The following is a 57,671-nucleotide window of genomic DNA, read 5'->3' as shown; positions in this document are numbered from 1 at the left end:
TTTTTATTGAAGTTCGACTTTGATTTACCAAAATTGGTAAAATATAAAAAATATGGTATACTACTAAAAGTGAATGTTATATGGGAGGCTTTTTGATGCATGTATATCTAGGTATTGATGTGGGTTCAGTAAGTACTAACATTGCTGTCCTTGACGAATTTGGTAAGGTAATTGATTCGTTATATATACGTACGCAAGGGAGACCGATTGAAGCAGTACAAAATGGTTTACGTCAAATTAAAGAGCGTAACCCTGAAATAAAGGTTCAAGGTGTCGGCACTACTGGTAGTGGTCGCCACCTCACGGGAGTAATAGTAGGAGCGGATAGCATAAAGAATGAAATCACCGCCCATGCAGTAGCGGCGATGCATATCATGCCGGATGTGAAAACTGTACTAGAAATTGGTGGACAAGACTCTAAAATGATTATTATTCGTAACGGAGTAGTTACTGATTTCGCTATGAACACCGTATGCGCAGCCGGTACGGGATCTTTTTTGGACCAGCAGGCTGCTCGTCTTAATATAGGAATCGAGGATTTTGGCGACAAGGCTTTAGAGTCAACAACACCAGTCCGGATTGCGGGACGCTGTGCAGTTTTTGCCGAATCTGACATGATTCATAAACAGCAGACTGGTCATGTAACTTCAGATATTATTAACGGATTATGTCAGGCTTTAGTAAGAAACTATCTCAATAATATAGGTAAAGGAAAGCAAATCCAAAGTCCTATTCTCTTCCAAGGCGGGGTAGCGGCAAACAAGGGAATCAAAAGAGCTTTTGAAGAAGCGTTAGGCTGTCCTGTAGTGGTTTCACCCTACCATAATGTTATGGGAGCCATTGGTTCCGCTTTATTAGCCAAGGAAGAAGTTACTCAGACGAAGCCAACTGTCTTCCGAGGTTTTGATGTAATTGATTTTGTCTACACACCACGAAGCTTTGAGTGCAGTGGCTGCGCTAATATGTGTGAAGTCGTTGAAATTAAAATGAACGGTAATGTAGCAGCGCGTTGGGGGGACCAATGTGGTAAATGGAGTAATAGTGTAACAGTTGCTTGAAAAAAGGCTAAAAAAGGATGATGATGTTTCTTGGCGATAAGAATTGGGTTACCACGGGGGCTACTATATTACCAATATGGATCAATTTGGGAAAGATTTTTGCAAGAACTGGGGGCCGAGGTAGTTATTACTGGCGATACGTCTAAAGCGACGCTGAATTGCGGAAGTGGATTGGACGAGGTATGCCTGCCTGCTAAAGTATACTTTGGACATATTTATGAGTTATACAAGCAAGTGGATTACCTATTTACACCACGAATAATCAGCGTTGCGGCCGGACAATATACGTGTCCCAAAATTATTGGTATGCCGGATATGCTGCGCAGTAATATTGACAACTTACCGCCACTCATTGATGTCAATTTGAATCTTCGCCAAAATAGTCGCAGTTTGTATCAGGCGATTATAACTGTAGGACAGATGCTGGGAAGGAATGCGATTAGCAGTCTTTATGCATGGTATCATGCTTGGCAGTATCGGCGTCTACAACAAGCAGTCCACTTTAGTAAACCTAACGGGCAGCGTATTGGCTTAATTGGTCACCCCTACATTATTTATGACCAACAAATTAGCATGAATATTATTGATAAATTGAATAACTTTGGTATTCATGTTATAACCCCTGAGATGGTTAGTAATCGCCAAGCCGCTATTGCCGCTAAGACTCTTGGCAAAAAAATATTTTGGTCTAATGGGGATCATATGGCAGGTGCGGCATTAGCCTTAATACAATCAGGGCAACCAGTTGATGGGCTGATTTTTATAACTTCTTTTAGCTGTGGACCTGACGCCTTAATAGGTGAATTGATCAATCAGCGTGCCCAAGCGCTTAACATCCCCTGCATGCTCTTAACAGTAGACGAACATACGGCTGAGGCGGGCTTTGTGACAAGGCTGGAGGCGTTTACGGATATGCTGATTCGGAGGAGACAGTCATGATCATTACTTTTCCTCATATGGGAGATATGAGTATAGCCCTTAAGGCGCTTTTCACCGGCCTCGGACGACAGGTGCTGCTTGCCCCACCCATTTCTAAAAGGACGTTGGAATTGGGTATGAAATATTCTCCAGAGACTGCTTGTTTACCCTTTAAAGTCAATTTAGGAAATTTTATTGAAGCCCTTGAACAAGGTGCGAATACAATTGTAACTTGCGGAGGGGTAGGTCCCTGCCGCTTAGGTTATTATGCTGAAATTCAGAAGGGTATCCTTCTGAATTTAGGTTTTAATTTTGATATGATTGTTGTTGAACCTGATATTATTGATATTGTAAAGCAATTACATCGGGTTGCTTTTAAACGTAATTTTTGGGAGGTTTATTTAGCATTTCGCTTGGCATTAGCCAAAATACACGCGATGGATAGTATTCAGCGAAAAGCGAATATCATACGACCACGGGAAATATCCGCAGGTGAATCAGATTTAATCTGGCGTAAAGCTGTTGATGTGATTGATGCCGCAGAAAATCTATCTATTTTAAGAACGGCTTGGCAAAAGGCGGAAAGTGAGCTAGGTAGGGTTAAACTAAAGTCTGGAGTTCGACCACTGCGTATTGGTGTAGTTGGTGAAATTTATGTTATGCTTGAGCCGTCTATTAACCAAAACTTAGATTGGCGTTTAGGAAATATGGGAGTAGAAGTGTATAAAACCATGTATTTGAGTGACTATATAAACGGGCATTTGTTTAGAAAGCGAGAATATCTTGAGAAATTTAAATATTTAGCCGACTTGGCTCACCCCTATCTTGGTCATTATGTAGGTGGCCACGGCATAAAAAGTATCGCCCATACGATCGACATGGGACAAGAAAACTATGACGGCATTATTCATATGTTCCCATTTACCTGTATGCCTGAAATTGTTGCCAAAAATATTCTACCTAAGGTTAGCAATGATGTGGACATACCGGTGTTATCTTTATCTTTTGATGAACAATCTGGTGAAGCTGGAATAGTGACTCGATTGGAAGCTTTCGTTGACTTGTTAAAGTACCGCCGTTTAAAACATCACTTGGCTTAAAAAAATGGTGAAATTCTAATAACCACGTACATTTGAAGCTTCGCAAATCACGCGAAGCTTTTTTGCTGTTCTAGAATGTATGAGCCACAAAAGTACAATGTCGCTGATAAAAGTATATTCAGCGTTTTTCTTACCGTTTATTAAAAGGTCATGAAAATTTAACCTTTCTTGAAAAATAATAGGATATATAATCTCATAAAAAGCGTATAATAAATTCTGTGACCTGCATCTAGTATTCAGCTTAGGCAGTACTTGATGCAAGTGGAGTTTGAAAAGAAGGGACGGACTTATTACTATATTTAGTGGCGTATAAAGAAAAAGGATCTTAAGGAGGTCTAGATTAAAGTTGATCAACATTGCTCGCCGCCTTCTCATTGGCAAGCCCCTTCATAATAAGGAAATGATGCATGAGCGGTTACCAAAGTGGAAAGCTCTGTCCATATTTTCCTCAGATGCCCTATCATCGGTGGCTTATGGACCAGAACAAGCCTTACTCGTATTAGTGGCCGCTCAAGGGATTATCGCTTATGGATATTTATCCCCCATCATTATTGCAGTATCGATTCTATTAATTATTGTGGCGTTATCCTATGTGCAAGTTTCCCGAGCAAATCCTGGGGGCGGAGGTGCCTATGCCGTTGCCAAAAAGAACATTGGCGAGTTTCCCGCTCTAGTAGCTGCGGGTGCGGTTTTTGCTGACTATGTTCTAACGGCGGCTGTAAGTGTAGCCGCAGGAACAGCAGCCATTGTATCGGCTTTTCCCAGCTTAGTGGGTAAAGAAGTGGGAATTGATTTAGGTATTTTATTTTTCATATTGATGCTGGTGAACCTGCGTGGTATGCGAGAATCCTCCAACATGTTTGTATATCCGACCTATGCCTTTTTATTAGGGATGGTCGCGCTCATTCTAACAGGAATGTATCAAGCTGTTACCCAGGATGGAGCCTTACTGCCTGCTGCTTCCTTAGAAAGACAGCCCCTCAACATGGCAATGCTGTACATAGTACTAAGAGCCTTTGCCAATGGCTGCAGTTCCATGACGGGTGTGGAGGCAATTGCAGATAGTGTACCCTTATTTAAAAAACCCGAAGCGAAAAATGCAATCATTACAACCTATTGGATGGCAGGCATCTTGGTAGTTATGCTAAGTGGAGTTACTTTTATGATGATGCATTTTCATGTCATCCCCATACTGGAAGTGACAGCTTTATCCCAGCTTGCAGAACATGTCTTCGGCAGATCCTTTGTCTATTATTACATTCAGGTTACGACGATGATCGTGTTATACTTGGCGGCCAATACAGCCTATAATGGTTTACCTGTATTATTGTCAATTGTAGCCAGAGATGGATATCTTCCAAGGTATCTTAGCTCTCGTGGCGAGCGTCTGACCTTTTCCAATGGCATTATCGTGATCACTGTTTCCGCTGCGGTATTAATCGTGATCTTCGGAGGACATCTAGACCACTTAATCGCCTTATATGCAATTGGTGTATTTATCTCGTTTACCATTGCGCAATGCAGTATGGTTGTTCACTGGAAGAGAGAAAAGGGAAGCGGCTGGCTGATTCGGGCAGCTGTAAATGGGATAGGAGCCGTTGCTACCGGATTGGTTGTTATCATCATTACCCTCACGAAGTTTTCCCATGGTGCTTGGGCAGTATTAGTGTTCATTCCGGTGATGGTGTTCGTATTTAAGAAGATCCGCTCCCATTATGATGATATGGCAGAGCAGCTGCATCTTCCCTTAGAAGAAAACGTACAATATGATGATACCCTGGTGGTGCGCAATTATGTAATCGTACCCATCTCATCCCCGACACGGGTGGTATATGAATCCTTAAAATTTGCGAAAACCTTGAGTAAAGACATTATTGTATTACATATTGCCAAAGACGAGGAGAGCGCTGCCAAAGTACAAATGAAGTGGGAGCAATGGAACCCGGGGATGGATCTAGAGATCATTCAATCCCCGTATCGCCTGACCATTCAGCCTTTGCTGGATTATGTAGAAGCATTAAAAAAGAGAAAAAACCCGCAGGACTATATTACAGTTGTCATCCCTGAATTTGAGACAAGGAAATGGTGGCACAGGCTGCTGCATAATCAAACAGGCTGGCTATTACACGCCATGCTGGTCATAAAAGAAAATGTAAGTGTGACAACCATTCCTTATCACTTAAATAAATAAGAAAGAAAAATGTTTTTTGTCATTGCGAACAGAGTGAAGCAATCTCTAATAGGGGATTGCTTCACTCTGACAGAACGTAAAACATATAAAACGAATCGAACCACAAAGACGCAAAGGACACAAAGGGTTTATTATAACTTATTTTTTGTGTTCTCCTTTGTGTGCCGCGTCAGCGGCATTGTGCCTTTGTGGTTCGTAAATCCTATGTTTACTACTTAAGAAAACATAAATCTTTCAGTAAAATAGAAAACCTCGCAATTTTGCGAGGTTTTTGCTTGTATTATTTTAGGTATTTTCGCTGCGGCAAAAGTCGATAGCTCGGGTCAGGTCTGGGGGAAGAGGAGCTTGTACTATAATTTCATGCTGATCTTTTATATGATTAAAGCTTACAGAAGATGCGTGCAAGGCTTGTCTGGTTAACCAAGAAGTGCGTATGCCATACATACCGTCTCCTAGAAGGGGGTAGCCGATATGAGCAAGATGTACTCGAATCTGATGGGTTCTTCCTGTATCCAACCGTAGCTCTACTAATGATGTCTCTGAAAAGTTATGGAGAGTATGATAATGGGTAATAGCCGGATCTCCTTTTTCCCTTACTGCACGGCGATTTGCCATAGTAGGATGAAAACCAATGGGAAAATCAATGGTAGCGGCAGGGGGATGAACAATTCCCTTTACCAAAGCCCAGTAAACACGCTTTAACGTTCTGTCTTTTAACTGTTGTTCTAAGATGAACTGGCTGCGATCATCTTTAGCAAAAATTACGCATCCAGAAGTTTCCCGATCTAATCTGTGTACAGGGCGGATGGTAGTGATTACGCCTTGCTGTTGTAGGTGGTAAGCCAGATAATTTGCTAATGTGCCCTTAGTAGTTTGCCCAGTGGGGTGGACAAGCTGGTAGGCGGGCTTATTAACGACTAGCATATAATCATCTTCATATAGAATCTCAATGCTTCCTTCCTCTGGCTCAACTCCGTAAGTCATATCCTGAGCCATAAGGACGCGTAAAACATCTTGGGATTTTACCTTTCTTTGGAGAAAAACTTTCTTTCCGTTTAAAAAAATCCCCTTTTGTCTTGTTAGTTTTTGAATTTTTCTTCCAGAATACTGCAAAATAGTTTTCAAATATTCTTCAAGGGTCAGACCCTCATGTTCCTTAATAACTTTATAGGTTGCAAATGATTTCATATAGTAAGCCTTCTTTCTCTTGTAAGCAATTTGCTGGGAAGTTTAGTCATACTTATGTGCAATGATACAATATTTATTATCAAAATACAATCATGAAGGAAAATATGAAGATCGTAAGCTACGCAAACTCCAGAAGAAGGAAGATGCATATCAGGGTAGAATGAATAAGGTACAGGGATCGTCGGAATATAGTTACGCTCATCCTTTGCCTGTTTACGGCTATATAGGATTGTTTTCCAAGAGTACACTATAATATCCAGGAGGATGAACATATGGATTTTGATGCTCTTTCTTATCCTTTTCCTTCAAAGCGTACCGTGGTTTTTGCGAAAAATGGAATGGTTGCTGCTTCCCAGCATTTGGCTGCGCAATCTGGACTGGATATTCTCAAAGTAGGCGGAAATGCCATTGATGCGGCAATCGCAGCTGCTGCCTGCCTAACAGTAGTGGAACCTACCTCTAATGGAATTGGTGGTGATGCTTTTGCCCTGGTTTGGATAAAAGGCAAATTATATGGACTAAATTCCAGCGGACCTTCGCCCCAAAGCATCTCTCTTGAGGCAGTGCGAAGACAAGGTTTTAAAGAGATGCCCCGATATGGTTTTACCCCAGTGACGGTTCCCCGTGTGCCAGCTGCATGGGCAGAGCTGTCAGCGCGTTTTGGCAGACTTCCTCTAAGTGAGGTGCTAAAGCCTGCAATTTCTTATGCTCAAGCAGGATATCCTGTCTCTCCTATTGTGAGTAAATATTGGGCAATTGCATTTAAGAATTTTTCGGAATTTCTAAAGGGAAAAGAGTTTGCATCCTGGTTTACTACCTTTGCTCCCTTGGGCAGAGCTCCTTATGCTGGCGAGATTGTCCAATTATTAGATCATGCTGCTACCTTACAGGAAATTGGTGATACAAAGGGAGAGTCCTTTTATCGGGGTTCTTTAGCAGAAAAAATAGGTGAGTTCTCTCGAAGTTTTGGCGGATATTTACAAGCTGATGATTTGGCTGCGTATAAAGCAGAGTGGGTTCAGCCAATTAAAGTTGCCTATCGAGGTTATGAGGTATGGGAAATACCGCCTAATGGTCATGGATTGGTTGCCCTTATGGCATTAAATATATTAAATGGTTTACAGCTTAAAGGGCAAAATCCTATAGATGCTTATCATAAACAAATCGAAGCCATAAAAATTGCATTTGCTGATGGACAAAAATATATTGCCGATCCTAAGAATATGACCGTAAAGGTTTCTGATTTACTTTCAGAGGGCTACGGCCTGGAACGAAGAAAGTTGATTGGAGATGCTGCCATACTGCCAGAAGCAGGCAGACCTGATTCTGGAGGAACGGTATATTTAGCGACAGCTGATAAGGAAGGCAATATGGTATCGTATATCCAAAGTAACTATATGGGCTTTGGCTCCGGTCTTGTTGTGCCAGGAACCGGGATTAGTCTGCATAATCGTGGCAAACAATTTTCCTTAGATCCCTTTCATGTCAATCGTCTAGAAGCTGGAAAAAAACCGTATCACACCATTATTCCAGGTTTTCTTACGAAAGATAACAAAGCTCTAGGTCCTTTTGGTGTTATGGGAGCCTTTATGCAGCCCCAGGGACATGTTCAGCTGCTGGTAAATATGATCGACTATAAATTAAATCCGCAAGCTGCTTTAGATGCACCTCGCTGGCAGTGGAAGGAAGGCAAAAGCATTGATTTAGAGCCGGGTTTCCCAATGTATATGGCAGAAGCATTACTGCAAAAAGGTCATATTGTTAATCTGTCTCTTGAAACTGGCAGCTTTGGACGGGGACAAGTCATCATAAGACAAGAAAAGGGCACGTTTGCTGGAGGTACGGAAGGTCGTGCCGACAGTGCAATAGCTGCGTGGTGAATGAGCTATTGGGGAATGTATGATGGATGTTATTAGAGATCATCTGGCAAAAATCGGTATCGTGTAAATCCTGATTAATTTATGGTTGAGAGGAGAGACAGCCTGTGGAAATGATGATTTAAAGTCATTTTCACAGACTGCTTTGCTTCAATAGGATGCTTCACCTGTATTTGACATGGAGCCACTGTTGCTTATATAATCATTATGTAGAATAGTAGTATTGAAAACTAGTAGGATGATGTTGTAGGATGGCAAAATGGTGAATGAAACGATGTGCACTCCTAGTTGGGGTGTTTTTTTGTTTTTTGCCGAATTTTGTACATTAGTAGTAGGAAGGTAGGATGGAAAAGATGAATATTCAATTGGTTATTATTATTAGTTACATTTTTGTTTTGTTCGGAATTAGTTTTTATGTAAAGCGAAGGACCGAAAGTAGTACAGGTTTTCTATTTGCAGGGCGAAAGCTCACTACTTTGCTGGTTGCGACAAATATTGCGGGTACAGCGATTGGCGCTGCTTCGACAATTGGCGTTGCAGAAAATGCGTATCAGTTTGGTATTGCTGCTGGATGGTATAATGTCGCTTGGGCTGCAGGAGCCGTATTGATGGCAATGGTAGCAGCTGAAAAATACAGAGAAATGGATTGTACTACGATTCCGGAATTATTTGAACGATATTATGATAAAAAAGGGCGAGCTATTAGTGTATTAGGGATGATTACCATTCAATTAGTTATTACATCTCTGCAATACATTGCTGGCGGAGCGATTTTGTCTTCTCTTCTGCCTGGTATATTTTCTTTTCAAGGTGGCATGATAACCAGTGCCATAGTTTTTATTGGAACGACTCTAATCGGTGGATTATGGTCGTCTGGCTTGTCGAATATTTTAAGTGTAACTCTGATTTATATTGGTGTGTTGATCAGTACGGTGACGACTGTTTCCAATCAAGGAGGTTTGGGCAGTATGGCTGCTGCTTTGCCTTCTAATATTGACTGGTTTAGTCCTCTTGGCGGCTTGGGGCTGGCTACTATTATTGGCTGGTTTGCCGTCATGATGACGCAGACGATTACTGCTCAGGGACCAGTACAGGTTGCTTGTTCAGCCGTTGATGGTAAGGCTGCGAAGAGAGGATTCTTGTGGGGAGCTCTTTTGATGTTCCCTGTTGGCTTCTCCTGCGCTATTATGGGAATGGCTGCTAGAGTTGCCCATCCAGGTATGAACGCTACATTGGCTCTTCCCCAGATGATTATGGGGCTGGATCCTATCGTGTCTGGTTTGACACTGGCGGCACTTTGGGCAGCAGATGTTGCTACTGCTTGTCATATTTTGCTTGCAGCAGGAACATTATTTTCTCAGGATATTTACAAACGTTTTATCAATCCTAGTGTGAGTGATAAGAAATATACGATTGTGAATCGCTACTCCATTCTAGGATTGGGGATTCTTACCTTATGGTTTGCATTTAATGCTGTAGGCATTGTTAAGACGATGCTGATTGGTCTAAGTCTGACTACCGCTTTTACATTGGTGTTTTTGTTTACCATGTTTGCACCGAGTCTTTGCCGTCGTAATTCAGCATTTTATACTACGCTGGCAGGTATGATCGCATTGTTCGCTTGGCAAATGTTCCCGGCAGTTCAGATTTTTGCACATCCCATTTATATGGAATGGCTGGTTTGTCTAATTACGTTCTTTATCGTAGCTGCAGTTGATAAGGAAAAAATTAAAGTTGTTGAAAAGAAGGCGGTTGCATAAAGTGGAAATTACGAGTATTGATGTAGGGAGAGCGGCGATGGCTATGGCAATTAGTGAAGATCGACAAGATGAACAAGAAATTCGTCAGCGCCTAAGTGCTCGTGGTATCTCTTCTGTAGCTGTTGATTTTGGCGGCGAATATTTACTATCTGTCAAGAAAATTATTGAACGTGCAGTGGTAGCAGCCCAGCGTCAGAGGCTGGTGAGTGCCAATCACATAGGAGAAGGTGCGGTGGCTGGTGCGACTCATGCGGCTCTAGAACAAATTACGTCGAAAGCCGCTGGACTAAATGTGGGCGGAAAAATCGGAATTGCCCGTTATGGAGAACATATTTGCGTAGCAATTTACTTTGGTGTGGGTGTATTGAATCTTAATGAAGTAGTGGTAGGATTGGCCCATCGTTCTTTGCCATTAGGAGAAGCATAAGAAAAATATATTGTGTTTCTACAAAATTTACGAAATGTTTACAAGACAGTGCTGAGAATACGTGGTACTATGATAGTGGACAATCTATTATCAGGTTTGTTAAAAAAGTGAACTTTACTTAAGTCCTAAAAGATGGATAGAAAAAAGGAGTGTGTATTATGTGTGGTTGTGAAGAAAAAGATCCTGAATTGACGGATGAGATTCCAGTGTTGTTTACGGACGACATCGAAATTCTTGAAGATCGTATAGCGGATGTTATTATTGCTATGGGGCTGCCCGAAGAGCAGACTGGGGCAGTGCTAAGACTAATTAGTGACGCGTTAGAAGAACATCATTCCAATATTCTTGACACCTTTGAATACATTATAGCAGACGAAGATGATGAGGAAGAAATCAGCGAATAATCTCGTTGGTTAACTGCATCGTTACGAAGACCCTCTATAACCACAATGTGGTTATAGAGGGGCTTTTTTTTGCAGTATCAGATAGTTTTAAAAAGAACATTAAACACAGAAATGTTTTTGTTCCACTTGGTGGAATAAAAACATTATTTATGAGAAAAAAGAAGGAATTAGAATCGGATGCACGAATATAATCTGTGTAAAAACGAAAAATAAGTCCATATAGTGAGAAAAAAGGAGGGTTTTTTATGGATGTCAGACATAACGTTCATCCAGAAGATGCAAAACATTATACGACGGAGGAGCTGCGAAACCGTTTCTTAATTCAAGGGTTATTTGTGAAAAATGAAGTAAAGATGGTTTACAGTCATATTGATCGGATGATAACTGGTGGTGTATATCCAGTCGAGCCTGTAGTACTTCAAGCAGGAGCCGGTATGGGGGTTGATTATTTCCTTGAACGACGAGAAATCGGAATCATCAACGTTGGCAATGCTGGTTCTGTCGTGGTTGATGGTGTGAAATATGACCTTAATACTACTGATGGTTTATACATTGGTATGGGTTCAAAAGAAGTTAGCTTCTCTAGTGCAGATGCCAAGCAGCCAGCTAAGTTTTATTTTAATAGTGCGCCGGCTCATAAGACCTATCCAACTGTAAAAATTGAAAAAAGCAAAATTACTCCGAATCATCTAGGTTCCATAAACCAGTCAAATGAACGCAACATATATAAATATATTCATCCAGAAGGGGTTAAAAGCTGCCAGGTGGTAATGGGAATGACTGTTCTTGAACCCGGCAACATGTGGAATTCCATGCCTTGTCATACACACGATCGTCGTATGGAAGTATATTTTTATTTTAATCTTCCAGAAGATGCTATTGTATTTCATTATATGGGTGAGCCAACAGAGACTAGACATGTAGTGATAAAAAATGAAGAGGCGATTCTTTCTCCAAGCTGGTCGATTCATTCTGGCGTAGGTACACACTGTTATACATTCATTTGGGGTATGGCAGGAGAAAATCAAACCTTCGATGATATGGATCATGTTGATATAAAAACATTGAAATGATGCTAGTACATTGTGTCATTTAAAGCATTGAAAAAGACTGCAAAAAAACAACAAATGGGGGTTTACACATGAGCACGATGTTTGATTTAACGGGAAAAGTGGCGATTGTTACTGGTGCAGCCATGGGGCTTGGTCAAGGAATGGCTCTTGCTTTAGCGAATGCAGGAGCAGATATTGTAAGCGTAGGTTTAGGTGATAATACCCAGACCCAGGCATTAATCGAAGGTGCTGGCAGAAAGTTCTTAGCAGTGGATGCAAACTTAATGAGCATTGAAGTCATTGCACCTGTAATTGAAAAAGTGGTTGCAGCTTTTGGAAAGATTGATATCTTGGTTAATTGTGCAGGTACTATTCGACGTGCGGATGCCATTGACTTTACAGAAAAAGATTGGGATGATGTTATGGATCTTAATCTTAAAACCGTATTTTTCTTCAGCCAAGCGGCAGCAAAACAATTTATTAAACAAGGACATGGCGGTAAAATTATTAATATCGCTTCCATGTTGTCTTTTCAAGGTGGTATCCGAGTGCCTTCTTATACTGGCAGTAAAAGTGGCGTAATGGGTGTTACTCGTCTGATGGCTAATGAATGGGCTAAGTACAACATTAATGCCAATGCAATCGCACCTGGTTATATGGCAACTGCCAACACTGCTCCGATTCGTGCTGATGAAAAACGTAATGCTGAAATCGTGAGCCGTATTCCGGCTGGACGCTGGGGATTGCCAGAAGATTTGGCTGGTCCGGTAGTATTCTTGGCGGCGCCTGCTTCTGATTACGTGAATGGCTATACAGTGGCTGTTGACGGTGGATGGTTAGCTCGTTAATTACAAAAAAGGATTTGATTAGGTAGCCATTAGTTAGTACCTCATATGCGTTAAAAGCTCTGCTACTTTAAATTATCTATAGTTTTAACGCAGATAAGGTACTAGGCTGACTGATCCTGATTGCTGTTGAATTCTGAATCTTCTCAGATAATTAAATATTTCATGTAGGTACGCAATTATAAATATTATGAAAAAGGAAGGTATATTATGAAAATCAAACAATCCATTGATAAAATTCCTGGTGGACTGATGTTGGTTCCCTTATTTATAGGAGCTATTTGTCACACCTTTTTCCCTGGATCGGGTAAATATTTTGGCTCCTTTACCAATGGTTTAATCACGGGTACGGTACCCATTCTCGCCGTATGGTTTTTCTGTATGGGTGCTGGTATCGATATTAGAGCAACAGGCACAGTACTGCGAAAATCCGGTACCTTAGTATTAACTAAAATTGCCGTTGCCTGGGTTGTTGCCGTTATAGCCGCTAGAATATTGCCAGGGGATGGGATACAAACAGGTTTTTTTGCAGGGTTATCTACCCTTGCTTTAATTGCTGCAATGGATATGACTAATGGCGGTTTGTATGCCTCTATTATGCAGCAATATGGCAGCAAAGAAGAAGCCGGGGCCTTTGTATTAATGTCAATTGAATCAGGTCCTTTGGTGACGATGCTCATTATGGGGACTTCTGGTTTAGCAACATTTGAGCCTCGTTTGTTCGTTGGGGCTGTTCTTCCTTTCATAATTGGTTTTGCCTTAGGAAATTTGGATAGTGAACTGCGAGAATATTTCGGTAAAGCATCCAATGTTATGATTCCATTTTTTGCTTTTGCATTAGGTAACACCATTGATCTGAATGTAATTGGAAAGACTGGCTTTTTAGGGATTATGCTGGGGATTTCTGTGATTATAGTTACAGGTATTCCATTAATACTGGCGGATAAATTTATTGGCGGCGGAAATGGCACTGCAGGACTGGCAGCATCGAGTACGGCAGGTGCAGCCGTTACCAATCCTCTCATAATCGGTGAGATGCTTCCAGAGTTTAAAGCTGTTGCACAAGCTGCTACGGCGTTAGTTGCTACATCTGTAATTGTGACCTCCATACTGGTACCTGTATTGACTGCTTGGTGGAGTAACTATATGAAGGGTAAAGAACAATCTGTAAAAGTATAAATTGTGACGGTGAGAAGAGGCATGCTTTGTACGCCTCTTCTCATTAGATATTGTTGAAAGAGGGGAAGTTTCACATGTCGAAAGAGATTGTAATTAGGCATTGAATTTCCTTGTGGACAGCAGCCACAGGAATTATTAGCAAAAACAATTAAACAAATACAACAGGCTAATCAATTATGAGGATTTAGTCTGAAAGCAGGAGGTAGAACATGAGCAAGATTCTTACAATTGGCGAGCCGATGGCACTTTTTGTAGCAGACCAGGAAGGTGATTTAAAAGATGTAGAGCATTTTTCCCGTTTTGTTGCAGGGGCAGAAGTCAATTTTTCAATTGGTATGGTACGTCTGAAGCATGCAGTCACTTATATTAGCAAACTAGGTGATGATCCTTTTGGTAAAATGATAGAAGAATTCTTACAGAAAAATGGAATTGATACTTCTTATATAACCTATGATGCCCAATATTTTACCGGTATGCAGTGGAAGCAAAAGGTTACCAGCGGTGACTCTCACGTTTTTTCTCTGCGTAGAAATTCAGCGGCCTCACATATGGATGTAAGTACCATTGCAAAATTCAATTGGGATGGATTTGATCATATTCATTTAACGGGTATTCCGCCAGCCTTATCCGCGGGATGTCGACAACTGGTGTATGAACTAATTAAACAAGCCAGGGGAAAAGGCATATCCATATCCTACGATCCAAACCTACGCCCTGGTCTTTGGGCAGATAAAAAAGAAATGGTCCAGATAGTTAACGATTTGGCATGCCTAGCAGATATTGTGATTCCAGGCATTTCAGAAGGCAAATTGCTTACTGGAAAAGAAGGCGTACAGGAAATTGCGAATGCCTATCATGCTGCTGGTGTGAAGACTGTTGTGATTAAACTAGGTGCAGAAGGTGCTTATACCAGTTCGGAGGGGCAGCAATTTTATACACCTGGCTTCCCCGTAACAAAAGTGGTAGACACGGTGGGGGCAGGGGACGGCTTTGCTGTTGGTTTAGTAAGCGGGATTTTAGAAGGTTTGTCCTTGCAAGAGGCTGTAAGACGTGGTGCTGCAATTGGAGCTTTGGCAGTGATGTCTCCCGGCGATAATGATGGACTGCCAGACAGAGAAAGTCTGGCCGCTTTCATCCGATAAGTAAAATCGCCTAAAATTATTTTGGTTGCGCAGTATTTCTTATTGTATAGACGTTATAAGCTTAGGGGAACGTTGAACACAGAGGACACAGAGTAGGCGGAGAGCACAGAGGGTTTTAGCCCTATCTATCTTTTTTTAGTGTTCTCTGCGCCTCTGTGGTTCGGTTCAACTTATCTATTTTAAAGAACACGCCAATGTTTTCCCGGGAGAGATGCTGGGACCTAAGTTCGTGAAAGCCTTAAGAGGACCATTACCCCAAGCACGCCTAATGCCAACAGGTGGTGTCGATATCGATAATATCGGGGAGTGGATTAAAGCTGGTTGTGTGGCTGTTGGTGTTGGCAGTAACTTGACACGAGGCGCTGCAACAGGTGATTTTTCTTTAGTGACTCAAACGTCCCGCCGCTTTGTGGCAGCTATCCGAAAAGCCAAAGAAGAAGTAGGCTAGTGGTTTCTTTACTGCGTTAGATACATTCATGTCATTCCATCCTTTTTTAATCGTGGTCAGTAGCAAAAAAGACAAGAGTACTCATCAATAAGCTGTGTTTGTTATGGTTCAATTCTTTATTATATTAGCTATATTCTATGAAAAAGTGATATAATAATACAATCATTATTGCTGTTGCATGATAAGGAAGGGGTATTGACATGGCTGGCAAGATAGAAGTTCAATCACTGCATAGGGCATTTGACATATTAGAAACGATTGGAAATAGTCAAATACCCATGAGTATTAAGAAAATTACAGAAGAAACGGGACTGCCTAAATCCACAGTATACCGTTTGTTAAATAACCTGGAAAATAGAAATTATGCTTTTTGTGATACTAATGGAAATTACCGGCTTGGATATCAACTTCTGATGATGAGCCAATGGGCAGAAAAGGATTTTGAAATTAAAAATTTAGCTAAGGCTTCCTTAGAATCTTTGAATGCATTCACAAAAGAAACAGTGCATTTAGCCATTTTGCAGGGAAAACGAGTTTTATATGTGGATACGGTGGAAAGTCCTTATTCCTCTCGTTTAGTGATCAAGATGGGAATGACCAATTCCGTGCATTGCACAGCTCTTGGCAAAGCGCTGTTAATTAATCATAAAGATGCTGAGATATTAGATATTCTAGAGGCGGAAGGCATGGAAAAAAGAACAGAACATACAGTAACAAAACCTCTTGATTATCTCAAGGAGATGGAAGTGGTTCGTAAGTTAGGTTATGCCTTGGATCAGCAGGAATGCGAAATGGAAGGACGATGTATTGGAGCCCCCATCTACGATAAGTCAGGGAAAGTGGTTGCAGCGATTAGTGTCTCAGGAATAGCTACTCGATTCTCCTTGGATTTCATTGTAAAAGAAGTAGTCAGTAAACTATTAGATAGCACATTGCGAATTTCTCGTATTTTAGGTTATGTGGGCTAACGATAAAATGAGAAAAAATCACTCCTTACTTTGTACAGTAAGAAGTGATTTTTTTTTGAAAGAGTATCTGCTATGATTGCAGGTTTCAGTAAAGTAATGGCGAAATTCATCACTATAATATTGATGAGGGTGGTTGCCATGAATATTAATAATAGTTATCATAATAATAGTTATCATGATGATACTCTTCCTAGCTGGGAAAGATTTATTAATGGAGATAAGAGACAATATTCTACGCGTCCCCAAATTATTGCATCATGGGTTCGATGCTATCAAGCCAGTATAAACCCCTATGATTATAATACTCATAGCAAATTAGATGATGCTTCAATGGCGACCATGTTATTAGAGAAGCAAGAATTTATAAAGATTGCCAAGCCTTTTATGATGAATCTTTATAAATTTGTTGAGGGTTCGGGTTTTGTGGTTGTTTTAACCGATGACCGCGGCTATATTGTAGAAATGTTTGGAGATGAGGATACTCTAAATAATGCGATGACCAGCAATTTCTTTCAGGGTGCTTTATGGAGCGAGCAAGCAGGTACAAATGCCATTGGAACTTCATTGGTGATGAAGGAACCCATCCAAGTCTCAGGTGCTGAACATTATTGCCAGAGACTTCATTGTTTGACTTGTTCAGCAGCTCCGATTTTTGATTATCAGGGGAAAATTATCGGCATATTGAATATGTCAGGTGCATCGTATCGATCTCATTTACATACTTTGGGAATGGTGGTAGCAGCTGCTGAGGCCATCATGGCACAGCTTAACATTCAGCGTAAAAATAAAGAGTTATCATATGCCAACAGCTGGTTAACCAATATATTTAATACAATGTCAGATGGAGTATTGATGGTGGATGACAGTGGTATTGTCAGCCAATTAAATCCAGCAGCCCAGGAAATTCTAAATACAACAGAGCAGGAAGTATTAGGAATGTCTATTGACCGGATATTTGGAAGTAAAACAGTTGTTACACAGCGTATGTTAAAAAATAAAGAACCCTATGAAGATATGGAATTTATGGTAAATACTAAAAAAAATAGGTTTCATTGTTTAGCCTCTGGTGAACCTTTGACAAATGAGCAAGGAAAAGTGATTGGCGGCGTTATTATTCTACGTCCCATCAAACAAATACAAAAGTTAGTCAATCGTTATAGTGGTTATTGTGCAACCTTGCAATTTAGTGACATTGTAGGAGACAGTTTAGAGATACTAGAGGTTATAAGGGTGTCTTCTCTTGCCGCGGTAACATCATCTAGCATTTTACTGCAAGGTGAAAGCGGTACTGGTAAGGAAATCGTTGCTCAAGCTATTCATAATCGAAGCGAACAGCGCAATGGACCTTTTGTAGCTGTGAATTGTGGTGTAATCCCACGGGAGCTAATCGGCAGCGAGCTATTCGGCTATGTTGAAGGTGCCTTTACGGGAGCAATACGGGGAGGAAAACCAGGAAAATTTGAATTGGCTTCAGGAGGTACGCTATTCCTTGACGAGATTGGTGATATGCCTTTGGAACAGCAAATCGCTCTCCTTAGAGTGTTACAGGAAAAAAAAGTAATGCGTATTGGCAGTGATAAAGTAATTCCTGTCAGTGTACGAGTAATTTGTGCAACTAATAAAAATTTATCACAAGCAGTAGAAAAAGGAGACTTTCGTCAAGACTTGTATTATCGTTTAAATGTGATCTCAATTACGATTCCGCCTTTGCGTAATCGCGTGAAGGACATTCCTTTATTGTTTAAATATTTTTTAGATAAAATAGCAAAAGATCGGGGCATTACATATTATGTTGATCCAGCCGTCATAACCTGTTTAGAGAAATTTGATTGGCCTGGAAATGTGCGAGAGCTTCAAAATGTTGTCGAACGAGCAGTGAGCTTAGCTGAGTCAGAACTCATAACGATAGCGCATCTTCCCATAGAAGTGTATGCTCCTCAAAGAGTAGTTCGGAGTCAGTCACAATTATCACTGCTTCCATCATTGAATGAACATTTTGGACGTGAACAGCGACGGCAATTATTAGCTGAAGCGGAGCGTCAGGAAATTTTAGCGCTATTATCCAAGTGCGGTGGTAATGTAAGTGTAGTAGCACGGCAATTAAGGATTTCACGTAACACTCTCTATCGTAAAATGCACCTATATGCGATACAGAACTAAAAGAATGTATTTATGTCACATTTGATTAACACAAATAGGACATAAATAGGACACAAATAAGAATACCATCTCTTAATTATCTTAGAGGTGGTATTTTTCTATTGCTCAAGAAAAAAATAGTTTAGCATTCCAGATACGTATATTCAATGTTCTTACGGAATCATAAGACTTAGTTTATTAATAGCTATTGATAAAACAATAATTGGCACAATATTTGCAGTTATTTATAAAAATAACACTAAAGCTGAGATCTTGGAATAGGTAAAGTCTCAGTTGTTCATGACCTTATTCAATGGGTCAGGTGAAAAAAGGAATACAGTGCTGCCAGAGGGGTGAAAAATGCAAAGCGCTGTCTTTCTTTTTACGCTTTGCTTTGCTGCGTGCGCAAAGATATTGTGGGTTGAGTCTACTTATAGTATGAGGATGTGAGAAGATGAGAGTCATACCAGTATGGGAGGCGGAAGGTACAGTATTGTGTCATGACATTACAGAAATTATTCCAGGTAAAGTAGCTGGGCGAGCGTTTAAGAAAGGTCATGTTGTAAAAAAAGAAGATATATCCAAACTATTAAAATTGGGAAAAGAGCATCTTTATGTTTGGGAAGTAAATCAGAATGTTATACATGAAAATGATGCGGCTATGAGAATTGCTAAAGCCGTGGCAGGTCCAGGAATTATTTTAACAGCACCAATAGAAGGCAAGGTGGAACTAAAAGCGCAAATTCCTGGGATGTTAAAGATTAATATCGATGCCTTGGAAGAATTGAATGATATTAATGAAGTTATTGTTGCTTCCATCCATTCCCATCAAATAGTCTCTGTCGGAGAAATAGTTGCAGGCTGTCGCGTGGTGCCGCTGGTTATCGAAGCTAACAAAATAAACAATGTGGAAAATATCGGTAGATTATCCTTTCCAGTCATGGAAATCAAACCTCTTAAACCTCTTAAAGTAGGAATTGTTACAACAGGCAGTGAGGTCTATCATGGTCGTATTCAAGATCAATTTGGTCCCGTTTTAGATAAAAAAATAACCGCATTGGGCAGCCGAGTATTAAGGCAGATCATTGTGGACGATGCTATAGACATGATTGATAATGCCATCAAAACATTAATACAAGATGGTGCTGAGATGATCGTAACGACTGGGGGGATGTCAGTAGACCCTGACGATGTAACCCCAGCAGGAATTCGCTCAGCTGGGGGGCGAGTTGTTGCTTATGGAGCGCCAGTACTTCCAGGCTCTATGTTTATGCTGGCCTACATTGGCAGTATTCCAGTATTAGGCTTACCAGGTTGTGTAATGTATCGCAAAACTACCATTTTTGATTTGATCCTTCCTCGCATTCTAGCAGGAGATGAGCTTAACCGCAAAGACATTGTACGTTTAGCTCATGGTGGTTTGTGCACAAATTGTGATCCCTGTCAATATCCTCACTGTGCTTTTGGTAAAGGTAACTAAGGTTAGGAAATTTTAGGGGTATATTTCCTCTGAAATAATATGAAATCATAAAGGAGAGTAGGAAATGCAAAAGAAGGTATTGCATGTTAATGGACTACCGCGAGTTTTAATCGTAGATCCAGAAACCAGTCTGGCAAGTGTACTTCGAGAGCAGCTCTTATTAACGGGCTGCAAAGTAGGCTGTAATCAGGGGCAATGTGGCACTTGTTCGATTATCATGGATGGAAAAGTAGTTCGCTCCTGCATTGTCAAGATGAAGAGAGTACCGGATGAAGCGAACATTACTACCATTGAAGGTTTGGCCAAACCAGAGAATCTCCATCCCTTGCAGGTAGCTTGGATGGCATACGGCTGTGCCCAATGTGGTTTCTGCAGCCCCGGGTTCATTCTATCGGCTAAAGTATTGCTGGATACTAACTCGGCTCCGACGAGAGAAGATGTCCGTGAGTGGTTTCAAAAGAACCGTAATGCATGTCGATGTACAGGCTACAAGCCATTGGTTGATGCTGTTATGGCAGCAGCTAAGGTAATGCGGGGCGAAATGCTCAAAGAAGATTTACTATATAAACCTGTTGGCAATAAAATTTATGGAACGACATATCATCGTCCTTCTGCTTTGCGTAAAGTTACTGGTACTTGGGATTATGGTGCTGATGTTGCGCTGCAAATGCCCCCAGGTACATTGCGAATGGCTTTGGTGCAAGCGGAAGTATCCCATGCCAATATTATGGGTATTGATACTGCAGAAGCTGAAAATATGCCCGGAGTATATAAGGTAATTACTCATAAAGATGTTAAAGGTAAAAATCGCATTACCGGTCTGATTACGTTTCCAACCAATAAAGGGGATGGCTGGGATCGGCCCATTCTTTGCGATGAAAAAGTATTCCAGTTTGGCGATGCTATCGCAATTATTTGCGCTGATACGGAAGAACATGCTAAAGCTGCAGCCAAGAAAGTTAAAGTTGATTTAGAAATTCTGCCCTCTTACATGAGTGCACCTGCGGCAATGGCTGCGGATGCGATTGAAATACATCCCGGCGTACCTAATATTTATTTTGAACAGGGTATTATAAAAGGCGAAGATACAGAGCCCATTATGAAACAATCAGATGTTGTAACTGTAGAAGTGGATACCTATTGTAGTCGTCAGCCCCATCTGCCTCTTGAACCTGATTGTGGATGTGCTTATTTTGATGAAGAAGGTCGTTTGACCATTCATTCTAAGAGTATCGGGCTTCATTTACATCATGCCATGATTGTTGCTGGGATTGGCATTGAACCTGAAAAATGCCGCATTGTTCAAAACCCTGCCGGCGGGACCTTTGGCTACAAATTCAGCCCGACCATTGAAGCATTGCTTGGTGTTGCCTGCATGGCAACAGGCAAACCTGTTTCCCTTAATTTCACCATGTATCAGAATATTACGTATACGGGTAAGCGTTCTCCTGGCTTTGTTAAATGTAAGCTTGCTGCTGATAAAACAGGGAAACTTCTTGCTATGGAAACGGACTGGTTTATTGATCACGGTCCTTATTCTGAGTTTGGTGATTTGCTGACTCTGCGTCAAGCTCAATTTACTGGTGCTGGCTATGATATACCCCGGATACGGGGCAAAGGTCGTACCGTCTGCACCAATCATGCCTGGGGATCAGCATTTCGTGGATATGGTTCGCCTCAAGCCTTTTTAGCCTCTGAAATAGCTATGGATGAATTGGCAGAAAAACTTGGCTTAGATCCATTAGAACTGCGCTTTAAGAATATTTACCGTCCAGGAGCTACTACACCTACGGGGCAAGTGCCTGAAGTATTTTGCTTTGAAGATATGATTAATACTCTCCGTCCCTTATGGGAAGAAGCTAAAAAGCGGTGTAAAGAGCTCTCAACGTCTGAGAAAAAACGTGGCGTGGGTTTATCTCTTGGTATTTACGGCTGTGGTCTTGATGGTCCAGATAGTTCAGAAGCTTGGGTCGAATTGACAAAGAACGGCATAACCGTCGGAGATTCTTGGCAAGATCATGGGCAAGGTGCGGATATCGGAACCTTAAGCCATGCTCATGAAACTCTGCGTCCCCTTGGTATTAAAGCAGAGCAAATCAAGCTTGTGATGAACGACACTGCCTTTACCCCTAACAGTGGACCGTCTGGTGGCAGCCGATCCAACGTCATGACTGGTAACGCGATAAAAGTTGCTTGTGAAATGCTATTAAATAGTATGCGTAAGCCAGACGGCACTTACCGCTCCTATGATGAAATGGTAGCCGAAAATCTTCCTCTACACTACGATGGTAAATGGACAGCATCTATGTGTACTGACTGTGACCCAATTACGGGTCAAGGAAAACCTTTCCCCATCTACATGTATGAACTATTTATGCCTGAAGTGGAAGTTGATATGAAGACCGGGAAGGCTAAAGTCGTTAAGTTTACCACTGTTGCTGATATGGGAACGATTACGAATAAAACAGCTTGCGATGGCCAGATATATGGTGGTTTAGCGCAAGGTATTGGTCTTGCTCTTACAGAAGACTTCGAAGATATTAAGAAACACACAAACTTGGTTAATTGTGGGCTGCCCTTCATTTATGATGTACCAGATGATATTCAAATTATTTATAATATTACTCCTCGTGAGCATGGACCTCACGGTGCAGCAGGTGCAGGCGAAGGTCCCTTGAGTGCTCCTCATCCTGCGATTCTTAATGCCATTTATAATGCATGTGGTGTACGTATTTATGCAGTTCCTGCACTGCCCGAAAAAATAAAAGCCGGACTGGCAGCACTATCCACAAGGAAGAAATAAGAGTTTCTATATAAATGTAACCTAAAACGAATTGAAACGTAAATTCAATTCGTTTTAGGCTTTCCAATATACGAATTTTATTGGCGTATATCTGAAGGAAAGGGAGATAGTATGGAACAAAAAGCCTTAAAAGAAAGAGAGCAGCAATGTATTCAAGAGCAGCCTCCAGGATGTACAGCTGCCTGCCCAGTTCATGTTGATGTAAGAGGCATGGTTGCTGCTATTCAAAAAGAGGACTATAAAGCTGGAGGCCAATTATTATATAAAATGGTACCCTTTCCGCGAATCATTAGTAGAATTTGTGATCAACCCTGTCAGCAAGTCTGTAAGCGGCAAGAAATAGATGAGTCTATTGCAGTGAATGAACTGGAAAAAAGCTGCGTGGATAATAGTAATGAATTGATTCTTAAAATCACACAAATGCCGCCTAAGGATAAAACCATCGCAATTATTGGAGCTGGATTAAGTGGCTTAACAGCGGCAGTTGAACTAGGCAAAAAGGGCTATAATGTTGTGATTTTTGAGGCAAAGAAATTATTAGGCGGGAGTATATGGGACATTCCCGAACATCGGCTGCCTAGGCAGAATATTGCTGAAGATTTTGCTATATTAAAAAGAATACCATTGGAAATTAACTTACATGTTATCGTGAATAATCATAAGAACTCAAAGATGTCGTTAGATCATATAAGTGCAACTTTTGATGCTGTCTATTTAGCAACAGGCTGCATAGAAGCAAATCCCCATTATTGGGGACTTGCTCTTGACGTGGGCGGAGGGATTGCCATTCATCCTGTAACGCTGGCAACGAGCGTGCCCAACGTTTTTGCTGGGGGCAGTCTTTACTTGGGACCTGATCGTAAGTCACCAATTACCTCAATCTCTCATGGGAAAATAGCTGCAAATTCAATAGATCGTTTCTTACAAAATGCTTCTCTTACGGCCAGTCGGGAAAAGGAAGGACCTTTTACTTCTTTACTTTATACAAATATTGCTGGAGTAGAACCGCAAACGAAGGTACGAAGTGCTGATCCCAATAAAGGCTATACGACGGAAGAAGCAGTAAAGGAGGCAAAGCGCTGCCTATTATGTGAGTGTTTGGAGTGTGTTAAGGTTTGTGAATATCTAGCTCATTTTCACGCTTATCCAAAGCGGTATGTACGGGAAGTTTATAATAATTCATCCATTGTGATGGGCGTTCACCATGCTAATAAAATGATTAATGCCTGTAATTTATGCGGTTTATGTGAGCAGGTTTGTCCGGGAAATTTGAATATGGGAGAAATTTGCCAAGAAGCAAGACGGATTATGGTCAAAAAAGGGAAAATGCCACCAAGAGTCCATGATTTTGCTTTACGAGACATGCAGTTTAGTACCAGTGAGAAGTTTGCATTTAGCAGACATCAACCAGGTTTTGCATCCAGCAGTACCGTATTCTTTCCCGGTTGCCAGCTCAGTGCCTCTTCGCCGGAACATGTAAAAAGCATGTACCAATTCCTTTGCAAAAAAATAACTGATGGCGTGGGTTTAATTTTGGGCTGTTGCGGTGTTCCAGCTGACTGGGCAGGACAAGAAAATTTATTTAAAGAAACAATTAAGGCCATCGAAGATAATTGGCGGAAGTTGGGTTCTCCCAGGGTCATCACAGGCTGTCCTACTTGCTATAGTGTTTTTAAGCGTGAATGGCCTTCCATGGATGTTGAGTCAATATGGACAGTATTAGATAAAATTGGACTGCCAGATCAAGGGGAAGAGCCGTTTGTGCCATTAAAATTGGTGGTACATGATGCTTGCACCACAAGGCATGAAGCTGCCTTACAGCAAAGTATACGAAAAATTTTGCATACACTTGGCCACCAAGTGGAGGAACTGGAAAACAGTAATGAACTTACAGAGTGTTGTGGTTATGGAGGTCTTATGCTGTTTGCTAATAAAGAAATTGCCCATAAGATGATAAAAAAGCGCAGTCAACAGAGTGAAAACGATTTTCTTACTTACTGTGCAATGTGCCGTGATAATTTTGCCAGTCAAGGAAAGCAGAGCTATCACCTTTTGGACTTGATTTTTCCAACAAGGCAGCAAGATGTCACTAGCAAAAAAGGTCCCGGCTATTCTGAGCGACAGGAGAATAGGGCAAGGCTGAAAAGGACGCTGCAAAAAGAGGTGTGGGGAGAGTTGGCAGACGAAGAACAGTGCAACGTTAAGTTGATCATTTCAGAAAAGGTACGGCAGGTCTTGGAAGAGCTGATGATTCTTGATAGTGATATTATAGCTGTGATTTCACATGCAGAACATACTGGTAATAAATTTAAAGACATGGAAAATAATTCTTATATTGCATCTTTTAAACCTGCCAGTGTAACGTATTGGGTAGAGTATTCTACTCAGGAAGATGGCTTTCTGGTGCATAATGCCTATAGCCACAGATTAGAGATAAAAGGATCATGAGGTGACTTTATGGATAAGCAAGTTCAGAATATCATTGTATGTAATACTTGCGATATTCCTCTTGCATTAGGAAAGGTAACCCTAGCCTACTTGGGGAATGAGTTTCCAGTTGAACTTTATAAATGCCCGCAATGCGGGTTGGTATATATTCCTGAAGAGTTAGCAAAGGGGAAGATGGATCAGGTGGAAAAAGCACTGGAGGACAAATGATGGGCCAACATAATGATCGTATTACTACAGATCTGCATGAATGTAGTTCCAATGTATTTGAAAATAAGATTTTTGCTAACATGGCCGAAGGAGCTCGTCCAGGGGGATTACAATTAACACGGAGACTTATTGATTACTGTAATTTTGACCATCGTTCTATAGTTGTTGATATGGGGTGTGGCACGGGAACTACTGTAGAGTATCTACGGGATGTACGGGGAGTGTATGCCCTGGGTGTTGACTTGTCCACTCCATTATTGCAACAGGGAAAAGAACGCAAGCCTGATTTACGGCTCATTCAGTCACCAGGCGCAGACATGCCTTTTGCTGATCATTCTATTGATGGTGTTTTGGCTGAGTGTAGTTTATCCGTTATGCCTGATATTTCTAAGGTTTTAATTGAAATCAATCGTATTCTTGTTTCTGGAGGAAAGCTTGCCATAACAGATCTTTATATCCGAGAAGGAGACTCTGATGTACCCAGCATCATGACTCATAGTGATCTTTTTCAGATATTGCAGAAGCATGATTTCAATATACTCATCTTTGAAGATCAGACTGCTTTTCTAAAAGAATTTGTCGCAAGTTTCATTATGGAGCATGGCTCAATAGAAGATCTTTGGCAATGTACAGGAAAAAAAAAATTGGATAAAAAAATACCTGGATTAGGCTATTATTTGCTGATAGCGGAAAAAGGTTCGTGAGAAAGAGGTGCAATTTGGATACTCAAGAATGTCCCCGATGTAAGAATGAGCTGATAGATACTCTTCTTTATAAATGCGTACGCTGTTTTACCGTATATTGCAGGAAATGTACAGAAACCAGTGAAGGACGCCTTTGTCCGAATTGTAAAATGTCTCAGCGTATGTTACTGCCTTTAGAGAAATCGAAGATAAAAAAAGAATAAACATCTCACTTGAGATGTTTAACATACCAGCAGGATTAAGATTTATCGCCGCAGCGAGGGATATCTGGTCCCTTGCCTAAGAGATCATTTACTTTGGTGATGGCTGTTTCTGAAAGAAAAACGATTTGGGAAGGATTGCCTTCCATTGTTTCGCCTGTCAAAAGTAAGCCATTATCCGTTTCAAGATATTTGATTGGCAGGCTACGCCTAAAAACCCTGCCAGTACTATTGTCGATGATTTCGACAACAACGGAATCGGCTTCGATTTTGTCTAAAAGATTACTTTCATCGGGAGTGGCTGAACCATATTTTTGGGACCATTGCTCAAGATGTTTAGCGGTGGTATCAAGATATATAGTATGTAATTCCTGCTGCAGACTTAGTAGTTCACCATAACTTTCCCTATGATGATCAGCTAGTTGGTTTAGCATATCATTATAAAAAGTAGTGAATTTTTCTTTCCACTGGGGGTCATTGCTGTTATTCATTGTATCAACCTCCAAAAAAATAAATTCGTTGGCACTCATTCTATATGGTAATTGAATCCTAATGCAATTTCAAGATAAATATGGTGAAGATTCAGTGGAGGATGATTTACCTTCAGGATAAAGGAGGATTTATATGATATTTAGTAGCCTGCTTTCGGCTCAAAATAGTGGCAGAACCGTTGACTGCTTCACTGTTATTGCTAGTAGTCTTGATAGTGACATTGGAAAAATGCTGATCATCCATCAAGACGGAAGAGTAGAAAGTCAGTTGGAAGGGATGATTGGGCAGCATGTGCTAGATACGGTGAAAAATCTGCCATGGAGCAAAGCCATGACACTTTACCTTGAAGATCAATCAGGAGAAAAGTATCGGATTTTTTGGGATAGGATGACAACTAAATACCATGCGATTGTATTTGGTGGCGGGCATATAAGTCAACCCTTAGTCCAAATGCTTATCCAATTGGATTTTATTGTGACAATAGTGGATGATCGCCCTGAATTTGCAAATCAGGCCAGATTTCCAGGAGCTCATACTATCATTTGCGAAAACTTCCACCAAGCTTTTAAGAAATTGGTCATAAGCAGCGATACCGCTGTGATTATTGTAACTCGCGGGCATAGATATGATCTGGAATGTTTGCGTGCTACCATGGATAGTAAAGCTCGATATTTGGGGATGATTGGCAGCAAGAAACGAGTAAAAGAAGTATTTGCTGTTTTGCGGGAGGAAGGAAGAGCAGAGGGCCTTGAAGGGCGTCTAAAGGCTCCGATTGGTCTTGACATTCGAGCAGAAACGCCTGTAGAAATAGCTGTGAGTATTGTTGCCGAAGTAATTGGAGTTTTTCGCGGCGGTAGTTCTGGTCGATCATTAAGTGGATGCAGGGAGGGAGACCATGGACTCAGAAATCCTTAACCGAATTTGCCAAATGCAGCATAAGGGTGAAAAAGCAGTCTTAGTCACTATTGTTGAAACTCGTGGATCAACGCCTCGCAAGGCAGGAAGTAAAATGCTGATTTTACCAGATGGTACCTCTTATGGAACCATTGGCGGTGGATGCGCAGAAGGGGAGGTTAGACGCCAAGCGTTAACGGCACTGGATGTGAATTGCTCCAGATTATATACAGTGAGCATGCTAAATGATATGGCTGCAGACGAGGGAATGGTATGTGGGGGTATCATGGAGGTATTTATTCAAATCATCTGAGGAAAAGAAGTAAAGCGCAGGTGAAATAGGATGTGGAATAAAGATAAAATGGGCGCAGTATTATTGGCAGCGGGCTATTCATCTCGTATGGTGAAATGTAAGTCGCTGCTGCCCTTAGGTGGTTTAAGAGTGATTGAAAGAGGAATCAATACATTTAGACAAGCCGGTATAGTGGATATCACAGTGGTGGTGGGGCATCGGGCTGATGAATTGATACCTATATTGGATGAACTAAAGGTGTCCTATGTTTTTAATGAAAAGTATAGCGAGGGAATGTTCTCTTCTATTGTCAAGGGAGTGCAGTCCCTGCCGGCAGAAACCAAAGCCTTTTTCCTGCTGCCGTCAGATATGCCTTTAATAAAAAGTCATACGGTGAGATTGTTGGGGCGGGCTTTTAATAAGGTTAAGGCAGATATTATCTACCCTGTCTTCCAGAAATATCGGGGGCATCCTCCTCTAATTGGTGCAAATTACTTTCCTGAAATTTTGTTGGGTAATACAAGTGGAGGCTTGCGTCAAATTTTAGAAAGGCGTGAGGGGAATGCATATGAAGTAGAGGTATTTGATGAAGGCATATTGTTGGATATTGATACTCACGAGGATTATCAGAAGATTATGACAGGATATTATCGTCGGGATATTCCGACGCAGGCTGAGTGTGAAGCAATTTTAAAAAAAATGAATGTGTCAGAAGCGATTGTGAATCATGGCAGGATGGTAGCAGAGATCGCAAGGAATTTGGCTCTTCGTTTGAATGAAATCGGTCTAAATATTGATGTTCACGCTGTTACAGCTGCTGGAAAGCTGCATGATTTAGCTAAAGGGAAGCCTAATCATGCTCAAATTGGTGGTAGAATACTAAAAAAATATGGATATTATAAGGTGGCACAGATCGTTGCTGCACATACTGATATGGAACTGAATGAAAAAGCGTTGCCAGATGAGGCGGCAGTAGTATATTTAGCAGATAAGCTGGTGAAAGGAGGCGGCATTGTGTCCATTGATGAACGGTTTTCTGCTTCTATGGACGAATATGCAGCAAGTGCAGAGGCGGTTGCTGTTATTAGAGAGCGCCGCTTGCGAGCTGAAAAGATAGAACAAACTGTTGAACAGCTGCTAGGCATTAGTCTAGTAATGGCAGCTAGAGACTTATGTTGAATAAAAGTTAAGCTTAGAAAGGCGGCACAGATATGCAGGATAAGGAAACTATATTAGGAATAACGGAAAGTCTTTGCCCGGAGTGCCTGCAGCGTATAAAGGCAAAAAGAGTTGAAGTAAGTCATAATGTTTACCTAAAGAAAACATGTAAAGATCACGGGGATTTTTGCACTGTAATTTGGCGGGGACAGCCGTCTTATACATCCTGGTCTGTTGCCAAGCTTCCTTCTAGGCCGCCTGTATGTGCAACCAATATTAGCCAAGGCTGCCCTTTTGATTGCGGTTTGTGCCCAGACCATCGTCAGCACACATGCTGTGTTCTGCTTGAAGTTACTAAGCGGTGTAATTTGCACTGTCCTATATGTTTTGCCACATCAGGTTCCGAGGAAAGTGATCCAGATAGAACGACAATTGAAAACTGGTATCGCCTATTATTAAAGAGTGGCGGTCCCTATAATATTCAGTTATCGGGAGGTGAGCCGACCTTAAGGGATGACCTGCCGGAAATAATAGCCTCAGGACGAAGTTTAGGATATGATTTTATTCAAGTAAATACCAATGGCCTAAGGCTGGCAAGGGACTATAGCTACGTTAAAAGGCTAAAAGAAGCTGGATTATCCTGTGTATTTTTACAGTTTGACGGAACCAATGATGAAATTTATGAGAAGTTACGAGGAACGGCCTTGCTGGCAGAAAAGCAGGCGGCTATTACTAATTGCGCTAAGCTGCAGCTAGGAGTAGTTCTTGTGCCGACATTAGTTCCTGGCGTGAATACACAAAATATCGGATCCATTATCCAATATGCTATTGAAAAAATGCCGACAGTACGCGGCGTTCATTTTCAGCCTGTCAGCTATTTTGGCAGGTATCCTCAAGAGCCTTCGGATAGAGAACGGATTACCATTCCAGAGGTTATAAACAAGATTGTAAAGCAGACTGGAGGGAAATTCCAGATAGAAGATTTTCGGCCCCCTAGGGGAGAAAATGCATATTGTTCTTTTCATGGCAATTTTGTATTAATGAATAATGGAGAATTAAAAGCGTGGTCAAATGCAGGTTCAAAGGGATGCTGCCAGCCCCAAGTAGCAGCTGTGGAAGCAAGAAAAGCTCGCACTTTTGTTGCTAAACGCTGGGCTGCGCCCCAAAAAGCAGAGAGGAGAGAGACAGACAATAAAGAGGAGAAATATGGTAATGACATTAATGTTGGCAGTATGGATGCTTTTTTAGATCGTGTGGAAAAGTATTCCTTCTGCATATCGGGCATGGCATTTCAGGATGTCTGGAATTTGGATCTGGATCGTTTAAGAGAGTGTTTCATTCATGTGGTTAGCCCAGACAGCCGAATAATCCCCTTCTGCGCTTATAACTTGACGGATAAACAGGGGAATTCTCTGTATCGTCCCATAAAGAGGTGACTGTAGGTAATGAGGGCAACAGTACAACAAAACAAAATGTTTGAGGCTTGGAACGCAAAGAAAATGGGATTTGGTTCAAATTTAACCCGAGAGCAAATTGCTCACTATCAATTGCATAAAGTGCGGCAAACTATCCAGCGGGCCTACGGGAACAGTCCTTTTTATCGTAAGTTATTAAAGAATTTTGTCAGCAAAGAAATAAATTGTATGGAAGATCTGCAGCAATTTCCTTTTACTACTGCGGATCATATCAGAGAACAGGCACGGCAGTTTCTCTGTGTATCCCAAAGTGATATCAGCCGAATTGTGACATTAGATAGTTCCGGGACAACAGGTGAGGCCAAACGCATATATTTTACCGATTTTGATCAAGAACTAATGATTGATTTCTTTCAACAAGGCATGTCCACTTTTTTGAAAAGGGGAGATCGGGTACTGATTCTGCTGCCAGGTGAACGTGTCGGCAGTGTTGGTGATTTACTGATTAAGGCACTGGAGCGGGCAGGAATGGCACCTATTCTTCATGGTCTTGTGCAAAATATTCCTAAAACAGTAGAGTTTATGACACAGGCAAGAATTGACTCCTTAGTTGGAATTCCGACGCAAGTACTAGCATTAGCTCGCTATGGTGAAATGACAAAGAAAACAATTCAGCTTAAGAGCGCACTGCTCAGCACGGATCATGTACCTGACGCGATTATCCAAGAATTGGTTCGCGTGTGGGGCTGTCAGGTATTTGAACACTATGGCATGACTGAAATGGGTTTGGGGGGCGGCCTAGACTGTGAAGCCCATAAGGGTTATCATCTACGGGAAGCGGATTTATATTTCGAAATCGTTGATCAAAGAGGAATACCAGTACCTGATGGGCAGGAAGGGGAAGTTGTTTTTACCACGCTGACTAGACAAGGAATGCCGTTTATTCGCTATCGGACAGGGGATATATCAAGGTTTCTTCCTGATCCCTGTTCTTGTGGTACGATACTTAAAAGATTAGAACGGATCATCAAAAGAAAGGATGGTCTGGTTTTTCTCAAAAGTAATACATTTTTCACCATGTCGGATCTGGATGAAAAAATATTTGCGGTGGATGGAGTAATTGATTTTACAGTTACTGTTGATAGCCTGCAGCAGGCAACACAATTGACTGTTTCTGTTTGGTTATTAGGTCAGTCTAATGAGGCTGCTGAGCGTGCACTTTGGGATGCACTGTATCGTGTGCCAGCGCTAGTTCAGGCAAGACAAGCGGGGCAGCTCTCCGTAAGTATAAAAATAATTTGCAGTAAAGATACTTTTTTTCCCAGTGCCTCTAAAAGAAGAATTATGGAGTTGAAAGACAGCTGATGGAAAACAGGACGGTGTATTTGATTAGGCATGGAAAAATTAAGTTTGAAGATAATCAGCGAAGGTATATTGGCCAACTCGATTTGCCATTAAGCCTGGAAGGCATACAGCAAGCTCAATGTTTAGAAACAATCTTAAAAGATATAGACATTGGTAAGGTATACTGTAGTGATCTTTTGCGTTCTCAGCAGACAGCTCAGATAATAGCTGGTAACAAAGCTATTCCAGTTATTGTGCGAAAAGATCTTAGGGAGATACATATGGGAAATTGGGAGGGGCGCACATTCTCCCATATTGTGAAGGAATATCCGGAGGAGTTTAAGGCACGTGGAGCTGATATTGGCTATTATCGAGTGGCAGGGGGAGAAAGTTTTGCTGATTGTTACAAGCGTGTGATTGACGCGTTTCATGAGATTATGAATTCTTCGTCAGGTACTATTTTGCTTGTCGGGCATGCTGGAGTCAATCGGTTGCTGCTGTGCTATGTACTAGGAATGCCTTTGGCAAACCTTTTTAGAATTAATCAAGATTATGGTTCTTTGAATATCATCGCTACAAGGAAATCTGGTTGGCAGGTAAAGTTAGTAAATGAAACAACCTGTAGAGGATAAGGATGCTTTTTTGGAAGGGGGAATTTTTAATGTCAGGGGATGTAGTTGCTCGTATAACTAAGCTGCATATGCAAGGATTTCACTGTAGTCAGATTATGATCATGTTAGGGCTAGAAGAGCAGGAAAAAAACAATCCTGATTTAATACGAGCAATGACGGGATTAGCTGGTGGATTAGGCTTTAGCGGCAAAAACTGTGGAACCTTAACGGGGGCGGTTTGCTTATTAGGCTTGTATGGAGGTCGGGGCGAGCTGGAAGAGCGGGAAAATCATCAATTAAATACGATGATTCAGGAATTGGTAGTATGGTTTGAAGAAACATTTGCCAAAGAGTATGGTGGTATTGATTGCCAGCACATTATGAATAATGATCCTTGGAATCGTTTGACCCGCTGCCCGGATGTAGTGATAAAGACGTATTTAAAAGCTACGGAAATTCTTGAGGATAATGGCTTCCTCTCAGGTTCCTAACAATAGAAAGGTTAGAACCGTTAAAATTTCAACGGTGAGAGGAGTGAAAAAGATGCAGGACAGTTTTGGTCGTATCATTGACTATTTGCGAATTTCCATTACGGATCGTTGTAATTTTCGCTGCAGCTATTGTATGCCCCCAGAAGGAGTTCCTTTACTTGAACACTCTGAAATATTGTCTTACGAAGAGTTGCTTCGTGTCATTCGGATATTGGGACAATATGGCGTGAATAAGATTCGTATTACTGGTGGTGAGCCATTAATTCGCAAAGGAATAATAGATTTCATTCGTGCTATTAGAGAAATAGACACGGTTGCAGATTTGGCAATGACAACAAACGGCAGCTTACTTGCAGATAGAGCTTATCAGCTTAAAAAGGCTGGTTTAGATCGAGTGAATATCAGCATTGACACTCTTAATACAAAAGAATTTTCCCGTATTACAGGTGGTGGCCAATTGTCAGATGTACTACAAGGAATAAAAAGCGCCATGAATGCTGGCTTGACTCCCGTTAAGCTAAATGTAGTTGTGACAGAAGTTTTTTCCATGAAAGATCTGTCTCATTTCATAAAACAAACCTATGAGTTTCCTATTGTAGTACGATTTATTGAGTACATGCCTGTTGGACGCTGCGGTGTGAAAGCAGGATCTAGTATTGAGGCAATAAAAACCAGCATCAATACAGCAGGGTATGGTATGTTGGAAAAAACGTTCAATATAAAGGGAAATGGACCCGCCTATTATTATCGACTGCCGCGTGCAATGGGGGTATTTGGCTTTATTACGCCTATGACAGAGCATTTTTGTCATACCTGCAACCGCATTCGTTTGACAGCCGATGGGAAAATTAAACCTTGTTTACTTGCAAACAAAGAATTTGATATTAAGCATGCCTTACGCAGTGGTACGAGTGACAGTAAAGTCGCTGAGCTGTTTGAAAAAGCGCTGCAAGGGAAGCCCCTTCATCATATTTGGGGCAATGAGCGAGAAGGGACGAATTTGATACGAAATATGTCTCAAGTTGGTGGTTAAGGATAACACAAAAAAAAGTTCAGCGATAGTATCTATCTCTAAGCCGCAGCATAACAAAAACATCATTTATCTTAATAATAAATGATGTTTTTTGTAAAGCATAGAAAGTATAAGTTTTTAGGTGCGGAAAAGGTGAGATATTATGAACCACAAAAAAATAAATAAAACCCCTTTGTGTCCTTTGCGTCTTTGTGGTTCAATCCGTTTTATAGCTTATAAACAACCTTGCCTAGGACTTGATTCTTTGGTACAGGGCCGATATAGCGACTGTCACTGCTGTTGTTACGATTATCGCCCATGACAAATACATGGTTCTCCGGAACGATTATCTTAGTATCTGAAGTATAGCTCATGGGTTCTTTCGTATACGGTTCATCCAAGGCCATTCCATTTCGATATACTTTATGGTCTTTGAATTCTAACGTATCGCCTGGCTTGCCAATGACTCTTTTTACCCATACATGATGATCAGGCTCAGTGACCAGTTTTGTCATTGTTAAATATGTATGCATAGGATCGATTAAATCGTCTTTCCAGGTCCGTTCTCGCTGCACACGGCTGTCGATGATAATAATATCGCCATATTCAGGCAATTGGCCTAAGGTATGAGGTATTTTAGAAACCAATAAATAGTTATTGTTTTGCAAGGTAGGTTCCATAGAGCTGCCTTGTACTCTCGTAGGGTGGAACAAAAAGGCATTAATGAGCAATGCGCAGGTAAAGGCAATGACAATACTGTAGAGCCAGTCAAAAAGTTCTTCTTTTACATTCATAGGGTTACTCCTCTATAGGTATAGTAAAATGATAATATACTGTTTGATCCAATAGCAAACAATCTATATAGCAACACAATACTACTATAGAATGTTACAAAAAACAATAGTAAGCAAAGAATCCTGCTGCTTTTGTAAATTTTCAGTCAAATGCTGTGATTTATAGATATGGACGATGTAGAGCAGGAATGATATACTATAATAAATGAATAGCAAAGATGATGCTGAGATTTCATCAACAAAGCAATGGCGCTAAAGACGTAAGTTTTTAGTGCCATTTTTAAAAGAAATGCTCAGTGTAATCAAGAGAAATAAGTGAGTCAAGTTTTTTTAGATAAGGAGGAAAAATATGTTTGCATTAAACTTTCAGTCATCACATCATGAGGAGCTGCTGCAGAATCGGGTTAAGAACTGTACCGTTCGACTAGGGGATTTAAGGGATGTCTATGCGGAGAATTCCTTAGTTTGGATCACTTTTGGCAAAAAATTAAGTCCGAGAAGAAAATTGTACCAAGCTATTATTGACAAGATACTGATAAAGAAATTTTCTCAATTAACTGCTGATGATTTAATACATCAAAATCCCAGTATCACTACTACAGAGGAATTAATTAAATTCTTTGAAACCTTATATTGTAAATCGATATCACCAAACGATATTGTAAGTGTTATTTACTTTTCAGAAGTAACCGAATAAAGAGATTTATTCAGTTACTGGTATATTGTGCCAAGCAGCAATTCAAATTGGTATAATGCTGGAATGAGAAAGTACTTTTGAAACAGACTATAATATAAAAATACACGAAATAACTGATTTCTTAGTTATTTCGTGTATTTTTATATTGTTTATTTTTTTATTATTAAATAGTCGATAATGATTCTTGATAATACATACAGGGGAAAACGAGAAGTTACATCCACGGTTGTGATAGAAGTATGTTTATGTTTATAGCCCCAAAGAGGAATGTTTGCCATTTTGACTAGATATATAAATATCGAGGGGATTTTTTTATCAGTTTTGATGGATTTAAGAATTTGATCGATTGATATGTGCTCAATTGTGTTGGTTACTTCCATTGCGATTGCAAAAAAAACATAATGATAATATCGTTCGTGTGTATTCAATGAACTTTCCAGAAAAAGGAGTTTTTGAGTTTTCGTTGAAAGAATTAGAGTATACCAAAGGGCATGAGTGGGCGAACTATCCGAAATGAGTTCGCGTACGATAAAAGCGTTAGAGGCATTAAAGCAGGGAGACTTATTAGGATTTGGCGGCTGTGCGATTGCAATTGTTGAGAAACAACATACAGATTCCTTTATCACTGTAGTTGGGAAAAAATATGAAGAAAGGATTGGTTATGGCGGGACATTCTATATTGCAAGCATAGGTGATGGAGCAAGAGAAATAAACAGGGAGGTCATAATATGAGTATTTTAGTTCTAGGTGGTGCGGGCTATATTGGCTCACATGCTGTATATCAGATGATCGATAAAGGCTATCAAGTAGTAGTGGTGGATAATTTGCAAACAGGTCATAAACAAGCCCTTCATCCTCAGGCTGCTTTTTACCAAGGGGATATTCGCGAAAAAACGTTTCTACAAGGGGTATTTGCCAAAGAGAAGATTGAAACCGTCATTCATTTTGCGGCTAATTCCATTGTTGGAGAATCGATGACAAATCCAATTCAGTATTTTGATAATAATGTATATGGAACACAAGTGCTTCTGGACGTTATGAATGAATTTGGTGTTAAAAATATTGTCTTTTCTTCTACAGCAGCTACCTACGGCGAACCTAAGCAAATTCCAATTACGGAGGATATGCCAACAAACCCCACGAATACTTATGGTGAAACCAAGCTGACGATGGAAAAATTAATGAAATGGTGCGATCATGCCTATGGCATGAAGTATGTATCCCTGCGTTATTTCAACGTGGCAGGGGCAAGAGCAAATGGGGAAATTGGCGAAGATCACAGTACGGAAACGCATTTGATACCATTGGTGCTGCAAGTGGCATTGGGAAAAAGGGAGTATATTACGATTTTCGGTGAGGACTATCAAACAAAAGACGGTACTTGCATTCGTGATTATATTCATGTGGAAGATTTGATTGAAGCCCATATTTTAGCAATGGATTATTTGCGAAATCAAGGTGAAAGCAATATTTTCAATCTTGGCAGCAGCCAGGGATTTTCGGTTAAGGAAATTGTTGAAGCAGCAAGGGCAGTCACCAAACATCCTATTCCAATTAAAATTGGTGAGAGAAGAGCAGGCGATCCCAGTACCTTAATCGCATCTGCGGCAAAGGCGAAAAAAATACTAGGCTGGCAGCCGAAGCGTATTTTGATTCAACAAATTATTACAGATGCCTGGAATTGGCATCAAAATCATCCAGTAGGCTATAATGACTAGTAAGGAGATCAAGATGAATATCTGTCAAGTAATTCAGCAATTGATTGATGATGCATTAGCATTAAACTTTATTGGGCAGGAAGATGAGATATATGTAAGAAATCAAATACTATGTCTTCTGGAGATGAATGATTTTATTGTACCTGAAAAAATAGAAAAAAATGAAGATAAAATACCTGACTTGCTAGAAGAGTTGGTAGATTATGCATGGAAAAACGGTATCATTGAAGATTTGTTTGATGAAAAAGAAATCTTATCAAGTCATATCATAAATTGCTTTATGCCGAAGCCGTCTACGGTTAATCGGTGTTTCTATGAAAAGTATCACCAGAATCCAGCAAAGGCAACGGATTACTTTTATGCGCTGAGTAGAAATAGTAATTATATCCAAACCAAACGGATTGCAAAAAACATTAATTATCAATCTCAAACGGATTATGGAATATTAGATATTACTATCAACTTATCGAAACCTGAGAAAAACCCTAAAGATATTATGAAGGAAAAGGGAATAAAAAGCACAAATTACCCAAAATGTTTGCTGTGTGTGGAGAATGAAGGTTATGCAGGGCGAATCGGGCATCCTGCTCGTTCTAATCATCGCTTGATTCATTTGAATTTGGCTGGCGAACCCTGGTATCTGCAATATTCACCTTATGTTTATTATAATGAGCATTGCATTGTACTTTCTAAAGAACATCGTGATATGAAGATTGATCGCCAAGGATTATTGCGGTTGGTATCTTTTGTAGAGCAATTTCCGCATTATTTTGTCGGTTCTAATGCGGACTTGCCAATTGTAGGAGGATCTATTTTATCCCATGATCATTATCAAGGCGGCAGATATGAATTTGCTATGGCAAAAGCAGCGGATGAGTATCTCTTTGCATTACAGCTGTTCCCCAATGTGAAAGGTGCAATTGTGAAATGGCCCATGTCTGTTATTCGTTTAAGAAGTGAAAAGGCTGAGGAGTTGGTAGCTGCTGCTAACTGTATTCTAGAGTCTTGGAGAGAATATGATGATCCAACTGCAGATATTTATGCATATACAGGAAAAACGCCACATAATACGATTACACCCATAGCTAGAAAGCGGTATGATGTACTGGAATTGGATCTTGTACTACGCAATAATCGTACCAGTGACGAACATGTCTTAGGAATTTTTCATCCTCACAGCGATGTGCAGCATATAAAAAAAGAGAATATTGGCTTAATTGAAGTGATGGGATTAGCAGTTTTGCCTGCAAGACTTATTCCAGAGTTGCAAGAAGTAGAAAAGTATGTATTAGGTAAAGAAAACAAAATTGCAGAGTATCATAGGTTTTGGGGAGAACAGTTGCAGCAAAAGTATAAAGAGCAGGTAAATCAGGATAATATTGGGGAAATTATAAAAAAAGAAGTAACGGCCAAATTCATGCGTGTTCTAGAGGATGCTGGTGTTTTTAAAAGAAATGAACAAGGAATGAATGCTTTTAAAAAATTTATACAACAAGTAAATCCAATGTAAGAAGACTCAGATGCTCTATGAATAATCAATGGAGCATCTGTATTTTTTCCTGAAAATTCTTGGAATGCCAGAAAATAATCAGTAAATACTATGGATAATAACCTCATAAAGGAGGCAGTCCAGATGAAGCATACGGCTCATAAGCGCATTGTACATTTTAAGAGAAGATATAAACACATTGCAGCGGCATTCGCAGGAGCTATTCTGATGTCGTCAGCATTATTACCAGGTATACCCGTTTCAACTGCTCAAGCAGCTGTTAAGTCTAATATTGGTAATACTCGAGATGCCAGTGCGCAACAAATGGAAAATGAGAATCGAACAAAAAGCCTGGTAGGGAAGAAAGGTAAAGTGAGTAGCAGTGAAGTAAAGCATACGATTAGACAAAACCTTAAGAGTAATAAAATCCTAACAGGGACTTCCCAGCCGCCAATCCATCAAGGTAAAGCAAAGAATCCTGCTAATAAAGCTGATCCACCCGTGACAAATCCTTCTCATCCATCAAATACTTTAGCTTCTAAGGAAAAAGATGCTTCCACAAGACCGAGTTCAGACAATCAACAAAACCATAAGAGAGCCCCTTCACCGTCTGCTCTTGAAGGAAATAAAGATAAACAAGAAAAAGCAGAACGTAATTTTCAAAAACCACAGGAGGATTCTACAGCAAAGCCAGATACCGAGAAAAAGCAATCAGGTAATGCGCCTAGTAAATATGAAAAAGTTTTGGATATTAAAGCAACTGCCTATTCTCCAGGTCCTTTAGATAACGATCAGTGGGGTGACAAAACCTATTTAGGAACAACTATTCGCCCAGGAGTAGTTGCTGTAGATCCAAAGGTGATTCCCTTAGGTTCACGTTTATATGTTGAGTATCCGGATGGACATGGTGAATATGCAGTAGCGGAAGATACTGGTGGCGCTATTAAAGGAAATCGAATTGATATCGCCATAATGAATCGGGAAAAAGCCACTGAGTTTGGCATAAAACCGGTAAAAGTATATGTGGTAAACACCCCAAAAGAATGAGGAGAAATACAAAGTAACCTGAACTTCCATCAGGTTATTTTTTTTTGAAATCATGAAGTTTTATGTCATAATAGACATAGAAGTGGAATAGCTTTTGAACAAAGTTAGGATGGAGGCACTAATGATTCTTGTAATAGATAATTATGATTCCTTTGTGTATAATTTGGTGCAATATCTTGGTGAATTGGGACAGGAAATCCAAGTAGTACGTAATGATAAGATTACTATTTCTGAGATCCAGATGTTATCACCTAGTCATATTTTAATCTCACCAGGGCCTTGTACTCCCAATGAAGCCGGTATTAGTTTGCAAACAATCCAGCACTTTAAAGGCATTATACCTATATTAGGTGTATGTCTGGGACATCAGGCTATCGGTCAGGTATTTGGCGGCGACGTCATAAGGGCAGAACGGCTGGTACATGGTAAAACTTCTATCGTTTGTCATGATGGCAAAGGTATTTTTAAAGGCCTTACCAGTCCTGTGCGAGCTACTCGCTATCACTCTTTGATTTTAAAACGGGAAACATTGCCCGAGTGTTTTACAGTTACGGCAGAAACAAAGCAAGGCGAAATTATGGGAGTGCGGCATAAAGAATATGCTATTGAGGGAGTACAATTTCATCCAGAATCCATATTAACGGAACATGGGCACAGTATGCTACAAAACTTTCTAGATATGAGAGGAATCATATAGTGAAACCAATACTTCGTGAGATTACATCTGATTACTCTGCTGAAGAAGTGTATGCATTGTTCTCGAATGAGGAGAATAGTGTCTTCTTAGACAGTGCTATGGATGTTGAAAATATGGGCAGATACTCCTTTATTGGTAGAGATCCTTTTTTATTATTTACCAGTAAAGATGCTAGGATTACGATTCAGGATGATGCAGGAAGACGCAGCGTAGCAGGGAACGCTTTTACAATTTTGAAAGAATTATTAGCTCAATATTCTACGGAAAAGCTTCCCCACTATCCACCTCTAGCCGGTGGGATTATGGGATACTTTGGCTATGAGATGGGATATTTACTGGAAGATATAGCGAAGAATGAGCATAAGAACAAGAATCTGCCTGATTGCTGTTTTGGTTTTTATGACACCATACTTATCTTTGATCAACATGAGAAAAAAACATATATTGCATCTACAGGTTTTCCAGAAAAAAATGAGAAGGAAAGGATAGGTAGAGCCAATCGCCGCATTGAGGAATGGATTGAACTGATGCAGCAAGCTTCTTTTTTAGACGTACCTCGCCAACCGATAGCGCAAGGTACTTATACGTCCCATTTTACCAAAGAATCCTATTGCAGCATGGTGGAGAAAGCCATTGCATATATTGGCGCAGGTGATATTTTTCAAGTTAATGTATCTCAACGATTTTCAGCGGATTTGACGGTGTCTCCTTTCGAGCTATATCGATATCTACGACATATTAATCCTGCGCCTTTTGCTTCTTATTTGAACTTTGGCGAGGTGGTGGTAGCAAGTACTTCACCTGAGCGATACTTACGATTAGAAGATAGAAGGATTGAAACAAGACCCATTAAAGGGACAAGACCTAGAGGCAGTGATAAACACTCTGACAGTCAATTAAGGCAGGAGCTTTTGGCTAGTGAGAAGGACCAGGCAGAATTGGTCATGATCATTGATCTGGAGCGTAATGACTTGGGGCGTGTCTGTGAATTTGGCAGCGTTTGTGTACCCAATCTAATTCGATTAGAAGAATATCCTACTGTCTTTCATTTGGTGTCGACAGTGGCAGGAGAATTAACCAAAGATAAAGGTATTTTAGATGCTGTCATGGCATCCTTTCCAGGGGGCTCTATCACAGGGGCGCCAAAGGTTAGGGCTATGGAAATTATAGATGAATTAGAGCCGGTAAAACGGGGAATTTATACAGGTTCTATTGGTTATATTGATTTTAATGGTGATGCTGATTTAAATATTGTTATACGAACGATTGTTATACAAGGGGGACAGGCATATTTTCAAGTTGGCGGAGGGATTGTTGCTGACTCCGTTCCAGAACTTGAGTACATAGAAACATTGGATAAAGCACGAGCTTTGCTGAAAGCTCTAGGATTTAAAGGATAAGGGGGAAAAGATATGCACAATAGCTGGATTTATCTAAATGGCAAGTTGATATTAGGCAATGAGGCCAGCATCTCTCCTTATGATCATGGTTTTTTATATGGTCATGGTTTATTCGAGACCATGAGAGTATATAAGGGGCGAGTATTTTACTTCGTGGAACATGTAAAGCGTTTGCATGCAGGTATGAAAATACTGGGGTGGCCTAGCTGCCCTTCTGTAGATGAATTATCGAAGGCCATTTATCAAACGTTGCAAAAAAATGATTTGCAAGAAGCTACTGTTCGCTTAACCATATCCCGAGGGACAGGGGCAAGTCGCCCAGATCCTGCGACTTGCGGTGGTCCTACGGTGATCGTATTTGCTGCGCCCATTCAGCCCCTTGGCGATGATGCCTATGAACGAGGATGGAGCTTGGCGACGGTCAATATACGCCGTAATCTTACCTCGCCTTTATGTGTAGTGAAGGCAGCTAACTATCTTGATAATATAGTGGCAAAATCGGAAGCAAAAGATAAGGGCGCTAATGAAGCATTACTGTTAAATAACATGGATCAGGTTGCAGAAGGTACGATGTGTAATCTTTTTTTAGTGGTGGAAGGCAGATTAATTACACCTGATAAAAAAAGCGGTTTATTACCAGGTATTACTAGAGATATTGTTTTGGAACTTGCTCGGCAGGCTGGAATCACCATTGAAGAACGACAAGTAAGCCCTGATGAACTACTAAGAGCTTCCGAAATATTCATTACTAGTTCTTTACTAGAAATTATGGCAGTAACCACGTTGGACGGACGTAAAGTAAATCAAGGGAGAAGGGGTAATATGACAGCCTTCTTAAGGCGGCAGTATCAAAAACATATCCAGGAATGGTTGTCAATTATAAGAGTGTAGCTGATAAAATTGATACTGGAGCCCTGTACTTTTTGGCAGGGTTTTTATAATGAAAATGGATATTATATAGGAAGATAAATGATGGAATATGTTATAATTACTTAAGAGTTGCGACTGGTTAGAGCTGATCGGTGATGATGGTCCAAGAAGAAAGTAAAAAAATCTTGATTTCATGATTAGAATAGTATATGATTACAAATTGTTGAGATGTGTAAGTTATTGGCACATAGGGACTTATATGTAAAAGCAGAGGCGAAAAATGAGAATGAAAAGTAATATACCCGTATATGAGTCCATTGCAATGGATGTAGCGGAGCGGATTGTTAATGGTGAATTTGCTGTTGGTGATAAGATATCAGGACGTACATTGCTGGCCAGTCAGTACAATGTCTCTCCTGAAACCATTCGTAAGGCCATGGGGTTACTAGGGCAGGCAAATGTTGTTGCTGTATCTCAAGGAAAAGAAATTCTAGTACAATCCCAAGAGCAGGCTGAGGAATTTATACGGCATCACCTGGCTATGCATTCAGCTTATTCTTTAAAACAAGAGCTAGAATTTTTAATGGAAAAGAAAAACGAAATCAATAACCGCTTTGATGAAATTATCGTTCAAATTACGCGTTATACTGATCGGCTGAGAAATTTACAACCTTTTAATCCTGTTGAGGTATATGTTTCAGAAAATGCCAGCGCAGTAGGGCGTTCTGTTGCTCAGCTTGGGCTTTGGCAGCGTACAGGTGCCACTCTTATTGCCATCAGAAGAGGAATGGAAGTAATCATATCTCCAGGAGCAGGTGCACTCCTGCAAGCTGGAGATCGTCTAATCGTGGTTGGTTCCGGTGATATTTTGGAAAAAGTGAATACAGTACTGCAAGAATGAATGTTAAAAATCCCCTTGATAAGCAGCACATATCCTGTGCTATTTATCAAGGGGATTTTTAACTAGCTAAGTTTTAGGTGAAAAATAAGATTTTATGAACCACAAAGGCATAATGCCGCTGATGCGGCACACAAAGGAGTGCACAAAAAATAAATAAAACCCTTTGTGTCCTTTGCGTCTTTGTGGTTGATTTTTCGATTCGTTATACTAACAACTTCATTAGCATGAAAAAATTGCTAGTGTCTTGCATGGCTAACAATTTTATGGTATAGTGTAAGTTGTTAGTTTGAAAATGCTATGAGAATCTCTTATAGTTTTGAAAATCTTGTACTAGCACAAGATAACGAAAGAGGGGGATTTGATGATACGTTTCGAAAATATATCTAAGATGTATGAGCATGGACGAAAAGTGGTAGATGATATCAATCTACATATTAGAGAAGGTGAAATCCTAGTACTGATTGGTCCTAGTGGTTGTGGGAAAACAACCACTATGAAAATGATTAATCGTTTAGTAGAATCAACTACAGGGAAGATCTTTATAAAAGGTGAGGATATCAGTCAGTTAAATCCTGTTGAGCTGCGGAGAAATATTGGCTATGTGATACAAAATATCGGCTTACTGCCTCATATGACAATCGCTGAAAATGTGGCATTGGTACCAAAACTAAAAAAATGGGATAAGAATATGTATTTGAACCGTGTTGCTGATTTACTCCGCATGGTTAATCTTGATCCTGATATTTATAGTAATCGCTATCCTAATGAATTAAGCGGTGGTCAACAACAGCGAATTGGAGTAATTCGTGCCATGGCTGCTGATCCGCCAATCATATTAATGGATGAACCATTTAGTGCCTTGGACCCTATCAGTCGTGAGCAGCTGCAGGATGAACTGGTTCGATTACAGGAAGTAATTTCTAAAACAATCATTTTCGTTACGCATGATATTGATGAAGCAATCAAAATTGCCAATCGTATTTGTATTATTAAAGACGGCAAAATTGTGCAAGTAGATACACCTGAGCAGATATTGCGTCATCCAGCGAATGAATTTGTCAAAGAGTTTATTGGCGTAAATCGGCTGCAAAAAGCAGATATCTTACCATCTATTCAGGAAATCATGGTAAGACCCGTTACTGCACGGCCTAGTAAGGGGCTCGCAGAAGCAATTGTGCAAATGAGAAAGCAGAAAGTTGATACTCTGCTTGTTGTGGATCCTAATCGAAAATTACTTGGGAAAGTTAGTGTGTGGGATATTCACAATAATTTTCAGCAGGAAGAAATTCTGCTGCAGGATGTATTAAATCCTGTTATATATAAGATAAATGTAAGTCAGTCTTTAACAGAAGCATTACAAATTATTAGCAAACATCATATTGCTTATCTTCCTGTAGTTAGTGAAGAAAATGAATTATTAGGAGTGATTACTCGGTCAAGCCTAGTAGATGTTATGGCTGAACGGTTTCAAGAAGCTGAGAGTGGCCCAATAATAGAGGGAGGGGCGATTCTATGTTAATTGATTTACTTGAAATTTTTCAAAATCGATATGAAGATATTTTGATGGCCTCTTGGGAACATCTGCAATTAACATTTATTTCATTGTTTATTGCTAATTTGATTGCTATTCCTCTCGGTATTTTGTTGACACGTCATAGAAAATGGGCGGAACCGATTATTGGCGTGACAGCAGTCTTTCAAACGATTCCTAGTTTGGCATTGTTAGGTTTTATGATACCCTTCTTTGGTATTGGTAATGTGCCTGCTATTATTGCTTTGACCATATACGGTTTACTCCCGATTCTTCGCAATACCTATACCGGAATCATAGGTGTAACACCTGCTGCTGTAGAGGCGGGTATTGGTATGGGTATGACATCTATACAAGTATTATTTATGGTGGAGCTACCTATGGCATTATCCGTTATTATGGCAGGAGTTCGAACAGCGACTGTACTTATTGTAGGTGTGGCTACTTTGGCAGCACTGATTGGTGCAGGGGGGCTGGGAGATTTGATTTTCCGTGGCATTGCTATGGCTAATTCACCATTAATTATGGCTGGTGCGTTACCTGCTGCATTTTTAGCAATTGTCTTTGATTTTGCTCTAAAACGCTTGGAGTACAAAGCGCAACCAAAGGGATTAAAGAAATTGTAAAATAGGGAGATGATAGGATGAAAAAGACAGCTATTTTGTTACTTAGTGTTTTAGTGGTAATGGTGTTTACAGGATGTTCTTTGTTATCAGGGAAAAATAGTAACACCGTTGTAATTGCTGGAAAGAACTTTACCGAACAAGATATTTTAGTCTACATGATGAAATATGTGATTGAAGATCAAACCAAATTGAAAGTCGAAACGAAAGCTTTTCTTGGAGGAACTAGTGTTGTATCCCAAGCTATTGAACGCGGGGATATTGACATATATCCTGAATATACAGGTACGGCACTCATTAATCTTCTAGGGGAGCCAATGATTAGTGATCCTCAGGCTGCCTATGATAAAGTAAAGAACATATATAAAGAGAAGAAGCAAATTATTTGGCTTGAACCTTTCGGTTTTAACAATACCTATACCTTAACCATGCGTACTGATGAAGCAGAGCGTTTAGGAATTAATACCATTTCTGATTTGGCAGCTAAGGCAGATCGCCTGATGCTTGGATGTACGCAAGAGTTTCTAGAACGAGCAGATGGACAAAAAGGCTTAGAAGAGAAATATGGCTTTAAATTTGCCGCTGCTAGTGGGATGGACCCAGGTTTGACATATGCAGCAGTACGTGATAAAAAGGTTGATGTTATTGACGGATTTTCTACTGATGGGCGTATTGTAGCATTTAATTTGAAGGTCTTAGAGGATGATAAAAAGTTCTTCCCTCCATATTATGCGGCCCCTATTATAAGAGAAGATACGTTAAAAAAGCATCCTGAAATTGCCGATGCGCTTAAATTACTGGCAGGAAAATTAAATGAAACAGAGATGGCTAAGCTCAATGCAAAAGTAGATTTGGAAAAACAAGATCCAAAGGCCGTAGCCAAGGAATGGCTGCAATCCAAAGGATTAATTAAATAAATAGCAAAAGAAGACTTGACCCAGGCTGCGGTCAAGTCTTCTTTTGCTATTTGCCATTTGGATAAGGAAAAAGATGTTTCTTGAAATCTGGCAGTACCTTCAAAATTGACGAGTGGCTTTCTTTTGCGATATACTAATTTTCGATGTATTATAAAATATAGGAGATTTATGCTTAAAAGGAGAAAGTAATGAAAAATTTCGTGCCCAAAGTGGCGGCTGTTCATGATATTTCCTGTTTTGGACGCTGCTCTTTAACAGTCATTATGCCTGTATTATCAACAATGGGAATTCAAGTCTGTCCTCTTCCGACAGCTGTATTAAGTACTCACTTAGGTGGTTTTAAAGACTTAGCATTTTGCGATTTTACAAACCACATGCCGGATTTTTTTCATCATTGGAAGAAAGAAGAAATTGATTTTCATTGTATTTACAGTGGTTTTTTGGCTTCAGAGGAACAAATTGATGTAGTACAGCACTTTATTGATGAATTTTCTTCCAACCATCCCTTGGTAGTTGTGGACCCAGTCATGGGGGATGAGGGGAAGTTATATTCTATTTATACGCGTCACATGCAAGAGCGAATGAAGGATTTAGTTCGAAAAGCAGATATTGTTACACCGAATTATACGGAGGCATGTTTTTTACTGGGAGAGAGTTATCAGAATACAATCTATGATACCAAGAAAATGAAGAAATGGCTTGTGGACTTAGGAGGTTTTGGTCCATCCAAGGTGGTAATCACAGGAATTCCCTTTGTGAATGAGAAAATTCTTACCATAGGATATGATAAAAGGCAAAATAGCTTCTGGGAAGTTTACAGCGACCACATTCCAGCTAAATATCCTGGAACAGGAGATATTTTTGCAAGTGTGCTGGTGGGGTCTTTGCTGCAGCAGGACTGTCTGTCAGCAGCCATGGAACGGGCAGCCGAATTTGTCAGGATCTCCATTCAAACGACCTTTGCTGCTCAAACTCCCTCCCGTGAGGGTGTATTGGTAGAAAAGGTGCTGCCTTGGCTTTGCAGAGATACCAGCCAAGAATAAAAAGGAAATATAGGGAGGTTGAGCTATGAATCGCAAGCGTAAATTGGATGTAAGAGATATTGTATTTATCGGTGTACTCTCCTCTATGTGTACGATTGCCACAACCATTAAAATACCTTTTGGCGTTGGAGCAATGGTTCATTTGGGATCGGCATTTTTATATACAATGGGTATTATTTTTGGTGGTGTATATGCAGGATTGGCAGGAGCCATTGGATCAGGTTTTTATGATCTTTTGATGGGCTTTTCTCCTTATACACTATGGTCTTTTGTTATTAAAGGAATTGCAGGTTTGATTGTTGGTGTGGTTGCTAAAGGATTATGGCCTGAGGCCACGGCAAGTTCTCATGGGGCAGGCAAGTTGTTTGTCCGCGCTTTCTTTGCCTGTATTTTAGCTGCTCTTTGGACATTATGCGGATATATTTTAGCCTGGTGGTATGTTACGGGGAGTTTTGCTACTGCGCTGGGGAATATACCTAGTTCCTTAATGACATCGGGTGCAGGACTGATTATAGCGCTTATTTTAGGACCTAAGTTACGTAAGCTGTTAAGACGGTAACGCTGCAGCGAAATGATGAAAGCTGGCGATAGATACAAAATAAAACAGCAAGATTAGCCGAGAAATATCGAAAATCAGGCTAATCTTGCTGTTTTTAGTATTTCATATTAGAGGGTAGGCTGCAAGGTCTTGTGAACTGCTTTTTTCCCTAACCACCATCGCAGCAGGGGAATCCCGATAAGCAGCATGGATAATAAGCGAAATAATTGGTAGGCAACAACCAGTGAAACATCAGCATGAACCGTCATGGCTGTGAGTCCCATCTCTGTTATGCCACCGGGGGCGGTACTGATAAAAGCGGTTAGAAAAGGAATTCCATAGAGCTTCACCAGCAAATAATCAATCCCTAATGAACCTGTAATGACAAAAATTACTCCTCCAAAGCTATAGGAGACAATGGATTTCCAATTTGTTAATCCATCGAAAGTGATATCGGCTCCCATGCGTATTCCAATGAATATCTGTGCTAATGCTGTGATGTATTGGGGAAGATGAGGAGCGTCATAGCCTTGAATGATAAGGGCAATGGTTCCAATAACAGGTCCCATAAGATAAGGGGTGGGAATTCTGATGACTCTGGCTATGAAGGCCGAAATAATACATACAATTCCAAAGGGCAGAAATTGTTCAAATTGTAAAGAGGCAGTAGATGCAAAAAGCGGCAGAGGGGTAGAATTGTTTGAAAGACCGTAAATTGCCAGCATTGGTACAATAAATACAACGGTTAGTACCCTGGTTATTTGCATAAGAGTAACGACAGCAACATCGGCACCATCAATTTCCTCACAAATGACAGCCATTTGGGAAAGACCGCCGGGTATACTGCCAACCAAACCATTTACCATCCCCACACCTGTAAAGCGGCAAGTAAACCATCCTGCCAAAAGGCTCATTGTCATAGTAGTGAAGGTCGTTAGCAGCATGCCGGGGAGCTGATCTAAAATTTGTTGACCTACCTGAAGGGTAAAAGGACTGCCCATAGCATACCCAAGAAAAATTAGACCTGTATTGCGTATGGATTTTGGCCAATGGATGGGTTTCTTTCTAACTGTCTTCCAAAGTAAGGTGGTCACCAAGGGACCGATGGTCCAAGGAAGAGGAATATGGGCACTAAAAAAGATGATTCCTCCTATACAAGATAAGAAGAAAATTACAATATTATTTTTCATGTTTCGCCTTTCCAATCGATTTCATTGTAAATATCCAGCGGGATATTTACAAAAAAGTAATATAAATATAAAATACCATGAGATAGTTGCGCGGTCAACTATCTCATGGTATTTTATATTTATTTTTTGAAGCAGGAAGAACAACGCTAACATTGTAAGTGAGGTTAAATCGCTTGCCAAAGAGTAGCTAAATTGTCAGTATTATATTTTTTTACAGATTTTTCTTTAAGTGCGGCAAGAGTATCTGCGCTATATTGAATGGGTTGATTAGACAAAGATCCTGATTCCGTTAATTTCCAGCCGCTTGAAGTTTGGGATAGCGTAAAGGTCATAGCCGCTAAATCCGTATTGCCATGAAGGGTCATTCCATTTACAAGTTCTCGGGTATAGTAACAAGAACCAGTAATAGAAGTAGAATCAGCATCAGAAATATCAACATATAAAAGGGTAAAATGATCATATTTCGCTACCCAATTATCAAACTGTTCTTTTGTAAGCTGCCTGGACACAATATCTATTTCCTGCAATTTTTCTAAGTCTTTTGTATTAAAGGAATCCAACCTTTTTAGTAATAGATGAATGGCTTTACGCTCTTCAGGGGCAATGGATGATGTAATTTTTGCTACGTTAGAGAGTTCTACAATTTTTCCCCATTGGAAGGTACTCATGGTATTTGCCTTCAGCTTTGCGTCAAATTGAATAATGAGCCCGTCTTTCTTAAATTTACGCGGCAAATTGATTGGCTGATATTTTACGCCATCGTCTCCGATTATGCCGTAAAAGCCTTGAATATTAGGGGCGGTTACTTGACCAGTCATATGAAAGGTGGTATTGACCTGGGAGGGATCTGCCACAGCTAAGGCAGTATGAGAAAATACAGTAAGCATCAGAATTGAAAATAAACATAAGCATCTTTTCGTAATTGTATTCATAAAGCACTCCTTGATTTTAAGTTTTATTGATGATCGGGTACATAGTATTAGGTAAAAAGGCAATGGACCGCAAAAGTCATGAAGAAATAAAGGAATGATTTAACCACAAAGGCGCAATGCCGCCGCCCGCGGCACACAAAGGAGTGCACAAAAAAATATAAATAAAACCCTTTGTGTCCTTTGCGTCTTTGTGGTTCATAATGTTTTATTTTTTTTATTCACCTTTAAGTGTAAGAGCATCGGCGGGGACTCTTTTATAAGGCAATTTTCCAATGAGCTCATCCATTGCTTTCCCGACAGAATTGTAAAGGCTTGTGTCAACTCTCAGGGGTTCTAAGCCAGAGTTAGAAGCTTTTAGGGACAAATATGTACCGTCCTTGGCAGTATATGCGTAACATTTTATCAAGACTCTGGTATCCAAATAGGTATCATCATCATCAGAATAAAGACCCCAGAAGGAAGGGGTTACAGTCACTGCTTGGGCCTGGACAAGTTCAACACCAATCACGATATCTGCAGAAAGATCTTTTGCCAGCTTTTCCATGGCTGCTTTATCTTTTAGTTTTTTTAGCGTGTCTTTTTGTACTGCCCTGGCTGCAGATTCTGCAGGGATGATTTCATAAAAGGGAAATTTGAATTTATTTTTAACTTTTGTTTGTACCAATTCTACGATCTCTTCATCTTGGCAGTTCGCAGTATTGACTAAAGGTAGTACAGCAACATGATACGTGTTATAAGCAAGAGCCGATAAGGGATTTAAAATAATATAAAGCTGCAGAAAAGCAATTAGAATCAAAAATTTCTTAAAACGAGTCATAATCTCACCTCATATAATTTTCTTTCCTAAATATAGGATATCATAAAGTACAAGCATAAAGAAGACTTAATTCGGATAGAGTGGACGCTCAGCTTGAATTAAATCTTCTTTATGCTTACTATATTTTCTAGTAACTGAAAACATAATAGGATTACAACGCATATAATACATAACCAGGGACATTTAAAAAGAGGGAGGAATGGGGATGGAGTGGGTCAATTTAGTAATGGATCATTCTGGTATTACGATTATTTTCTTACTAATATGTTTGCTCTGTTTTAATTTTGGCAGCTTTATCTTTCTACTATTGATTCTAGCGGCACTTTATTTTGGAGGAACATGGCTGTTAGGATGTATATAAGAAAGCGGATATGAGATTAAAGAAAAGAACAAATCCCATTGCCCCATTGCAGAGTAAAAATAAGTATTGCGAGTGCAATGGGGCGGGGAAACTTATATATTGAAGGATGGAAAGTAATTTGACCCGCGTAAGTCCTAATTCTTTTGCGATACATAATGGAGGAGTTTGGCTAGATGAGTAGAAATGAAGGGTGAGAGAAGGATGGCTAAAGGAGTGAGCAGCTGGTGAATCTATTGATAACCGGAGGGACTGGCTTTGTAGGTCGAGCCGTTGTCAAACAATTGGTATCCCGGGGAAATACATTTCAGATTGTCTCTCGTGACAGTAAGAATTACCCAATAGACTCTGTGGTTCAATTGCCTGAGCCAGGAAAACTATTCACTCCTGCTACGATTGCGGGGACCAGCTGTATTATTAATCTAGCTGGTGAAAGTATTGCAGGCAGCCGATGGAATTCGGTTGTTTGCCAAGAGATCCAAAATAGCAGAGTGAAAATCACTTCTTGTATTGTTGATAGTATTCTTCAGAATCAAAAACTGGGTCTGCCTTATCCCAAGGTATTAATCAATGCATCAGCGATTGGCTACTATGGTTCTCATCCCAAGCAGCGATTCACAGAAAGTAGTGGAAATGGTCATGGCTTCTTAGCCGATGTATGTCGAGCCTGGGAAGAGGAGGCATTAAAAGCGGAAAGCTTGGGAGTACGTGTCCTGCGTTTACGATTTGGTCATGTACTTGGATTGGATGGCGGCATGCTGCCGAAGGTCGCTCTGCCCTTTCGCTTTGGTGTTGGCGGTTATCTTGGAGATGGACAGCAATGGATGTCTTGGATTCATCGTGATGATCTTGTGAACTTGATTCTGCAGGCAGTTGAGTGTGAAGAATGGCAGGGGGCCTATAATGCTTGTACTCCCAATGCTGTCACTATGCAGGAATTTATGGAAGTACTGGGAAGAGTGCTGGGCAGTAAAAGCCGTACTCGTATTCCAGCTTTCTTAGCAACGATACTGTTCGGCGATATGGCACAAGAGGTCTTATTAAAGAGCCTGAAGGTGTATCCTAAGCGTTTGTTGCAGCAAGGCTTTACCTTTCATTATCCTTGCCTTTCCGATGCCTTAACACATATCTTTAAAAAATAGAACCATAATAATAATAATAATAATAATATAATAATAATCCTGGCATTTTTCATAAATGTCAGGATTATTATTATAGTTTTTATGATTGGAACTCTAAGAGTTCTTTGATTTTTGGTGTACATCGTTTGCCGCCACAGGGACCAGAGCCAGCACCGCATTCTCTTTGAACTTTCTCTAAAGTATCAGCTCCAGAGGCAATTATCTTTTTTATAGACGCTTTACTAATAGCTTTGCATATACAGACTTTAGTCAGTTTGTCTAAAATTTCTTGATTTACATTATCACTCATGACATCACCTCGCTTTCCATTTGTTGACTTGCCTTGAATGAGGAAGGTATAATTGGGATACATTTTGACTTATAGAGTGTAAAAGATGTAATATAAGCATAGATTGTATAAAAAGGAAATAAACTCCTGCAAAGAGAACTTTGTTTAATAAAAAAGTTTTACGAGAGCAGTTGTATAGGGAAAGGACTGTATAATGAGTAAAGTATTAGTGTTAGCTGAAAAACCTTCTGTTGGTCGAGATTTAGCCAGAGTATTACGATGTAATCGAAAAGAAAATGGCTATTTTGAGGGAGAAAAACATATTGTTACCTGGGCATTAGGACATTTAGTAACCTTAGCAGATCCAGAAGTATATGATGATAAATATAAATCCTGGAAGCTAGAAGATTTACCCATGCTGCCCACACAATTAAAATTGGTTGTCATTAAGCAAAGCGGCAAGCAGTTTCATACAGTAAAAACACAAATGACGCGCAATGATGTGAGTGAGATTGTAATTGCCACAGATGCGGGGCGGGAGGGGGAACTTGTTGCCCGCTGGATTATTGAAAAGGCACATATCAATAAACCCATTAAGCGGCTGTGGATTTCTTCCGTTACGGATAAAGCCATTAAGGAAGGCTTTAGCAAACTGCGACCTGGCAAAGAGTATGAGAGTCTCTATGCTTCTGCCGTTGCCCGGGCGGAGGTGGATTGGCTTGTGGGAATTAATGCGACTCGCGCTCTAACATGTAAATACAATGCCCAGCTTTCTTGCGGCAGAGTACAAACGCCAACGTTAGCCATTATTGCAGCCAGAGAAGAGGAAATTAAAACCTTTAAACCAAATGAATATTATGGAATTTCTGCAACTGGCAGCAATCATTTAAAATTAATTTGGCAGGATAAGAATACAAAAAATACGCGAACTTTTGATAAAAGCGTTTGTGAAGCACTATTAAATACGGTTAAAAATAAAAATGCTGAAGTGGTGGAAATCGACAAAGCTTATAAAAAGAAGTTTTCGCCCCAATTATATGATTTAACAGAACTGCAGCGAGATGGTAACCGCCTATTTGGTTTTTCACCAAAAGAAACTACCTCTATTATGCAAAGATTGTATGAGAATTATAAGGTGCTAACCTACCCTCGTACGGATTCAAGATATATTTCTACGGATATTGTTGACACCCTCAAAGACCGAGTCAAAGCATGCAGTGTAGGTCCTTATTCTCAAATAGCCTCTGCCATTTTGAAAAAGCCCATTAAAGGGAATTCCTCTTTTGTTGATAATAATAAAGTCTCTGATCATCATGCAATTATCCCAACAGAACAGATGCCAATGCTAAGTTCTATGAGTGATATGGAGAGAAAAATATATGATTTAGTTGTAAAACGATTTTTAGCAGCCTTATATCCGCCATTTGAGTATGAGCAAATCACTCTAAAAGCTAAAATAGGCGGCGAAGTCTTTATTGCCACGGGTAAAACGATTATTGCCCAAGGATGGAAGGCAATTTATGAACATGCTGGTGAGGACGATGAGGCAAAAGAAGATGTAGTAGAACAATTATTACCCAAGATCAACCGAGGGGACACTATATCGATTACTAATGTGAGTCTTACGAAGGGAGAGACGAAACCTCCTGCGCCTTTTAATGAAGGCACCTTATTATCAGCTATGGAGAATCCTGTTAAGTACATGAGTAATGAAAGTGAAGCCTTGAAAAAAACCATTGGAGAAACAGGCGGTCTCGGCACGGTAGCTACAAGAGCGGATGTGATTGAGAAATTATTTAATAGCTTCTTAATCGAAAAGAATGGCAAGAATATTTTTATTACTGCCAAAGGTAAACAACTGCTGGCATTGGTTCCTGAAGATTTAAAATCCCCAGCATTGACTGCTCAATGGGAACAGAAACTAGGCTATATTGCAAAAGGAAGCCTGAATAAAAATATCTTTATTAATGACATGAAAAAATATGCGCAAGTGGTTGTAAGTGAGATCAAAAACAGCCAAGATAAATTTAGGCATGACAATCTTACTAGAACGAAATGTCCGGAATGTGGAAAGTTCATGTTAGAAGTGAATGGCAAGAAGGGAAAAATGCTTGTTTGTCAGGATCGAGAATGCGGGCATCGTAAAAATCTCTCCATAATAACGAATGCCAGGTGCTCTACTTGTCATAAAAAATTGGAATTACGTGGTGAAGGTGAAGGACAGATCTTTGTCTGCAGCTGCGGTTTCCGAGAAAAACTCTCCACCTTCAATGAACGAAAAAAGAAGGAAAGCACCAAAAGTTCAAAGGGAGAAGTCGCTAAATATATGAGAGAACAAAGCAAAGGAAGCGATGGACCTTTTAATTCTGCTATGGCAGAAGCCCTGGCAAAATTGCAGCTAAAATAGAATCTGAAATGGAAAAAGGTCAGTAACCTGTGAAGGTGCTGGCCTTTTGTCTAGTTATAAAAATTATAATTTAAGGAACGTTGACACAGAGGACACAGAGTTAGCAGAGAGCACAGAGGTTTTTAACCCTAATTATTTTTTCTCAGTGTTCTCTGTGCCTCTGTGGTTCACTTCATATGTTTTAAGGATGCGAAGTATTTTTCTTACTTAATCATTCTTAATACTGCTTAATTTTGGCAGTTCAAAATTTTTATTAGCAATATAAACAAGGAAATTTCAAATTAACGGAGAAGTTTACAAAAAGTTACATGTATTGCATTCTTATCAAATTTTTTGAAAAAAGATAAAAGAGGCGACAAAATGATTCCTAAGTTTGTTTTGAGGCTACTATGAAAATTAAAAAACAATCCATCGGATTCCAGTTTATATTATGGACATTACTGGTTTGTATCGCACCTTTCGTTGCGGGTGGACTCTATATAGAGAAGGTGATAACGAAGCAGGTACATGAGAATTTTGAATATTATACCTATGAAGTATTAAATAAAATACATAATAAGATCAATGATGGGGCAATAAAACCAGCCTATGAGGCCATATCACTGTTAGCTATGGATGATCGAACATATGAAGTATCCTTTATTGTAGGAGATCGAATAATAGAAAATTCAGATATGATTACGCCAAGTATGCACCATTTCTTTGTAAATTATGGAAGTATCTTCCTGCATATGATGGGAGTTGCAATTGGAACTGAACAAGGAGGATATTTTGAGTATCCGAGTTTTTTTTCAGAACCTGGATATGACCCCAGGGAGCGCGTTTGGTACCAAGAAGCGATAAATCATAAAGGGGTAGCATATTTAACTGATCCTTATTTTATGCAAACAACAGGAGAACTTGTTATATCCGTTGCACGTGCAGTTGAGCGTGATAATAAAGTAGTTGGTGTTGTAGTAGCAGGGTGGTGTGTAGAAGAATTAGAAAAGGAAATAGAAGAGTTTAAGATTGGGTCAAATGGTTATGTGATTTTACTAAGCCAAAATAATAAAATTATTGTTTGTCCTAAACATAGTGAATGGTTAATGAAAACCCCGCAAGAAATTGATATATCTGCGTTAATGGATTTGACAGATGATGGGAAGATTCACCATGTTACGATTGATGGTAAAAAGCAATTAGCCTCTGTCAATCGATCTCCTATATCAGGTTGGAAAGCCATTGCGATTATTGATGAGAGTGAACTGGAGGAAAAAGTAAGCCGGATAATGACGCCAATATTTATTACTTGCATTGTGATGCTGGTATTAATTTTAGGTTCGATTTTTTGGATAACTAAAAAGTATGTAATAGAGCCAATCAGTGAATTAACCGAGGGCGTTACAGCTCTTAGTAATGGAGATTTGGAATTTAGGGTACCTTTAGGAAGGAAGAATGAATTTGGTATCTTAGCAGTTGCTTTTAATAAGATGGCTGATAAATTGAAGGCTAATTTTAAAAAAATCCAACAACAGAATGAAATGATTTTATGGAATACAATTAGACAAAAAGAAATAGAAAAGCAGATTGCGAGGCTCGATCGATTGAATATTATTGGGGAAATGGCAGCAGGCATTGCCCATGAAGTACGCAATCCTATGACTACAGTACGAGGTTTCCTGCAAATGCTTGCCAAGAAAGAACATGATTCTCCTCATGCTTCTTTCTATAGCATCATGATTGAGGAATTGGATCGGGCCAATGGCATTATAACAGAATTTTTATCCCTGGCGAAAAACAAAGCGGTTAATCTCGAATATGCAAATCTAAATCAAATTATTGAAGCCATTGTCCCTCTTATTGAGGCAGATGCCAGAATCAGTAATAAGAGTATTGTATTAGAATTAAGTGAGATTCCCGAATTGCTGATTGATGAGAAAGAGATTAGGCAAGTGATCCTTAACATGGTGAGAAATGGATTAGAAGCAATGAATGAGAAAGGAGAAGTAAGAATTAAGACGTACTGCGAAGAGAATGTAGTAGTCATGGCGATTGCTGATCAA

General features: G+C 40.1%; 53 protein-coding genes (1 of these 53 only partly in view). 46 read left to right on the top strand and 7 right to left on the bottom strand.

Going from position 1 to position 57,671, the window contains the following annotated elements:
* Positions 1-95 precede the first annotated feature (95 nt).
* The 4 genes from LMF89_RS02825 (at position 96) to LMF89_RS02810 (ending at position 5,267) form a co-directional block, all read left to right on the top strand.
* Positions 96-1,058, top strand: a complete 963-nt coding sequence (locus tag LMF89_RS02825; protein WP_229533804.1) for an acyl-CoA dehydratase activase — start codon at positions 96-98, stop codon at positions 1,056-1,058.
* A 30-nt stretch (positions 1,059-1,088) separates the two neighbouring features.
* Positions 1,089-1,997, top strand: a complete 909-nt coding sequence (locus tag LMF89_RS02820) for an acyl-CoA dehydratase activase-related protein (RefSeq protein ID WP_229533803.1) — start codon at positions 1,089-1,091, stop codon at positions 1,995-1,997.
* Positions 1,994-3,076, top strand: coding sequence for an acyl-CoA dehydratase activase-related protein (locus tag LMF89_RS02815; RefSeq protein WP_229533802.1), 1,083 nt, complete (start codon positions 1,994-1,996; stop codon positions 3,074-3,076). Before LMF89_RS02820 ends, LMF89_RS02815 begins: the two co-directional genes overlap by 4 nt.
* A 346-nt stretch (positions 3,077-3,422) precedes the next feature.
* On the top strand, positions 3,423-5,267 hold the full coding sequence (locus LMF89_RS02810; RefSeq protein WP_229533801.1) for an APC family permease: 1,845 nt from the start codon (positions 3,423-3,425) through the stop codon (positions 5,265-5,267).
* 285 nt (positions 5,268-5,552) lie between these two features.
* On the opposite strand, the gene LMF89_RS02805 is transcribed toward LMF89_RS02810, so the two are convergent.
* The gene (locus LMF89_RS02805; protein ID WP_229533800.1) at positions 5,553-6,455 is read right to left on the bottom strand and encodes an RluA family pseudouridine synthase; all 903 of its coding nucleotides are present in this window, start codon (positions 6,453-6,455) and stop codon (positions 5,553-5,555) included.
* A gap of 272 nt (positions 6,456-6,727) precedes the next feature.
* Between LMF89_RS02805 and LMF89_RS02800 the strand changes: the two genes are divergently transcribed.
* The 16 genes from LMF89_RS02800 (at position 6,728) to trsM (ending at position 26,341) form a co-directional block, all read left to right on the top strand.
* Positions 6,728-8,335, top strand: coding sequence for a gamma-glutamyltransferase family protein (locus tag LMF89_RS02800; protein ID WP_229533799.1), 1,608 nt, complete (start codon positions 6,728-6,730; stop codon positions 8,333-8,335).
* Between the two features lie 350 nt (positions 8,336-8,685).
* A complete protein-coding gene (locus LMF89_RS02795; RefSeq protein ID WP_229533826.1) occupies positions 8,686-10,092 on the top strand; it encodes a sodium:solute symporter family protein in 1,407 nt (468 codons plus the stop codon).
* A gap of 1 nt (position 10,093) precedes the next feature.
* Positions 10,094-10,519 (top strand): HutP family protein, encoded by a 426-nt coding sequence (locus LMF89_RS02790; protein WP_007955782.1) that lies wholly within the window; start codon positions 10,094-10,096, stop codon positions 10,517-10,519.
* Positions 10,520-10,677: 158 nt separating this feature from the next.
* On the top strand, positions 10,678-10,923 hold the full coding sequence (locus LMF89_RS02785) for a hypothetical protein (RefSeq protein ID WP_229533798.1): 246 nt from the start codon (positions 10,678-10,680) through the stop codon (positions 10,921-10,923).
* Positions 10,924-11,168: 245 nt separating this feature from the next.
* A complete protein-coding gene (kduI, locus tag LMF89_RS02780; RefSeq protein ID WP_229533797.1) occupies positions 11,169-11,996 on the top strand; it encodes a 5-dehydro-4-deoxy-D-glucuronate isomerase in 828 nt (275 codons plus the stop codon).
* Positions 11,997-12,064: 68 nt separating this feature from the next.
* The gene (gene kduD, locus LMF89_RS02775; RefSeq protein WP_229533796.1) at positions 12,065-12,823 is read left to right on the top strand and encodes a 2-dehydro-3-deoxy-D-gluconate 5-dehydrogenase KduD; all 759 of its coding nucleotides are present in this window, start codon (positions 12,065-12,067) and stop codon (positions 12,821-12,823) included.
* A gap of 207 nt (positions 12,824-13,030) precedes the next feature.
* A complete protein-coding gene (gene kdgT / locus LMF89_RS02770; RefSeq protein WP_007955787.1) occupies positions 13,031-13,999 on the top strand; it encodes a 2-keto-3-deoxygluconate transporter in 969 nt (322 codons plus the stop codon).
* A 209-nt stretch (positions 14,000-14,208) separates the two neighbouring features.
* On the top strand, positions 14,209-15,141 hold the full coding sequence (locus LMF89_RS02765; protein ID WP_229533795.1) for a sugar kinase: 933 nt from the start codon (positions 14,209-14,211) through the stop codon (positions 15,139-15,141).
* A 145-nt stretch (positions 15,142-15,286) separates the two neighbouring features.
* A complete protein-coding gene (locus LMF89_RS02760; RefSeq protein WP_255710884.1) occupies positions 15,287-15,589 on the top strand; it encodes a beta/alpha barrel domain-containing protein in 303 nt (100 codons plus the stop codon).
* A gap of 200 nt (positions 15,590-15,789) precedes the next feature.
* Positions 15,790-16,557, top strand: coding sequence for an IclR family transcriptional regulator (locus tag LMF89_RS02755; RefSeq protein ID WP_229533793.1), 768 nt, complete (start codon positions 15,790-15,792; stop codon positions 16,555-16,557).
* Between the two features lie 138 nt (positions 16,558-16,695).
* Positions 16,696-18,717, top strand: a complete 2,022-nt coding sequence (locus LMF89_RS02750; protein ID WP_229533792.1) for a sigma-54-dependent Fis family transcriptional regulator — start codon at positions 16,696-16,698, stop codon at positions 18,715-18,717.
* A 433-nt stretch (positions 18,718-19,150) separates the two neighbouring features.
* The gene (locus tag LMF89_RS02745) at positions 19,151-20,176 is read left to right on the top strand and encodes a molybdopterin-binding protein (protein ID WP_229533791.1); all 1,026 of its coding nucleotides are present in this window, start codon (positions 19,151-19,153) and stop codon (positions 20,174-20,176) included.
* Positions 20,177-20,240: 64 nt separating this feature from the next.
* Complete coding sequence (locus tag LMF89_RS02740; protein WP_229533790.1) at positions 20,241-22,979, top strand: molybdopterin-dependent aldehyde oxidoreductase; 2,739 nt, start codon at positions 20,241-20,243, stop codon at positions 22,977-22,979.
* Positions 22,980-23,090: 111 nt separating this feature from the next.
* The gene (locus tag LMF89_RS02735) at positions 23,091-25,427 is read left to right on the top strand and encodes a pyridine nucleotide-disulfide oxidoreductase/dicluster-binding protein (protein WP_229533789.1); all 2,337 of its coding nucleotides are present in this window, start codon (positions 23,091-23,093) and stop codon (positions 25,425-25,427) included.
* A gap of 9 nt (positions 25,428-25,436) precedes the next feature.
* Positions 25,437-25,637: a DVU_1557 family redox protein gene (locus tag LMF89_RS02730; RefSeq protein ID WP_229533788.1), complete on the top strand. Its 201-nt coding sequence runs from the start codon at positions 25,437-25,439 to the stop codon at positions 25,635-25,637.
* On the top strand, positions 25,634-26,341 hold the full coding sequence (gene trsM, locus LMF89_RS02725; RefSeq protein WP_229533787.1) for a DVU_1556 family methyltransferase: 708 nt from the start codon (positions 25,634-25,636) through the stop codon (positions 26,339-26,341). Before LMF89_RS02730 ends, trsM begins: the two co-directional genes overlap by 4 nt.
* Before the next feature lie 238 nt (positions 26,342-26,579).
* Here trsM and LMF89_RS02720 read toward each other — a convergent pair whose 3' ends face one another.
* Positions 26,580-27,032, bottom strand: a complete 453-nt coding sequence (locus tag LMF89_RS02720) for a hypothetical protein (RefSeq protein WP_229533786.1) — start codon at positions 27,030-27,032, stop codon at positions 26,580-26,582.
* A 133-nt stretch (positions 27,033-27,165) separates the two neighbouring features.
* Here LMF89_RS02720 and LMF89_RS02715 point away from each other — a divergent pair, with 133 nt between their 5' ends.
* Genes LMF89_RS02715 through moaA form a run of 8 tightly spaced genes read left to right on the top strand, consistent with a single transcriptional unit; the run spans position 27,166 to position 34,271 of the window.
* A complete protein-coding gene (locus LMF89_RS02715; protein ID WP_229533785.1) occupies positions 27,166-27,948 on the top strand; it encodes an XdhC family protein in 783 nt (260 codons plus the stop codon).
* Complete coding sequence (locus tag LMF89_RS02710) at positions 27,929-28,240, top strand: XdhC family protein (RefSeq protein ID WP_229533784.1); 312 nt, start codon at positions 27,929-27,931, stop codon at positions 28,238-28,240. The genes LMF89_RS02715 and LMF89_RS02710 overlap by 20 nt, the downstream gene beginning before the upstream one ends.
* Before the next feature lie 30 nt (positions 28,241-28,270).
* Complete coding sequence (locus LMF89_RS02705; protein ID WP_229533783.1) at positions 28,271-29,398, top strand: DVU_1551 family NTP transferase; 1,128 nt, start codon at positions 28,271-28,273, stop codon at positions 29,396-29,398.
* Positions 29,399-29,430: 32 nt separating this feature from the next.
* Positions 29,431-30,813 carry a radical SAM (seleno)protein TrsS gene (gene trsS, locus LMF89_RS02700; RefSeq protein ID WP_229533782.1) on the top strand — a complete coding sequence of 461 codons (1,383 nt, stop codon included), beginning with the start codon at positions 29,431-29,433 and terminating at the stop codon, positions 30,811-30,813.
* Positions 30,814-30,822: 9 nt separating this feature from the next.
* Positions 30,823-32,157, top strand: coding sequence for a DVU_1553 family AMP-dependent CoA ligase (locus LMF89_RS02695; RefSeq protein WP_229533781.1), 1,335 nt, complete (start codon positions 30,823-30,825; stop codon positions 32,155-32,157).
* Between the two features lie 14 nt (positions 32,158-32,171).
* Entirely contained in the window at positions 32,172-32,768 is a 597-nt protein-coding gene (gene cobC / locus LMF89_RS02690) for an alpha-ribazole phosphatase (protein WP_229533825.1), read from the top strand.
* A 29-nt stretch (positions 32,769-32,797) separates the two neighbouring features.
* Positions 32,798-33,238, top strand: coding sequence for a DVU_1555 family C-GCAxxG-C-C protein (locus LMF89_RS02685; RefSeq protein ID WP_229533780.1), 441 nt, complete (start codon positions 32,798-32,800; stop codon positions 33,236-33,238).
* Between the two features lie 52 nt (positions 33,239-33,290).
* Positions 33,291-34,271 carry a GTP 3',8-cyclase MoaA gene (moaA, locus tag LMF89_RS02680; protein ID WP_229533779.1) on the top strand — a complete coding sequence of 327 codons (981 nt, stop codon included), beginning with the start codon at positions 33,291-33,293 and terminating at the stop codon, positions 34,269-34,271.
* A 206-nt stretch (positions 34,272-34,477) separates the two neighbouring features.
* On the opposite strand, the gene lepB is transcribed toward moaA, so the two are convergent.
* Positions 34,478-35,044, bottom strand: coding sequence for a signal peptidase I (gene lepB, locus LMF89_RS02675; protein WP_229533778.1), 567 nt, complete (start codon positions 35,042-35,044; stop codon positions 34,478-34,480).
* Positions 35,045-35,393: 349 nt separating this feature from the next.
* On the opposite strand from lepB, the gene LMF89_RS02670 reads away from it, so the two are divergent.
* The 14 genes from LMF89_RS02670 to LMF89_RS02605 all read left to right on the top strand — a co-directional run bounded on the left by LMF89_RS02670 (position 35,394) and on the right by LMF89_RS02605 (position 48,536).
* Entirely contained in the window at positions 35,394-35,741 is a 348-nt protein-coding gene (locus LMF89_RS02670) for an ASCH domain-containing protein (protein ID WP_007955831.1), read from the top strand.
* Positions 35,742-36,254: 513 nt separating this feature from the next.
* Positions 36,255-36,473: a hypothetical protein gene (locus LMF89_RS02665; RefSeq protein WP_229533777.1), complete on the top strand. Its 219-nt coding sequence runs from the start codon at positions 36,255-36,257 to the stop codon at positions 36,471-36,473.
* Complete coding sequence (galE, locus tag LMF89_RS02660; protein WP_229533776.1) at positions 36,470-37,459, top strand: UDP-glucose 4-epimerase GalE; 990 nt, start codon at positions 36,470-36,472, stop codon at positions 37,457-37,459. The genes LMF89_RS02665 and galE overlap by 4 nt, the downstream gene beginning before the upstream one ends.
* A 13-nt stretch (positions 37,460-37,472) precedes the next feature.
* Positions 37,473-38,969 (top strand): UDP-glucose--hexose-1-phosphate uridylyltransferase, encoded by a 1,497-nt coding sequence (gene galT / locus LMF89_RS02655; RefSeq protein WP_229533775.1) that lies wholly within the window; start codon positions 37,473-37,475, stop codon positions 38,967-38,969.
* Positions 38,970-39,092: 123 nt separating this feature from the next.
* Positions 39,093-39,995, top strand: a complete 903-nt coding sequence (locus LMF89_RS26050; protein ID WP_304622593.1) for a 3D domain-containing protein — start codon at positions 39,093-39,095, stop codon at positions 39,993-39,995.
* Positions 39,996-40,116: 121 nt separating this feature from the next.
* Positions 40,117-40,692 (top strand): anthranilate synthase component II, encoded by a 576-nt coding sequence (locus tag LMF89_RS02645; RefSeq protein WP_229533774.1) that lies wholly within the window; start codon positions 40,117-40,119, stop codon positions 40,690-40,692.
* Positions 40,692-42,092, top strand: coding sequence for an aminodeoxychorismate synthase component I (pabB, locus tag LMF89_RS02640; protein WP_229533773.1), 1,401 nt, complete (start codon positions 40,692-40,694; stop codon positions 42,090-42,092). Before LMF89_RS02645 ends, pabB begins: the two co-directional genes overlap by 1 nt.
* A gap of 12 nt (positions 42,093-42,104) precedes the next feature.
* Positions 42,105-42,983 (top strand): aminotransferase class IV, encoded by an 879-nt coding sequence (locus tag LMF89_RS02635; RefSeq protein WP_229533772.1) that lies wholly within the window; start codon positions 42,105-42,107, stop codon positions 42,981-42,983.
* Between the two features lie 259 nt (positions 42,984-43,242).
* Positions 43,243-43,863 carry a GntR family transcriptional regulator gene (locus tag LMF89_RS02630; RefSeq protein WP_229533771.1) on the top strand — a complete coding sequence of 207 codons (621 nt, stop codon included), beginning with the start codon at positions 43,243-43,245 and terminating at the stop codon, positions 43,861-43,863.
* A 361-nt stretch (positions 43,864-44,224) separates the two neighbouring features.
* Complete coding sequence (locus tag LMF89_RS02625) at positions 44,225-45,382, top strand: ABC transporter ATP-binding protein (protein WP_229533770.1); 1,158 nt, start codon at positions 44,225-44,227, stop codon at positions 45,380-45,382.
* On the top strand, positions 45,376-46,020 hold the full coding sequence (locus tag LMF89_RS02620; RefSeq protein ID WP_007955863.1) for an ABC transporter permease: 645 nt from the start codon (positions 45,376-45,378) through the stop codon (positions 46,018-46,020). The genes LMF89_RS02625 and LMF89_RS02620 overlap by 7 nt, the downstream gene beginning before the upstream one ends.
* 17 nt (positions 46,021-46,037) lie before the next feature.
* Positions 46,038-46,934, top strand: a complete 897-nt coding sequence (locus LMF89_RS02615) for a glycine betaine ABC transporter substrate-binding protein (protein WP_229533769.1) — start codon at positions 46,038-46,040, stop codon at positions 46,932-46,934.
* Between the two features lie 188 nt (positions 46,935-47,122).
* Positions 47,123-47,977: a pyridoxamine kinase gene (locus LMF89_RS02610; RefSeq protein ID WP_229533768.1), complete on the top strand. Its 855-nt coding sequence runs from the start codon at positions 47,123-47,125 to the stop codon at positions 47,975-47,977.
* A gap of 25 nt (positions 47,978-48,002) precedes the next feature.
* Positions 48,003-48,536 (top strand): ECF transporter S component, encoded by a 534-nt coding sequence (locus LMF89_RS02605; RefSeq protein ID WP_229533767.1) that lies wholly within the window; start codon positions 48,003-48,005, stop codon positions 48,534-48,536.
* Between the two features lie 107 nt (positions 48,537-48,643).
* On the opposite strand, the gene LMF89_RS02600 is transcribed toward LMF89_RS02605, so the two are convergent.
* From LMF89_RS02600 to LMF89_RS02590, 3 genes are all read right to left on the bottom strand, one after another.
* On the bottom strand, positions 48,644-49,705 hold the full coding sequence (locus LMF89_RS02600) for an AbrB family transcriptional regulator (RefSeq protein WP_229533766.1): 1,062 nt from the start codon (positions 49,703-49,705) through the stop codon (positions 48,644-48,646).
* A gap of 164 nt (positions 49,706-49,869) precedes the next feature.
* Positions 49,870-50,637 carry a hypothetical protein gene (locus LMF89_RS02595; RefSeq protein ID WP_229533765.1) on the bottom strand — a complete coding sequence of 256 codons (768 nt, stop codon included), beginning with the start codon at positions 50,635-50,637 and terminating at the stop codon, positions 49,870-49,872.
* Positions 50,638-50,851: 214 nt separating this feature from the next.
* Positions 50,852-51,454, bottom strand: coding sequence for a hypothetical protein (locus tag LMF89_RS02590; RefSeq protein ID WP_229533764.1), 603 nt, complete (start codon positions 51,452-51,454; stop codon positions 50,852-50,854).
* Positions 51,455-51,659: 205 nt separating this feature from the next.
* Here LMF89_RS02590 and LMF89_RS02585 point away from each other — a divergent pair, with 205 nt between their 5' ends.
* Positions 51,660-51,815, top strand: coding sequence for a hypothetical protein (locus tag LMF89_RS02585; protein ID WP_007955885.1), 156 nt, complete (start codon positions 51,660-51,662; stop codon positions 51,813-51,815).
* Between the two features lie 224 nt (positions 51,816-52,039).
* Positions 52,040-52,954 (top strand): TIGR01777 family oxidoreductase, encoded by a 915-nt coding sequence (locus LMF89_RS02580; RefSeq protein WP_229533763.1) that lies wholly within the window; start codon positions 52,040-52,042, stop codon positions 52,952-52,954.
* A gap of 79 nt (positions 52,955-53,033) precedes the next feature.
* Here the strand turns inward: LMF89_RS02580 and LMF89_RS02575 are convergent, their stop codons facing one another.
* Complete coding sequence (locus LMF89_RS02575; protein WP_229533762.1) at positions 53,034-53,243, bottom strand: (2Fe-2S)-binding protein; 210 nt, start codon at positions 53,241-53,243, stop codon at positions 53,034-53,036.
* A gap of 193 nt (positions 53,244-53,436) precedes the next feature.
* Here LMF89_RS02575 and LMF89_RS02570 point away from each other — a divergent pair, with 193 nt between their 5' ends.
* Positions 53,437-55,629 (top strand): DNA topoisomerase III, encoded by a 2,193-nt coding sequence (locus LMF89_RS02570; protein WP_229533761.1) that lies wholly within the window; start codon positions 53,437-53,439, stop codon positions 55,627-55,629.
* 389 nt (positions 55,630-56,018) lie between these two features.
* A protein-coding gene (locus LMF89_RS02565; RefSeq protein WP_229533760.1) for an ATP-binding protein crosses the window boundary here: on the top strand, positions 56,019-57,671 show its 5' portion. 195 nt of this gene lie beyond the right edge of the window; the window shows 1,653 of its 1,848 coding nt (coding positions 1-1,653); it begins with the start codon at positions 56,019-56,021; its stop codon lies off the right edge, out of view.

The organism is Pelosinus baikalensis (assembly GCF_020819555.1).
GTDB lineage: Bacteria > Bacillota > Negativicutes > DSM-13327 > DSM-13327 > Pelosinus > Pelosinus baikalensis.
The sequence above is the reverse complement of the archived record's forward strand: the minus strand, read 5'-3'. Positions and strand labels throughout refer to the sequence as shown.

Coding starts and splice junctions, on each gene's coding strand:
- LMF89_RS02615 (WP_229533769.1), top strand. CDS start 46,038: ATGAAAAAGACAGCTATTTTGTTACTTAGTGTTTTAGTGGTAATGGTG.
- trsS (WP_229533782.1), top strand. CDS start 29,431: ATGCAGGATAAGGAAACTATATTAGGAATAACGGAAAGTCTTTGCCCG.
- LMF89_RS02635 (WP_229533772.1), top strand. CDS start 42,105: ATGCACAATAGCTGGATTTATCTAAATGGCAAGTTGATATTAGGCAAT.
- kduI (WP_229533797.1), top strand. CDS start 11,169: ATGGATGTCAGACATAACGTTCATCCAGAAGATGCAAAACATTATACG.
- moaA (WP_229533779.1), top strand. CDS start 33,291: ATGCAGGACAGTTTTGGTCGTATCATTGACTATTTGCGAATTTCCATT.
- LMF89_RS02590 (WP_229533764.1), bottom strand. CDS start 51,454: ATGACTCGTTTTAAGAAATTTTTGATTCTAATTGCTTTTCTGCAGCTT.
- kduD (WP_229533796.1), top strand. CDS start 12,065: ATGAGCACGATGTTTGATTTAACGGGAAAAGTGGCGATTGTTACTGGT.
- LMF89_RS26050 (WP_304622593.1), top strand. CDS start 39,093: ATGAAGCATACGGCTCATAAGCGCATTGTACATTTTAAGAGAAGATAT.
- LMF89_RS02785 (WP_229533798.1), top strand. CDS start 10,678: ATGTGTGGTTGTGAAGAAAAAGATCCTGAATTGACGGATGAGATTCCA.
- LMF89_RS02620 (WP_007955863.1), top strand. CDS start 45,376: ATGTTAATTGATTTACTTGAAATTTTTCAAAATCGATATGAAGATATT.
- LMF89_RS02600 (WP_229533766.1), bottom strand. CDS start 49,705: ATGAAAAATAATATTGTAATTTTCTTCTTATCTTGTATAGGAGGAATC.
- LMF89_RS02585 (WP_007955885.1), top strand. CDS start 51,660: ATGGAGTGGGTCAATTTAGTAATGGATCATTCTGGTATTACGATTATT.
- LMF89_RS02755 (WP_229533793.1), top strand. CDS start 15,790: ATGGCTGGCAAGATAGAAGTTCAATCACTGCATAGGGCATTTGACATA.
- LMF89_RS02625 (WP_229533770.1), top strand. CDS start 44,225: ATGATACGTTTCGAAAATATATCTAAGATGTATGAGCATGGACGAAAA.
- LMF89_RS02730 (WP_229533788.1), top strand. CDS start 25,437: ATGGATAAGCAAGTTCAGAATATCATTGTATGTAATACTTGCGATATT.
- LMF89_RS02610 (WP_229533768.1), top strand. CDS start 47,123: ATGAAAAATTTCGTGCCCAAAGTGGCGGCTGTTCATGATATTTCCTGT.
- LMF89_RS02710 (WP_229533784.1), top strand. CDS start 27,929: ATGGACTCAGAAATCCTTAACCGAATTTGCCAAATGCAGCATAAGGGT.
- LMF89_RS02605 (WP_229533767.1), top strand. CDS start 48,003: ATGAATCGCAAGCGTAAATTGGATGTAAGAGATATTGTATTTATCGGT.
- lepB (WP_229533778.1), bottom strand. CDS start 35,044: ATGAATGTAAAAGAAGAACTTTTTGACTGGCTCTACAGTATTGTCATT.
- galT (WP_229533775.1), top strand. CDS start 37,473: ATGAATATCTGTCAAGTAATTCAGCAATTGATTGATGATGCATTAGCA.
- LMF89_RS02685 (WP_229533780.1), top strand. CDS start 32,798: ATGTCAGGGGATGTAGTTGCTCGTATAACTAAGCTGCATATGCAAGGA.
- LMF89_RS02805 (WP_229533800.1), bottom strand. CDS start 6,455: ATGAAATCATTTGCAACCTATAAAGTTATTAAGGAACATGAGGGTCTG.
- LMF89_RS02825 (WP_229533804.1), top strand. CDS start 96: ATGCATGTATATCTAGGTATTGATGTGGGTTCAGTAAGTACTAACATT.
- LMF89_RS02720 (WP_229533786.1), bottom strand. CDS start 27,032: ATGAATAACAGCAATGACCCCCAGTGGAAAGAAAAATTCACTACTTTT.
- LMF89_RS02750 (WP_229533792.1), top strand. CDS start 16,696: ATGAATATTAATAATAGTTATCATAATAATAGTTATCATGATGATACT.
- kdgT (WP_007955787.1), top strand. CDS start 13,031: ATGAAAATCAAACAATCCATTGATAAAATTCCTGGTGGACTGATGTTG.
- trsM (WP_229533787.1), top strand. CDS start 25,634: ATGATGGGCCAACATAATGATCGTATTACTACAGATCTGCATGAATGT.
- LMF89_RS02735 (WP_229533789.1), top strand. CDS start 23,091: ATGGAACAAAAAGCCTTAAAAGAAAGAGAGCAGCAATGTATTCAAGAG.
- LMF89_RS02570 (WP_229533761.1), top strand. CDS start 53,437: ATGAGTAAAGTATTAGTGTTAGCTGAAAAACCTTCTGTTGGTCGAGAT.
- LMF89_RS02670 (WP_007955831.1), top strand. CDS start 35,394: ATGTTTGCATTAAACTTTCAGTCATCACATCATGAGGAGCTGCTGCAG.
- LMF89_RS02795 (WP_229533826.1), top strand. CDS start 8,686: ATGAATATTCAATTGGTTATTATTATTAGTTACATTTTTGTTTTGTTC.
- LMF89_RS02575 (WP_229533762.1), bottom strand. CDS start 53,243: ATGAGTGATAATGTAAATCAAGAAATTTTAGACAAACTGACTAAAGTC.
- LMF89_RS02765 (WP_229533795.1), top strand. CDS start 14,209: ATGAGCAAGATTCTTACAATTGGCGAGCCGATGGCACTTTTTGTAGCA.
- LMF89_RS02665 (WP_229533777.1), top strand. CDS start 36,255: ATGAGTTCGCGTACGATAAAAGCGTTAGAGGCATTAAAGCAGGGAGAC.
- LMF89_RS02645 (WP_229533774.1), top strand. CDS start 40,117: ATGATTCTTGTAATAGATAATTATGATTCCTTTGTGTATAATTTGGTG.
- LMF89_RS02630 (WP_229533771.1), top strand. CDS start 43,243: ATGAGAATGAAAAGTAATATACCCGTATATGAGTCCATTGCAATGGAT.
- LMF89_RS02705 (WP_229533783.1), top strand. CDS start 28,271: ATGTGGAATAAAGATAAAATGGGCGCAGTATTATTGGCAGCGGGCTAT.
- LMF89_RS02815 (WP_229533802.1), top strand. CDS start 1,994: ATGATCATTACTTTTCCTCATATGGGAGATATGAGTATAGCCCTTAAG.
- galE (WP_229533776.1), top strand. CDS start 36,470: ATGAGTATTTTAGTTCTAGGTGGTGCGGGCTATATTGGCTCACATGCT.
- LMF89_RS02800 (WP_229533799.1), top strand. CDS start 6,728: ATGGATTTTGATGCTCTTTCTTATCCTTTTCCTTCAAAGCGTACCGTG.
- LMF89_RS02715 (WP_229533785.1), top strand. CDS start 27,166: ATGATATTTAGTAGCCTGCTTTCGGCTCAAAATAGTGGCAGAACCGTT.
- LMF89_RS02740 (WP_229533790.1), top strand. CDS start 20,241: ATGCAAAAGAAGGTATTGCATGTTAATGGACTACCGCGAGTTTTAATC.
- LMF89_RS02695 (WP_229533781.1), top strand. CDS start 30,823: ATGAGGGCAACAGTACAACAAAACAAAATGTTTGAGGCTTGGAACGCA.
- LMF89_RS02745 (WP_229533791.1), top strand. CDS start 19,151: ATGAGAGTCATACCAGTATGGGAGGCGGAAGGTACAGTATTGTGTCAT.
- LMF89_RS02595 (WP_229533765.1), bottom strand. CDS start 50,637: ATGAATACAATTACGAAAAGATGCTTATGTTTATTTTCAATTCTGATG.